This window comes from Pseudomonas sp. JZ114, from assembly GCF_051027705.1.
Lineage (GTDB): Bacteria > Pseudomonadota > Gammaproteobacteria > Pseudomonadales > Pseudomonadaceae > Chryseomonas > Chryseomonas luteola.
Map to the genome: position 1 here is coordinate 3,041,941 of NZ_CP069256.1, position 55,862 is coordinate 3,097,802.

At 54.2% G+C, this 55,862-nt stretch carries 58 protein-coding genes, 1 tRNA gene, 1 other RNA gene and 1 pseudogene (2 of these 61 only partly in view); 32 read left to right on the forward strand and 29 right to left on the reverse strand.

What is annotated here, in order from left to right; all coding sequences use genetic code 11:
• The 5 genes from ftsL to rsmI all read right to left on the reverse strand — a co-directional run.
• Positions 1-92, reverse strand: the 5' portion of a protein-coding gene (gene ftsL, locus JQR90_RS14335; RefSeq protein WP_010795323.1) for a cell division protein FtsL. It extends 202 nt beyond the left edge of the window; only the first 92 of its 294 coding nucleotides appear in the window; it begins with the start codon at positions 90-92; its stop codon lies off the left edge, out of view.
• Positions 89-1,027, reverse strand: a complete 939-nt coding sequence (gene rsmH / locus JQR90_RS14340) for a 16S rRNA (cytosine(1402)-N(4))-methyltransferase RsmH (protein WP_010795324.1) — start codon at positions 1,025-1,027, stop codon at positions 89-91. The genes ftsL and rsmH overlap by 4 nt, the downstream gene beginning before the upstream one ends.
• Positions 1,028-1,029: 2 nt before the next feature.
• Positions 1,030-1,485, reverse strand: a complete 456-nt coding sequence (gene mraZ / locus JQR90_RS14345; RefSeq protein WP_010795325.1) for a division/cell wall cluster transcriptional repressor MraZ — start codon at positions 1,483-1,485, stop codon at positions 1,030-1,032.
• Between the two features lie 289 nt (positions 1,486-1,774).
• Positions 1,775-2,132, reverse strand: an RNA gene (gene rnpB / locus JQR90_RS14350) — RNase P RNA component class A.
• A 51-nt stretch (positions 2,133-2,183) separates the two neighbouring features.
• A complete protein-coding gene (gene rsmI / locus JQR90_RS14355) occupies positions 2,184-3,032 on the reverse strand; it encodes a 16S rRNA (cytidine(1402)-2'-O)-methyltransferase (protein ID WP_010795326.1) in 849 nt (282 codons plus the stop codon).
• Positions 3,033-3,154: 122 nt separating this feature from the next.
• Between rsmI and JQR90_RS14360 the strand changes: the two genes are divergently transcribed.
• Genes JQR90_RS14360 through JQR90_RS14375 form a run of 4 tightly spaced genes read left to right on the forward strand, consistent with a single transcriptional unit; the run spans position 3,155 to position 6,467 of the window.
• Positions 3,155-4,909: a penicillin-binding protein activator gene (locus tag JQR90_RS14360; RefSeq protein ID WP_010795327.1), complete on the forward strand. Its 1,755-nt coding sequence runs from the start codon at positions 3,155-3,157 to the stop codon at positions 4,907-4,909.
• The gene (locus tag JQR90_RS14365; RefSeq protein ID WP_010795328.1) at positions 4,906-5,277 is read left to right on the forward strand and encodes a YraN family protein; all 372 of its coding nucleotides are present in this window, start codon (positions 4,906-4,908) and stop codon (positions 5,275-5,277) included. The genes JQR90_RS14360 and JQR90_RS14365 overlap by 4 nt, the downstream gene beginning before the upstream one ends.
• 27 nt (positions 5,278-5,304) lie before the next feature.
• On the forward strand, positions 5,305-5,898 hold the full coding sequence (locus JQR90_RS14370; RefSeq protein ID WP_010795329.1) for a phosphoheptose isomerase: 594 nt from the start codon (positions 5,305-5,307) through the stop codon (positions 5,896-5,898).
• Complete coding sequence (locus tag JQR90_RS14375) at positions 5,895-6,467, forward strand: BON domain-containing protein (RefSeq protein ID WP_010795330.1); 573 nt, start codon at positions 5,895-5,897, stop codon at positions 6,465-6,467. The genes JQR90_RS14370 and JQR90_RS14375 overlap by 4 nt, the downstream gene beginning before the upstream one ends.
• 51 nt (positions 6,468-6,518) lie before the next feature.
• Here the strand turns inward: JQR90_RS14375 and JQR90_RS14380 are convergent, their stop codons facing one another.
• The 6 genes from JQR90_RS14380 to queA all read right to left on the reverse strand — a co-directional run bounded on the left by JQR90_RS14380 (position 6,519) and on the right by queA (position 12,511).
• Positions 6,519-7,064: a glycine zipper 2TM domain-containing protein gene (locus JQR90_RS14380; RefSeq protein WP_010795331.1), complete on the reverse strand. Its 546-nt coding sequence runs from the start codon at positions 7,062-7,064 to the stop codon at positions 6,519-6,521.
• A gap of 55 nt (positions 7,065-7,119) precedes the next feature.
• Positions 7,120-8,028: a protein translocase subunit SecF gene (gene secF, locus JQR90_RS14385; protein WP_010795332.1), complete on the reverse strand. Its 909-nt coding sequence runs from the start codon at positions 8,026-8,028 to the stop codon at positions 7,120-7,122.
• A gap of 9 nt (positions 8,029-8,037) precedes the next feature.
• Positions 8,038-9,906 carry a protein translocase subunit SecD gene (gene secD / locus JQR90_RS14390; RefSeq protein WP_010795333.1) on the reverse strand — a complete coding sequence of 623 codons (1,869 nt, stop codon included), beginning with the start codon at positions 9,904-9,906 and terminating at the stop codon, positions 8,038-8,040.
• A 63-nt stretch (positions 9,907-9,969) separates the two neighbouring features.
• The gene (gene yajC / locus JQR90_RS14395; RefSeq protein ID WP_010795334.1) at positions 9,970-10,308 is read right to left on the reverse strand and encodes a preprotein translocase subunit YajC; all 339 of its coding nucleotides are present in this window, start codon (positions 10,306-10,308) and stop codon (positions 9,970-9,972) included.
• Positions 10,309-10,338: 30 nt separating this feature from the next.
• Complete coding sequence (gene tgt / locus JQR90_RS14400; RefSeq protein ID WP_037030442.1) at positions 10,339-11,457, reverse strand: tRNA guanosine(34) transglycosylase Tgt; 1,119 nt, start codon at positions 11,455-11,457, stop codon at positions 10,339-10,341.
• Between the two features lie 10 nt (positions 11,458-11,467).
• A complete protein-coding gene (queA, locus tag JQR90_RS14405; RefSeq protein ID WP_010795336.1) occupies positions 11,468-12,511 on the reverse strand; it encodes a tRNA preQ1(34) S-adenosylmethionine ribosyltransferase-isomerase QueA in 1,044 nt (347 codons plus the stop codon).
• Between the two features lie 103 nt (positions 12,512-12,614).
• On the opposite strand from queA, the gene JQR90_RS14410 reads away from it, so the two are divergent.
• The 4 genes from JQR90_RS14410 (at position 12,615) to JQR90_RS14425 (ending at position 15,247) form a co-directional block, all read left to right on the forward strand.
• Positions 12,615-12,701: transfer RNA gene (locus JQR90_RS14410), tRNA-Leu, on the forward strand.
• A gap of 767 nt (positions 12,702-13,468) precedes the next feature.
• Positions 13,469-13,711, forward strand: a complete 243-nt coding sequence (locus tag JQR90_RS14415) for a hypothetical protein (RefSeq protein ID WP_010795338.1) — start codon at positions 13,469-13,471, stop codon at positions 13,709-13,711.
• Positions 13,712-13,767: 56 nt separating this feature from the next.
• Positions 13,768-14,688: a bestrophin family protein gene (locus JQR90_RS14420; RefSeq protein ID WP_010795339.1), complete on the forward strand. Its 921-nt coding sequence runs from the start codon at positions 13,768-13,770 to the stop codon at positions 14,686-14,688.
• Between the two features lie 79 nt (positions 14,689-14,767).
• The gene (locus tag JQR90_RS14425) at positions 14,768-15,247 is read left to right on the forward strand and encodes an RDD family protein (RefSeq protein WP_010795340.1); all 480 of its coding nucleotides are present in this window, start codon (positions 14,768-14,770) and stop codon (positions 15,245-15,247) included.
• A gap of 50 nt (positions 15,248-15,297) precedes the next feature.
• Here the strand turns inward: JQR90_RS14425 and lptG are convergent, their stop codons facing one another.
• Together lptG and lptF are read right to left on the reverse strand one after the other, a co-directional pair.
• Positions 15,298-16,359: an LPS export ABC transporter permease LptG gene (gene lptG, locus JQR90_RS14430; RefSeq protein WP_010795341.1), complete on the reverse strand. Its 1,062-nt coding sequence runs from the start codon at positions 16,357-16,359 to the stop codon at positions 15,298-15,300.
• On the reverse strand, positions 16,352-17,464 hold the full coding sequence (gene lptF / locus JQR90_RS14435) for an LPS export ABC transporter permease LptF (protein WP_010795342.1): 1,113 nt from the start codon (positions 17,462-17,464) through the stop codon (positions 16,352-16,354). Before lptF ends, lptG begins: the two co-directional genes overlap by 8 nt.
• 156 nt (positions 17,465-17,620) lie before the next feature.
• On the opposite strand from lptF, the gene JQR90_RS14440 reads away from it, so the two are divergent.
• From JQR90_RS14440 to yejK, 7 genes are all read left to right on the forward strand, one after another.
• The gene (locus tag JQR90_RS14440; RefSeq protein WP_010795343.1) at positions 17,621-19,120 is read left to right on the forward strand and encodes a leucyl aminopeptidase; all 1,500 of its coding nucleotides are present in this window, start codon (positions 17,621-17,623) and stop codon (positions 19,118-19,120) included.
• 69 nt (positions 19,121-19,189) lie between these two features.
• On the forward strand, positions 19,190-19,618 hold the full coding sequence (locus JQR90_RS14445; protein WP_434140076.1) for a DNA polymerase III subunit chi: 429 nt from the start codon (positions 19,190-19,192) through the stop codon (positions 19,616-19,618).
• Between the two features lie 5 nt (positions 19,619-19,623).
• Positions 19,624-19,992: a hypothetical protein gene (locus tag JQR90_RS14450; RefSeq protein WP_010795345.1), complete on the forward strand. Its 369-nt coding sequence runs from the start codon at positions 19,624-19,626 to the stop codon at positions 19,990-19,992.
• Positions 19,993-20,086: 94 nt separating this feature from the next.
• Entirely contained in the window at positions 20,087-22,918 is a 2,832-nt protein-coding gene (locus tag JQR90_RS14455) for a valine--tRNA ligase (RefSeq protein WP_073449445.1), read from the forward strand.
• Positions 22,919-22,992: 74 nt separating this feature from the next.
• The gene (locus JQR90_RS14460; protein WP_434140077.1) at positions 22,993-23,289 is read left to right on the forward strand and encodes a winged helix-turn-helix domain-containing protein; all 297 of its coding nucleotides are present in this window, start codon (positions 22,993-22,995) and stop codon (positions 23,287-23,289) included.
• Positions 23,290-23,305: 16 nt separating this feature from the next.
• Positions 23,306-24,295: a 23S rRNA (adenine(1618)-N(6))-methyltransferase RlmF gene (rlmF, locus tag JQR90_RS14465; RefSeq protein WP_010795348.1), complete on the forward strand. Its 990-nt coding sequence runs from the start codon at positions 23,306-23,308 to the stop codon at positions 24,293-24,295.
• Between the two features lie 84 nt (positions 24,296-24,379).
• Entirely contained in the window at positions 24,380-25,387 is a 1,008-nt protein-coding gene (yejK, locus tag JQR90_RS14470; RefSeq protein WP_010795349.1) for a nucleoid-associated protein YejK, read from the forward strand.
• 43 nt (positions 25,388-25,430) lie between these two features.
• On the opposite strand, the gene JQR90_RS14475 is transcribed toward yejK, so the two are convergent.
• The 6 genes from JQR90_RS14475 to JQR90_RS14500 form a co-directional block, all read right to left on the reverse strand.
• Positions 25,431-26,366, reverse strand: a complete 936-nt coding sequence (locus JQR90_RS14475; protein WP_010795350.1) for a glutathione S-transferase family protein — start codon at positions 26,364-26,366, stop codon at positions 25,431-25,433.
• A 53-nt stretch (positions 26,367-26,419) separates the two neighbouring features.
• Complete coding sequence (locus JQR90_RS14480) at positions 26,420-26,686, reverse strand: GIY-YIG nuclease family protein (protein ID WP_010795351.1); 267 nt, start codon at positions 26,684-26,686, stop codon at positions 26,420-26,422.
• A 132-nt stretch (positions 26,687-26,818) separates the two neighbouring features.
• Positions 26,819-27,586, reverse strand: a complete 768-nt coding sequence (locus JQR90_RS14485; RefSeq protein WP_010795352.1) for an amino acid ABC transporter ATP-binding protein — start codon at positions 27,584-27,586, stop codon at positions 26,819-26,821.
• Between the two features lie 13 nt (positions 27,587-27,599).
• The gene (locus JQR90_RS14490) at positions 27,600-28,697 is read right to left on the reverse strand and encodes an amino acid ABC transporter permease (RefSeq protein WP_010795353.1); all 1,098 of its coding nucleotides are present in this window, start codon (positions 28,695-28,697) and stop codon (positions 27,600-27,602) included.
• Between the two features lie 9 nt (positions 28,698-28,706).
• Positions 28,707-29,882, reverse strand: a complete 1,176-nt coding sequence (locus JQR90_RS14495; protein WP_010795354.1) for an amino acid ABC transporter permease — start codon at positions 29,880-29,882, stop codon at positions 28,707-28,709.
• A 71-nt stretch (positions 29,883-29,953) separates the two neighbouring features.
• The gene (locus JQR90_RS14500) at positions 29,954-30,982 is read right to left on the reverse strand and encodes an amino acid ABC transporter substrate-binding protein (RefSeq protein WP_074824850.1); all 1,029 of its coding nucleotides are present in this window, start codon (positions 30,980-30,982) and stop codon (positions 29,954-29,956) included.
• Positions 30,983-31,384: 402 nt separating this feature from the next.
• On the opposite strand from JQR90_RS14500, the gene JQR90_RS14505 reads away from it, so the two are divergent.
• The 3 genes from JQR90_RS14505 to rhlB all read left to right on the forward strand — a co-directional run bounded on the left by JQR90_RS14505 (position 31,385) and on the right by rhlB (position 34,745).
• The gene (locus JQR90_RS14505; RefSeq protein WP_010795356.1) at positions 31,385-32,044 is read left to right on the forward strand and encodes an alpha/beta hydrolase; all 660 of its coding nucleotides are present in this window, start codon (positions 31,385-31,387) and stop codon (positions 32,042-32,044) included.
• A 205-nt stretch (positions 32,045-32,249) separates the two neighbouring features.
• On the forward strand, positions 32,250-33,188 hold the full coding sequence (locus tag JQR90_RS14510) for a GGDEF domain-containing protein (RefSeq protein ID WP_037030444.1): 939 nt from the start codon (positions 32,250-32,252) through the stop codon (positions 33,186-33,188).
• A 105-nt stretch (positions 33,189-33,293) separates the two neighbouring features.
• Positions 33,294-34,745: an ATP-dependent RNA helicase RhlB gene (rhlB, locus tag JQR90_RS14515; protein ID WP_010795358.1), complete on the forward strand. Its 1,452-nt coding sequence runs from the start codon at positions 33,294-33,296 to the stop codon at positions 34,743-34,745.
• A gap of 44 nt (positions 34,746-34,789) precedes the next feature.
• Here the strand turns inward: rhlB and JQR90_RS14520 are convergent, their stop codons facing one another.
• The 5 genes from JQR90_RS14520 to JQR90_RS14540 all read right to left on the reverse strand — a co-directional run bounded on the left by JQR90_RS14520 (position 34,790) and on the right by JQR90_RS14540 (position 37,885).
• Positions 34,790-35,179 (reverse strand): DUF3592 domain-containing protein, encoded by a 390-nt coding sequence (locus tag JQR90_RS14520; RefSeq protein ID WP_010795359.1) that lies wholly within the window; start codon positions 35,177-35,179, stop codon positions 34,790-34,792.
• A 36-nt stretch (positions 35,180-35,215) separates the two neighbouring features.
• Positions 35,216-35,665, reverse strand: a complete 450-nt coding sequence (moaE, locus tag JQR90_RS14525; protein ID WP_010795360.1) for a molybdopterin synthase catalytic subunit MoaE — start codon at positions 35,663-35,665, stop codon at positions 35,216-35,218.
• 2 nt (positions 35,666-35,667) lie between these two features.
• Entirely contained in the window at positions 35,668-35,919 is a 252-nt protein-coding gene (locus JQR90_RS14530; protein WP_010795361.1) for a MoaD/ThiS family protein, read from the reverse strand.
• A complete protein-coding gene (gene moaC / locus JQR90_RS14535) occupies positions 35,916-36,392 on the reverse strand; it encodes a cyclic pyranopterin monophosphate synthase MoaC (RefSeq protein WP_010795362.1) in 477 nt (158 codons plus the stop codon). Before moaC ends, JQR90_RS14530 begins: the two co-directional genes overlap by 4 nt.
• Before the next feature lie 101 nt (positions 36,393-36,493).
• Positions 36,494-37,885, reverse strand: coding sequence for a PhoH family protein (locus tag JQR90_RS14540; RefSeq protein ID WP_073449447.1), 1,392 nt, complete (start codon positions 37,883-37,885; stop codon positions 36,494-36,496).
• A gap of 378 nt (positions 37,886-38,263) precedes the next feature.
• Between JQR90_RS14540 and yaaA the strand changes: the two genes are divergently transcribed.
• The 8 genes from yaaA to JQR90_RS14580 all read left to right on the forward strand — a co-directional run bounded on the left by yaaA (position 38,264) and on the right by JQR90_RS14580 (position 49,322).
• Positions 38,264-39,040, forward strand: a complete 777-nt coding sequence (gene yaaA / locus JQR90_RS14545) for a peroxide stress protein YaaA (RefSeq protein ID WP_010795364.1) — start codon at positions 38,264-38,266, stop codon at positions 39,038-39,040.
• 106 nt (positions 39,041-39,146) lie between these two features.
• Positions 39,147-39,821 carry a PilZ domain-containing protein gene (locus JQR90_RS14550; protein ID WP_010795365.1) on the forward strand — a complete coding sequence of 225 codons (675 nt, stop codon included), beginning with the start codon at positions 39,147-39,149 and terminating at the stop codon, positions 39,819-39,821.
• Positions 39,822-40,318: 497 nt separating this feature from the next.
• Positions 40,319-41,770 (forward strand): mannose-1-phosphate guanylyltransferase/mannose-6-phosphate isomerase, encoded by a 1,452-nt coding sequence (locus JQR90_RS14555; protein WP_073449449.1) that lies wholly within the window; start codon positions 40,319-40,321, stop codon positions 41,768-41,770.
• Positions 41,771-41,943: 173 nt separating this feature from the next.
• Positions 41,944-42,819, forward strand: coding sequence for a TIGR01459 family HAD-type hydrolase (locus JQR90_RS14560; protein ID WP_010795368.1), 876 nt, complete (start codon positions 41,944-41,946; stop codon positions 42,817-42,819).
• A 32-nt stretch (positions 42,820-42,851) separates the two neighbouring features.
• Positions 42,852-43,823: a 2-hydroxyacid dehydrogenase gene (locus JQR90_RS14565; protein ID WP_037029719.1), complete on the forward strand. Its 972-nt coding sequence runs from the start codon at positions 42,852-42,854 to the stop codon at positions 43,821-43,823.
• 162 nt (positions 43,824-43,985) lie between these two features.
• Positions 43,986-46,604, forward strand: a complete 2,619-nt coding sequence (locus JQR90_RS14570; RefSeq protein WP_010795370.1) for a DEAD/DEAH box helicase — start codon at positions 43,986-43,988, stop codon at positions 46,602-46,604.
• A gap of 157 nt (positions 46,605-46,761) precedes the next feature.
• Entirely contained in the window at positions 46,762-47,571 is an 810-nt protein-coding gene (locus JQR90_RS14575) for a SirB1 family protein (RefSeq protein WP_313551233.1), read from the forward strand.
• 125 nt (positions 47,572-47,696) lie between these two features.
• Positions 47,697-49,322 carry a methyl-accepting chemotaxis protein gene (locus JQR90_RS14580; protein WP_434156940.1) on the forward strand — a complete coding sequence of 542 codons (1,626 nt, stop codon included), beginning with the start codon at positions 47,697-47,699 and terminating at the stop codon, positions 49,320-49,322.
• Between the two features lie 33 nt (positions 49,323-49,355).
• Here the strand turns inward: JQR90_RS14580 and JQR90_RS14585 are convergent, their stop codons facing one another.
• Both JQR90_RS14585 and JQR90_RS14590 read right to left on the reverse strand, forming a co-directional pair.
• Complete coding sequence (locus tag JQR90_RS14585) at positions 49,356-50,039, reverse strand: LrgB family protein (protein ID WP_434140078.1); 684 nt, start codon at positions 50,037-50,039, stop codon at positions 49,356-49,358.
• Positions 50,032-50,406, reverse strand: a complete 375-nt coding sequence (locus JQR90_RS14590; protein WP_010795374.1) for a CidA/LrgA family protein — start codon at positions 50,404-50,406, stop codon at positions 50,032-50,034. Before JQR90_RS14590 ends, JQR90_RS14585 begins: the two co-directional genes overlap by 8 nt.
• An 88-nt stretch (positions 50,407-50,494) precedes the next feature.
• Between JQR90_RS14590 and JQR90_RS14595 the strand changes: the two are divergent.
• Positions 50,495-51,397 (forward strand): annotated as a pseudogene (locus JQR90_RS14595) (LysR family transcriptional regulator).
• An 86-nt stretch (positions 51,398-51,483) separates the two neighbouring features.
• Here JQR90_RS14595 and JQR90_RS14600 read toward each other — a convergent pair.
• Positions 51,484-51,936 carry a flavodoxin gene (locus JQR90_RS14600; RefSeq protein WP_010795376.1) on the reverse strand — a complete coding sequence of 151 codons (453 nt, stop codon included), beginning with the start codon at positions 51,934-51,936 and terminating at the stop codon, positions 51,484-51,486.
• A 280-nt stretch (positions 51,937-52,216) separates the two neighbouring features.
• Here JQR90_RS14600 and JQR90_RS14605 point away from each other — a divergent pair, with 280 nt between their 5' ends.
• The 5 genes from JQR90_RS14605 to JQR90_RS14625 all read left to right on the forward strand — a co-directional run bounded on the left by JQR90_RS14605 (position 52,217) and on the right by JQR90_RS14625 (position 55,155).
• Complete coding sequence (locus JQR90_RS14605) at positions 52,217-52,789, forward strand: antibiotic biosynthesis monooxygenase (protein ID WP_434140784.1); 573 nt, start codon at positions 52,217-52,219, stop codon at positions 52,787-52,789.
• Between the two features lie 95 nt (positions 52,790-52,884).
• On the forward strand, positions 52,885-53,595 hold the full coding sequence (gene folM, locus JQR90_RS14610) for a dihydromonapterin reductase (RefSeq protein ID WP_434140079.1): 711 nt from the start codon (positions 52,885-52,887) through the stop codon (positions 53,593-53,595).
• Between the two features lie 35 nt (positions 53,596-53,630).
• The gene (locus JQR90_RS14615) at positions 53,631-53,924 is read left to right on the forward strand and encodes a DUF1244 domain-containing protein (RefSeq protein ID WP_010795379.1); all 294 of its coding nucleotides are present in this window, start codon (positions 53,631-53,633) and stop codon (positions 53,922-53,924) included.
• Positions 53,921-54,268 carry a HopJ type III effector protein gene (locus JQR90_RS14620; protein ID WP_239381428.1) on the forward strand — a complete coding sequence of 116 codons (348 nt, stop codon included), beginning with the start codon at positions 53,921-53,923 and terminating at the stop codon, positions 54,266-54,268. The genes JQR90_RS14615 and JQR90_RS14620 overlap by 4 nt, the downstream gene beginning before the upstream one ends.
• Positions 54,269-54,435: 167 nt before the next feature.
• A complete protein-coding gene (locus tag JQR90_RS14625; RefSeq protein ID WP_434140080.1) occupies positions 54,436-55,155 on the forward strand; it encodes a 16S rRNA (uracil(1498)-N(3))-methyltransferase in 720 nt (239 codons plus the stop codon).
• A 36-nt stretch (positions 55,156-55,191) separates the two neighbouring features.
• Here JQR90_RS14625 and JQR90_RS14630 read toward each other — a convergent pair whose 3' ends face one another.
• Complete coding sequence (locus JQR90_RS14630) at positions 55,192-55,671, reverse strand: chemotaxis protein CheW (protein ID WP_010795382.1); 480 nt, start codon at positions 55,669-55,671, stop codon at positions 55,192-55,194.
• Between the two features lie 11 nt (positions 55,672-55,682).
• Positions 55,683-55,862 carry the final stretch of a chemotaxis protein CheB gene (locus JQR90_RS14635; RefSeq protein ID WP_010795383.1) on the reverse strand. Its footprint extends 843 nt past the window's final position, so only the last 180 of its 1,023 coding nucleotides appear in the window; its start codon lies beyond the right edge, outside the window; it ends in the stop codon at positions 55,683-55,685.

Here is a 55,862-nt window from a genome sequence, read left to right on the forward strand (position 1 = left end):
GCGACAGCAACAGCGGACAGCAGGACGGCTATGAATAGAACCAACATGGTCGTACTGCCCTTGGGCAGACGCTTTACAAAGAGACTACTCATCGCAGCTTCTCCGCAATACGCATGACTGCACTTCGGGACCGAGGGTTGACGGACAGTTCAGCCTCGGAGGCATACACAGGCTTGCCTACCAGCAAGGCGCGGGGCTCAAAAGCCTGCGTACGAATAGGAAGATTTCGTGGAAGTTTATCGGCCTCACCCTTAGCCAGGCGACGCATGAAGAGCTTGACGATTCTGTCTTCCAGAGAGTGAAAACTGATCACCACGAGCCGGCCGCCTATGGCCAGGCTTTCAAAGGCCGCTTCCAGACCTCTTTCCAGATCGCCCAACTCGTTATTGATGAAAATCCGGATACCCTGAAACGCTCGCGTGGCAGGATGCTTGCCTTTTTCCCAAGCAGGATTCGCGTCAGTCAGTACCTGGGCCAGATCAGCCGTACGCGTAAAGGGTGTGACGTCCCTGCGCTGTACCACAGCCCTGGCCATCCGCTTGGCGAATCGCTCTTCACCGTACTCTTTGAATACGCGACTGATTTCATCTTCCGGTGCGGTTGCAATCCACTCGGCGGCGCTTATACCGCGAGAGGGATCCATACGCATATCCAGAGGACCATCATGCATGAAGCTGAACCCGCGCTCGGGATCATCCAGTTGAGGAGAGGACACGCCCAAATCGAGAAGCACGCCATCCGTACGTCCCATCCAGGCGCGCTGCAACAGTTCTTCGCCTATGTCGGCAAAGCTTCGCTGCACAATGACAAAGCGGCCATCTTCGGCCGCCAGTGCTTGTCCCGACTGGATCGCCTGGGGATCCTTGTCGAAACCAAGCAGGCTTCCGCTTTTAAGTCGTGCAAGAATTGCACGGCTATGCCCTCCGCGGCCAAATGTGCCATCGACATAGAGGCCTTCGGGACGCACAGCCAGGGCTTCGACGGCTTCGTCGAGCAAGACAGTGACATGGCTGAACGTAGTGGTCATATTCACAGGATTAAATCGCGCAGTTCTTCCGGCAAACCGCCGGGTTCCTTGATTGCCTTGAGGTCGCTTTCACACAGACCATTCCAGGCATCCTCATCCCACAGCTGAAACTTGTTCAGCTGCCCTACCAGTACAGCGCGCTTATCCAGACGAGCATAATCCCTCAAGCGGGGCGGCACTAAAAAACGCCCGTTCCCATCCAGCTCAAGGTCTACCGCATTACCGATTAGCAAACGCTGCAAACGACGTGTTTCTTCTCTTAAAGACGGAAGTTCACGGAGTTTGCTTTCGATGATTTCCCATTCGGGAAGGGGATAAACGCAAAGGCAAGTATCAATGGCATCAATCGTTACGATGAGCTGGCCGGCACAGCGCTCTAGAAGCTCATCACGATACCGGCTCGGCATCGTAAGGCGCCCCTTGGCGTCAAGGCTGATGGCATTCGCTCCACGGAACAAGTTGCTTCTTCCTTTGGCTGGCTTTCCCTACCATTAAATCCCACTTTTAACCACTTCGTACCACCAGGCACACTATATTGACGCGCTCCCCCCACCGTCAAGGCGAGGCCATGGCACAAAAAGGCTTGCAGACTAAGGAGTTACAGAAATTATGGGGCTTTTAGCGAAACGGTGACGAACATACTTTTCCGACAAACGGAAATTAACTCAACTAATTGCCTCGACTAGTTAAAGTAATTTCTCAGATAGGGTTATCAGTAAGGATGTGAAGCAGGAGAAGGGAGAGTGAGTGGAGAGTCGATCTGTAAGCCGGGTTCTGTCGAGAACAGTCATTCCTCTAGGACAGCCATCACTGACTGCCTCAAGCAACCTACCCGAATCCAGCGCGGGCCACGCCTATGGATTCCTATTTGGTCTTGCTCCAGGTGGGGTTTACCTAGCCACGAACTGTTGCCAGCCGTGCGGTGCGCTCTTACCGCACCTTTTCACCCTTACCGGCGCTTGCGCGCTTAGGCGGTTATTTTCTGTGGCACTTTCCGTAGGCTCACGCCTCCCAGGCGTTACCTGGCACCTTGCCCTATGGAGCCCGGACTTTCCTCCCCTCCTGCTGCTTGCGCAGCGGGAGCAGCGACTGTCCGATCGACTCTCCGGGCGCAAGGGTACCTAGATGCCAGGCGTATAACAACCTTGATCTTTTCCTAATGCTTGTTCTGTTGCTCCAAAGCAAATTGGTACAGCATGTTCTTACGCTCTCCTGTGATTTCAGCGGCCAACGCAGCCGCGCGTTTGAGAGGCATTTCAGCGAGCAATATATTTAAAATTCGCACCGCCTCGGGCGTCAGGGAATCCTTTTCAGGCGACTCATAACCCGAGATCAATAAAACGCACTCACCCCGCTGCTGATTGGAATCGGATCGGATCCAGTCGACCAGCTCACCAAGCGGTGCGTCCTTGATGGTTTCAAACGTCTTGGTCAGTTCACGGGCTAATACAGCAACGCGCTCGCCTCCCATGATTGCAGCAAGATCTTCAACACTTTCCAGCAACCGATGGGGCGCCTCGTAGAAAATCAAGGTCCGTTCTTCCTGCTTCAAGGCATCCAGGCGGCTTCGTCGCGCCGTGGCCTTTGCAGGCAGAAAGCCCTCGAAAATAAATCGGTCAGATGGGAGCCCGGCCGCTGATAGTGCCGCGATGACAGCACTGGCTCCCGGAACCGGCACAACAGGGATTTGCGCAGCACGCGCCTGTCGCACCAGATGGAAACCCGGATCGGAAATCAGGGGTGTTCCTGCATCGGAGACCAGAGCAACACTTCCCCCTTCGAGCAAACGGTTGATGAATCGCCCACCCTGCTCGCGCTCATTATGATCATGGCAAGCGGCCAGAGGGGTATTGATCCCGAAATGCTGCAACAAGCGCGAAGAATGGCGCGTATCTTCAGCGGCAATCAACGACACTTCTTTCAGAATGCGAAGCGCCCGAGCACTGATGTCCTCCAGATTACCTATGGGGGTCGCGACGATATAAAGCGTGCCGGGAGTGCTCATAATGAAACTCTTGTATCAATAAAGGCCTCCATTGTACGCGTTTCGAGGCATCGCTATTCGCGCCGCTCACCAGCACTCGCTACAATCCAGCCAATTAATTGTTTTGCGCCAGGAATTACGCCATGACTGTTCGCCTGCGTACGCTAGTTAGCGTTCCACTTATTAGCCTACTTGCCGCCTGTGCAAGCTCGCCTTCCAACACATTGGGTGAGCTGCCTCGTATCCCCCAGGCCAACATACAGCAATTGCTTGAGCAGGCAGGTAGTGATACATCAGAGAAGGCCAACATGCTGCGCCTCTCCGCTGCCGAGATTGCCTACAAGCAGCAAAACTTCACGCAGGCCAAGCAGATACTGGGCAGCATTCAACTGCAGCAATTGAAGCCTATACCGCAGGTATACGCCGGCACCCTGAGAGGCGAAATTGCTTTAGCGGAAAATCAGCCAAAGGAGGCTCTGAAAGCACTCCAACAGCCTGGCTTCGAACACCTGAGCGAGCTGCCTGTCGAGCAGCAGATCAGTGTATCCATGGTAAAGGCACGCGCCCTGCAGGCAGACAACCAGACCCTGGCGGCAGCCAAGGAGCGCATTTTCATTGCCCCGCTTCTCAAAAGTGATCAGGCCAGCGCCAACCACGAAGCCATCTGGAGTCTGATTTCGGCTCTTCCTGCCGACCAACTCCAACCTGTGGCAGGCAACAATGAGCTTAATGGCTGGCTGGCACTGGCCGCTATCACTCATTCAAACGGCTCACTGGATGATCAGCTCGCCGCCATTGATGACTGGCGCAAGCAGAATCCAAATCATCCAGCCGCCTCGCATCTTCCGCAAGCGCTTGAAAAGCTGCGCAACCTGGAGCAGCAGCCGCTGACACATATCGCCTTGCTGCTACCGCAACAGGGACAACTTGCCAATGTATCCCGCGCCTTACAGGACGGCTTCATGGCTTCGCTTTACGAGAGTCAGCAAAACGGCCAGACACCTCCTGCCGTATCCTTTTACGACAGCACACAGGTCCGCTCCATTGACGACTTTTATCGTCAGGCCAAAGCCGACGGCGCCCAGCTGGTGGTTGGTCCGTTAGAGAAAAGCCTGGTCAAGCAACTCAGCGATCATCAACAGCTACCTTTGCCTACTCTTGCGCTCAACTACAGCGACAGTCAAGGCGTAGGTCCAAAGCAGCTCTATCAGTTCGGTCTGGCGGCAGAGGATGAGGCACGCGAAGCGGCCGACCGCGCAGCAGAAGAAGGCAAGCACACTGCGGTAGCGATGGTTCCACGCGGCGATTGGGGCGACCGTGTACTGGCAGCCTTTGACCAGGAGTGGCGGGCAAAAGGCGGCATGCTGCTTGGAGCCGAGCGAATCGATCAGCCGGTAGAGCTGGCACGCCAGATTACGCGTCTGCTGCAAAACCGTCAGGGCGGGCAAAGCATCGACTTTATCTTCCTTGCAGCAACACCCCAACAGGCTCGCCAGATCAAGCCTACGCTGGCGTATCAATATGCTGGAGATATACCCGTCTACGCCACTTCACACCTGTATTCCGGCAGCAGCAACCCTGCTCAGGATCAGGACCTGAACGGAATTCAGTTCTGCGAAACACCGTGGCTGCTTAATACCAACGATCCTGTTCGCCGCAAGGTCGTCACCCAGTGGCCCCAAGCGTCCAGCAGCCTGGGTCGCCTATATGCCATGGGAGCAGATGCCTACTTGCTTTCTACTCGTCTGCCACAGCTCAAGGCGCTCCCCAATACGCAAATAAATGGCCTGTCAGGTGACCTGACGCTAAGCCCAACGCAGCGCGTGGTGCGCAGACTACCTTGGGCCCAGTTCGTCAATGGGCAGGTTCAGCCCGTTTCACAATCCGGTACGCTGTGAAAACCACGACGCGAGAAAGTGGGCAGGCCGCCGAAGATCAAGCGCTTGCCTACCTGCAGAAACAAGGGCTCAAACTTGTAGTCCGCAACTGGTCGCGGCGTAGCGGCGAGCTTGATCTGGTCATGCTCGACAGGGATACAGTAGTATTTGTGGAAGTACGCTCCAGGCGTCATATTGCCTGGGGCGGAGCCGTTGAAAGCATTGACGCCAGAAAGCGTCAACGTCTGATTGCAACCGCACAGCTTTTTCTTCAAAGCGAGTCTCGTTGGGCTAAATCCCCTTGCCGCTTTGATGTTGTTGCGCTCAGCCCTGCTGTCGGCAGTACCTCTTCGCATCTCGAATGGATAAAGAACGCATTCGATTCCTGAGTAGTTTTACAAGGTCAAGCAAACCCGATGGACACGCAAGCCCGCATTACCAAACTCTTCCTGGACAGCATTGAGACCAAGCGTCAGGCCATGGATGTGCTTGTTCCTCACATCGAGCATGCCAGCCAGGTAATGGTCAATGCACTATTGAATGAAGGAAAAATCCTGTCCTGCGGAAACGGTGGCTCCGCAGGAGATGCCCAGCATTTTTCATCAGAGCTTCTCAATCGTTTTGAGCGTGAGCGCCCAAGCCTGCCCGCCCTCGCCTTGACAACCGACAGCTCGACCCTGACCTCAATTGCGAACGACTATAGCTACAACGAAGTCTTCTCAAAGCAAATTCGGGCGTTGGGCCAGCCTGGCGATGTACTGCTTGCCATTTCCACCAGCGGAAACTCAGCCAATATAATCCAGGCCATACAAGCCGCTCATGACCGCGAGATGACGGTTGTAGCGCTTACCGGGCGAGACGGGGGCGGCATGGCCTCGCTGCTTCTGCCAGAAGATATCGAGATTCGCGTCCCAGCCAAAGTAACAGCACGCATTCAGGAAGTGCATCTGCTAGTCATCCACTGCCTGTGCGACCAGATAGATCAGCAACTGTTCGGGAGTGAAGAATGAAAAAATGCTTGGCACTGTCCTGCCTCGCCCTCACCGTCGTACTCAGCGGCTGCAGCGGCTTTCTAAGCGCAACCCGTGACGACCCCATCGCGGACAACCGCGGCACGCGGACCATCGGTAGTAAGATTGATGATTCACTGATCGAGACCAAGGCAAAAGTGAATATATCCAAGGCCAACCCTGACCTGGATAAGTCGCACATTGTCGTTGTCAGCTATAACGGAGTAGTTCTACTGGCCGGCCAGACTCCGCGTCCAGAACTCAAGGCACAGGCCGAGCAGGTTGCGCGCAATGTACAACGTGTAAAGCTGGTTCATAACGAACTTCAGGTACTTGAGCCCTCATCTTTGCTAGCTCGTAACAACGACACCTGGATTACCACCAAGATCAAAAGCAAGATGCTTACTGATAACAGTGTGCCTGCCTCTCGCATCAAGATAGTCACGGAAAACGGCATTGTTTACATGCTTGGCCTGGTGACGCATCAAGAAGCCAATCTGGCCACAAACGTTGCTCAGAGCGTCTCTGGTGTTCAAAGGATCGTGAAACTCTTCGAGTACATCGACTGATTCGAGCATAAAAAAACCCGCCATATGGCGGGTTCTTTGTGGTCACTTTTCTTACTGTACGGAAGCAGTCTGCTCGGCCAATACCAGCTGACCACCCTGTACGGGGATCTGCTTACCGGGATCACGATCCATGCGGACCTGCCCTACTTTACCATCCAGCAGATACTTGACGTCGTAAGCCACCACTTTTTCGCTCGCGTCTGTAACCGTGCTGCAGCGCTTTTGCGTAGTGGTATAGGTATCGGAGTTCTGCATGTGCTCCTGGGTTTTGTTACCTACGTAACCTCCACCCACAGCCCCGGCGACAGTAGCAAGCTTCTTGCCATTACCCCCACCGACCTGATTACCCAGCAGACCACCGACTACAGCACCGATGGCAGTTCCGGCAATCTGATGCTGATCCTGTACAGGCCTGCGATGTGTAACCGCTACATCCTTACAGACTTCACGGGGCGTTTTGATCGTTTCCTTGACCGGTTGGACGGCTACGACCTCAGCGAACTTTGGACCTCGATCTGAAACACCATAGGCAACAGCACCTCCAGCCGTAACCAGAACTGCGCCCAATACCGTTCCAACGAGCATCGATTTATTCACGTCAATCTCTCCTGATTTACCAACAAGGCATCCACCTTATTCCAAGCCTCGGACATCAAGGCCTGTCATCAAGTTCCTTTGCTGCTGGTGGTATCAGGTCTTCCGAGTTCAAATTCAGCCAGATCAACACAACGTTTGCGATATAGATTGAAGAATAAGTCCCTGCGAGCACACCAATAAACAAGGCAACCGAGAAACCAAAGAGGTTATCGCCTCCAAAAACCAGCAATGCTGTAATTGCCAACAACGTGGAAATGGATGTCGCCAAGGTTCTGAGAAGTGTCTGCGTAGTAGAGATGTTGATGTTATCGATCAGGCTTGCTTTGCGTAAAACACGGAAGTTTTCACGTACCCGGTCAAACACCACGATGGTGTCGTTCAATGAATAGCCAATGATAGCCAGTACTGCAGCCAGAACGGTCAAATCGAACGTAACCTGGAAGAACGACAGCACACCAAGCGTAACAATAACGTCGTGCACGAGAGACAGGATCGCGCCCAACGCAAACTTCCATTGGAAACGAAAGCCGACGTAAAGCAATACCCCGCCCAGCGCCAGAAGCATTCCGAGTCCACCCTGGTCCCGCAGCTCTTCCCCTACCTGGGGACCTACGAACTCGACACGCGTAACAGAAGCCGGATTATCGTTACTGGCCTGCTGCAGCGCAGCCGCAACCTTCTGACCTAGCTGCGCATCATCGCCAGGCATACGTACCAGCACATCGGTAGTCGCACCAAAGCTCTGAACAACAGCATCCTTGAAGCCCGAACGCTCCAGTTGAGTACGAATGCTTCCCAAATCCGCTGCTTTCTCATAACGCAGCTCAATCAGGGTTCCGCCTGTGAAATCCAGGCCGAAATTGAGTCCCTTGATAGCCAGGCTACCAATGGCAATCAATGTAAGCACCAGTGTCAGGGCGAACGCAACATTGCGTACGCCCATGAAATTAATGGTTCGTTTCATCGCAGCTCCTCAAATCCACAGCTTCTTGATGTTACGGCCGCCAAAGCTCAGGTTGACCATTGCGCGAGTCACCATGATGGCTGTGAACATGGAGGTGAAAATACCGAGCGACATTGTGACAGCGAAGCCCTTGACCGGGCCGGTGCCCATTGCAAACAGGATCGCGCCGACGAGAAGCGTAGTCAGGTTGGCATCGACAATCGCACTGAACGCCCTGCTGAAACCTTCATGAATGGCTCGCTGTACGTGCATACCATTCGCCAGTTCTTCACGGATACGCGAGAAGATCAATACGTTGGCATCAACCGCCATACCCATTGTCAGAACGATACCGGCAATACCTGGCAGCGTAAGCGTTGCATTAAGGACAGACATCAACCCGATCAAAAGAACCATGTTGAAGCCCAACGCCACTGTCGCGATCACACCAAAGACGCGGTAGATCACGATAATAAACAGGGAGACAAAAGCCATTCCCCAGAGCGCAGCATCAAGGCCCTTGGCAATATTATCTGCACCAAGGCTTGGACCCAGCGTTCGCTCCTCAGCGAAATACATGGGCGCGGCAAGACCACCAGCACGCAACAGCAGCGCAAGCTCGGAGGCTTCACCAGAACCATTCAGCCCTGTAATACGGAAACTGTTGCCCAGCGCTGACTGGATGGTAGCCAGACTGATAATACGGCGATCTTCCTGGAAGCTTGGTACGGCGACATCCTTTTCAACACCATTAACGGTCTGACGCTCGTAGCGAGTCACCGGCTTCTGCTCAATGAACACAACGGCCATGCTGCGTCCAATGTTCCCACGCGTAGCACGACTCATCAGATCACCACCGTGACCATCCAGTTTGATGTTCACTTGCGGGCGACCATTTTCATCAAAGCTTGCAGAAGCGTCTGTAACCTGATCACCCGTAATGATTACACTGCGTTCCAGCGGAACGGATTGACGACCGGCATCACGGAACTCAAAGCTTTCTGTAGCACTGCGCGGAGTGTCTTGCGTTGCTGCCAGACGGAACTCCAGGTTCGCCGTCTTGCCGAGAATACGCTTCGCTTCTGCAGTGTCCTGTACGCCAGGCAACTCTACTACAATACGGTTGGCGCCTTGACGCTGAACAAGCGGCTCGGCCACACCCAGCTCGTTCACACGGTTACGAACAGTAGTAAGGTTCTGTTTGATGGAATATTCACGAATCTCCGTCAGCTTCGCCTGAGACAGTTCAAGGCGTAGCACCTGAAGATTGTCACGCGCTTCATTTGTCAGAACGAAGTCGTTGTAATTCTTTCGGATCAGATCGGACGCTTGTTCTAGCGCTTGCGCATCAGCAAAGCCTAGCTGAATGACATTGCCCTGCTGGGGAAGACTGCGGTAGCGGACTCTCTCGCGACGAAGCAGTGTCTTCACTTCGCTGTCGTACACTTTCATACGCGCATCGACAGCCTTATCCATGTCAACGGATAGCAGGAAATGCACACCACCCGACAGGTCAAGACCCAACTTCATTGGACTTGCGCCAAGCTTGCGCAGCCATTCGGGCGTAGTCGGGGCTAAGTTAAGCGCAACAACATAGTCATCACCCAAGGTCTTGCGCACTACGTCCTGAGCCGGCAATTGATCATCTGCCTTACTCAACCGAATGAGCCCGCGCTTACCGTCACTGGCAAGATCGACAGCCTTTACGCTGATATTGGCGTCGGCCAGCGCCTTGGTAATGTTATCCAATTCCGCCTGACTCACCGTCAGTTCCGTGCTTGAGCTGCTGATTTGAATAGCAGGATCATCGGGGTAGAGATTGGGCGCGGAATAAATGAAGCCGACCACCAGCACTGCCAGGATCAGCAGGTATTTCCATAAGGGATATTTATTGAGCATGACACCGCCCGGATTAAGAAACGAGGCGCCTTGCGCGCCCCGTGCATATACCTAGAGGTAGGATTAGATTGCTTTCAACGTGCCCTTGGGCAACGTAGCGGCAATCGCACCTTTCTGGAACTTGAGTTCGACAGTATCGGATACTTCGATAACCACGAAATCATCCGTCACCTTTACTACACGTCCAGCGATACCACCGGACGTTACCACTTCGTCACCCTTCTGTAGATTGCCCAGCAGGTTCTTGTGCTCCTTGGCACGCTTGGCCTGTGGACGCCAGATCAGAAAGTAAAAAATGACCACGAAACCGATCAGGAAAATGAATTGAATATATTCACCACCTGGTGCGGCAGCCGCCGGAGCAGTCTCCTGGGCATAGGCAGCGGGGATCAGAAAGCTCATTGCAATAACTCCTGTTGCAAAGTCTGGAAATCAATCTGCCAACGGCGGGGTAGGCAAGCCGCGGCGCGCATAGAAGGAATCGACGAAGTCGGCCAATTTACCCTGTTGAATAGCATCACGTAAACCAGACATCAGCCGTTGATAGTGACGCAGGTTATGGATTGTATTCAGCATGCTGCCTAGCATTTCGCCGCATTTATCCAAGTGATGCAGATAAGCACGGGAAAAGTTGCGGCAGGTATAGCAGTCGCAGGTCGGATCCAAGGGTGAATCGTCATGCCGGTGGACAGCATTACGAATCTTGAGAACGCCGGTATCAATGAATAAGTGCCCATTACGTGCGTTACGTGTAGGCATTACACAATCAAACATGTCGACGCCACGCCGCACACCTTCGACCAGATCTTCCGGCTTTCCAACACCCATGAGGTAACGAGGTTTGTCAGCAGGCAGATGCGGCGGAAGAAAGTCCAGAACCCTGATCATTTCTTCCTTCGGCTCTCCCACTGAAAGCCCGCCGATGGCGTAACCATCGAAACCGATGTTTTCCAGCCCCTCCAGCGAACGCAGACGTAGCTCCTCATGCATTCCGCCCTGGACAATGCCAAATAACGCCGAAGGGCTATCACCATGGGCAATACGTGAACGCTTGGCCCAGCGCAGCGACAGCTCCATGGAGCGCTTGGCTGTATCGAAGTCGGCAGGATACGGCGTGCACTCATCAAAGATCATGACGATGTCCGATCCCAGCGCTCGCTGAACGGCCATGGACTCTTCCGGCCCCATGAAGACCTTGGCACCATCGACTGGCGACGCAAAGTACACGCCCTCTTCCTTGATCTTGCGCAGCGCCCCCAGGCTGAATACCTGAAAGCCGCCAGAATCCGTAAGGATAGGGCCCTTCCATTGCATGAAGTCATGCAGATCACCGTGACGACCAATGACTTCGACCCCAGGCCTCAGCCACAGGTGGAATGTATTCCCCAGGATGATATGTGCCCCAATTGCCTCAATGTCCCGTGGCAACATGCCTTTGACGGTGCCGTATGTGCCAACCGGCATGAACGCAGGGGTTTCGACTACGCCGCGAGGAAAGCTCAGTCGGCCTCGACGGGCCCGGCCTTCGGTCGCCAGCAACTCAAACTTCATGAAACTCATTTCAGGACTCTGGCCCTTTGGCGTTTGGGTTACGGGTAATGAACATGGCATCACCATAACTAAAGAAACGGTAGTTTTGCTCAACGGCAGCGGCGTAGGCAGCCATTGTCTCGGGATAACCTGCAAAAGCCGAAACCAGCATCAGCAACGTCGACTCGGGCAAGTGAAAGTTGGTCACCAGCGCATCGACAACGTGAAAAGGTTTGCCAGGATAGAGGAAGATATCCGTATCGCCACTAAAAGCCTTGAGTTGACCGTCACGTGCAGCGCTTTCCAAGGAGCGGACACTGGTCGTGCCCACTGCAATGACGCGCCCGCCACGGCCCTTGCAGCGCTCGACGGCATCGACGACCGCCTGACTGACCTGCAACCACTCTCGATGCATATGATGATCTTCGATGCGATCGACCCGAACGGGCTGGAACGTACCGGCCCCCACATGCAACGTCACGAATTCGGTTTCGATACCCTTTTCGCGAATGGCTTGCAGCATGGCTTCGTCAAAATGAAGCCCTGCCGTCGGCGCAGCCACAGCCCCTGCATTGCGAGCATAAACAGTCTGATAACGCTCCCGGTCCTCTTCTTCATCCGGGCGATCAATGTAGGGCGGCAGCGGCATGTGCCCTATCCGCTCCAGAAGCCCTAGCACAGGCTCTGCAAAGCGCAGCTCGAACAGCGCATCATGTCGCGCCAGCATTTCCGCCTCACCGCCACCCTCGATATGGATGACTGCACCCGGCTTGGGAGACTTGCTGGAACGCACATGAGCCAAGACCCTGAATTCATCCAGGACACGCTCGACAAGTATTTCAAGCTTTCCGCCACTGGCTTTTTGCCCAAACAATCGCGCAGGAATAACCCGCGTATCGTTGAAGATCATGAGATCCTCTGGACGCAGATAGTCCAGCAGGTCGGAAAACTGCTGATGATTGATCGCTCCAGAAGGTCCGTCCAGCACCAGCAGCCGGCTTGCGCGGCGCTCGGATAGCGGATGACGTGCTATGAGCGATTCAGGTAGTTCAAAATAAAAATCGGAAACTTGCATGCAGGCTCATCTCGAAAGGTCGCACAGCTTACCGGAAGAGATGAAATAAGACCATTTAAAGCGTTGACTCGAAACAATCTCATCCCTATACTGCGCCGCCATTGCCTCGGTGGCGGAATCGGTAGACGCGGCGGATTCAAAATCCGTTTCTGGCGACAGAGTGAGAGTTCGAGTCTCTCCCGAGGCACCATACAAAGTTTTCAGGACTTCCCACCAAGTCCCGAAACATCAGAAGAACCGGCCTTAGAGCCGGTTTTTTTGTGTCTCTCTATCCTGCCCTCTTCTGGCTCTCCCAAGTAATAACTACTTCCTTGGTATAAAGCGCCTCAGGCGTGCCTTGGAGTAGATCATTACAAGCCAACGCGAAAGATTCATCCCCCCGATCTCTCTATGCATCGTTCTGCACCGTTTAACGCAGGCTTGAGCGGTCTTCCTGCCTCACCGCTTTACCCAACCTTTACCTGCCTTGACGTCACGCGACAGCCGTACGGTGCTTTATAGCAGCGAGGCAAAAGCTCTTGCTGAAGGAGGTACGTATGCCAGGTCGAATATTGAAGGTAACCTTACTCATCGGCTGCCTTATCAGTGCAGGTGAAGCCGCGGCTTTTGAGCGTGAGCGGATTTATGGGCCGCCGCCTCACCATGAGAATTACAAAGCCCCTATTACTTACCGTCAGCTTCAAAGGCTGCACTACCATAGGCTCCACGCAAGACACTATTACGCTCCGCCGCCACGTCATCGTGCCCATTATCACAAGCCTGCGCCGACGTATTACAGGCCCGCTTTCCAATGGTGATTAAAAGCCAGTTGACGCTTTGTCTTAAAGCCTCGTCTTGCACGAGGCTTTTTAATAGTGCATGAACGCCAGGCACACTCCTCCAAGCCTCTTCCGCCAAACGGCGAGAACTCAGGGACCGGAAGTCATGTCATTCTGATACATCTGAGGGGATATGGATATGAAGAACCTGCTGGCCGCATTAGTCAGTCAACTCGCTTGCGAAGGCAAGGTGGAATGCCTGGAAAGAGATGAGAATTTCGCCAGAGTCATTGTCACGACACCCCACGGCATCATTGTCGAGAGGGATCTACACGCCACCCAGCTTCATCATGCCGTTCTGCTCAAGGCTGTCGCCGATGAGATAAAAGAAGAAATTCAGGAACGAACCCTGCGTCTTTATGGTGATATTTCCGAATGCTAGCGGCACTCGGCTGACGCCCACTTCCCACCGTTTGGTATTTGAGCATAAGGGTTAGCATGATCGTACGCCCTCAGACCCCATCGCTATGGGCGCTGCTGTTTTCTCTGAAAGGCTCCATTATTCCCGCCATCTGGAAGCGAGTGCTCTACACGGTGCTGCTAAGCTCCTTTGTCGTAGCCACGCATGGCACCCTCTACCACTACAAGGTTATTTTGACAGCTACGCCTTTTACACTTTGGGGACTGACGCTGGCGATATTCTTGGGCTTTCGTAATAGCGTGGCCTACCAGCGCTTTTGGGAAGCGCGGAACCTGTGGGGAGAACTGCTCATCGTCTCTCGCAACCTAGTGCGGCAAACGTTGAGTTTTTTTCCTGGAATGACTGTTGAAGAGCGACGCTCCATAGCCCTTCAACTGACCGCATTCAGCCATGCGCTTCGCGACCACTTGAGAAACGATGACCCAACGCCCGACCTGAAGCGCCTTCTGACACAGAACGACTGCGCCCGGGCGCTGGCAGCCGCCAATCGGCCTAATGTGATACTGGGTCTTATTGGACAGAACATCAGTCAGTTGATGCGGCAACACAACTCCAGCGAAATTCTTCTTAGCTCTGTAGATCAACAGATCAGTCGCCTCTCCTATGTGCTGGGAGGCTGTGAACGCATCAGAAATACACCTATCCCCTATCCCTATATTCTGATGCTGCATCGCACCGTACACATTTACTGTTTTCTACTACCGTTCTGCCTGGTGGATAGCATTGGCTGGTTTACTCCACTTGCTGTTTGCGTACTGGCGTATACCTTTTTTGGACTGGATGCCCTGGGAGATCAGATAGCGGACCCTTTCGATAAGATGCCAAACGACCTGCCACTCAATGCCATGTGCAGAGGTCTGGAAATCTCCCTGCTTGAACTGCTGGATGAACGAGACCTCCCGCCCCCTCTACACCCTCAGGACGGTTTATTGCTGTAAGCCTTTCGAGGAAAGACAGGCTTGCCATGCTAACTACAAGGTGTTGCAGTAGAACGCTTATTACGAACAGCAACGCCTCATGCCACGAACCCTATCCCTGCCTACCAGAAAATACCCACCCGCCGGTCTTGCCAGGCGACTAGCTGCAAGCCTCTATGACAGCATTCTGCTTGTTGCCTTGGTAATGGTGGCTATATTGGGTTATTTCGGCGGGTTGGCGGCCTGGATGGGAGGTTCCCGCCTCAAGGCAATGGCCGAACAAGGGGAGCTGATAGGCGACCCTATATTGAGCATCCTGATTGTATTGGTCAGCTTTGCTTACTTTGCGGGCTACTGGATACATAACGGCCAAACGCTCGGCATGCAGGCCTGGAAGATCCGAATACAAAATACCGACGGCACAAGGATTAGTCTGCCTCAAGCCGCCCTGCGCTTCGCCGCCGCTCTTTTCTCGTATCTCTGCCTAGGGGTAGGCCTTTTATGGATACTCGTCGATACACGCAGGCGAAGCTGGTCTGATCTGGCTTCCAAGAGCCAAACCATACATATCTTGGAGTAGGACACAAAAAAGGCCGAACAGATGAATGTTCAGCCTTTTTCGTGAGGACATCAGCCCGCTTTACGCAATAACCATATGCCTGCCAATGCACAGACTCCTGCAGGCACCAGGACCGCCAATATGGGTGAGAATCCAAATACCAGACTGGAGGGCCCCAACAGGTCCTGAGCAATACGGAATACGAATCCTACTACCACACCGGTAAAAATACGCTGACCCAATGTTACCGAGCGCAGCGGGCCGAAGATGAATGAAATGGCCATTAATACAAGTGCTGCTGTCACCAGCGGCTGGAATACCTTGCCCCAGAACGCCAGCCAGTAAGAGGCATTATTAAGCCCCTGATCCGCCAGGTAATGGATGTACCACCACAAACCAGAAATGGACAAAGCATCGGGCTCCATCACAACGGTGTCGAGTATTTGTGGTGTCAGTTCGATGTCCCAATTTTCTGTTGGAGCTGTTATGACCTCGGTGTGACGATCACGGAAGTGGGTCGTGGAGATCGTTTGCAGCTCCCAATGGTCGCCTCGGTACTCGGCACGCTTGGCAAAACTTGCCGACAGCAAATGGCGCTGCTCATCAAACTGATAACGTGTAATACCAAACAGAACACCGTTGGGCTGCACCGCATTGATATGAACGTACTCACGTCCCTGACGATGCCACAGGCCATGCTTGGAACTCTGGGCATCACCGCCGCCCTGCGCCATTGCACGGTTGCTCTGAGCAATGTTTTCCGACCAGGGAGCGACATATTCACCAATAAGCACGCCTGCAAGCATGATCAGCAGCATAGGCTTCATGACAGCCCAGACAATTCGAGCCAGCGAGACACCAGCGGCTCGCATGATGATCAGCTCGCTGCTACTGGCCAGCGAGCCCAGGCCAATCAGACAGCCTATCAGCGCTGCCATGGGCAGGAGCTCATAAGCCCGCCGCGGGCCAGTCAACAGTACATACGTAAGCGCCTGCAGGGCGCCGTAGTTATCATCGAAATCCCCTAGCTGATCGATATAGGCAAACAGCAAGGCCAATCCAAGAATAACGCCAAGAACAGCCAGAATACTGACTAGAACCGAGCGACCTATATAACGATCGAGTTTACTCATGACCTCTCTCCGTAGCACGGCGGCGCATGGACAGGCGCAACGGCTCCCAGAAGGCCAGCAGCAAACCTAACGCAAGAAACAACAGATGAACCGGCCAAAGACCGATGGCAGGCGGAAGCTTGCCCTTATCGAGCGAGCCACGGGCGGCAATCAGCAGGGAAAGGTAGGCCATATAAAGCAGGATGGCGGGCAGTAGTTTAAGGAAGCGTCCCTGACGTGGATTGACACGCGATAACGGCACGGCAATCAGCGTCACGATGAAAACCAGCACCGGAATGGAAAGACGCCACTGCAGCTCGGCCTTCTGACGGATGTCATCACTGGACATCAGGGCACGTGTCGGAATCGCTTCGCGTGCACCTACATCCGTACTGACTTCAGGTTTAGGAAGCAACACTCCGTAGGTATCGTATTGAACCGCACGATAGTCCGCCTGGCCTGGGGTACCGTCATACCGGAAACCATTTTCCAGAATCAGGTAACGACTGCCATCGGAATGGATTTCCTGGTGGCCCTTATCGGCGATCAGCACACCAATGCCCCGATCAGACCCGGCCTTGGCTTCATTCTTTTCAGAAATAAAGACGCCCGAGAGCTGGGTACGATCATTGCTGAGCGCTTCGGTATAGGTCACCCGCGAGCCATCACGCAGCGACTGGAAGCGACCGGGCGCCAGGGTGTCGAACTCGGTCAGCGCATCCTGCTGATTCAGGATCTCACCCACACGCTGAACGCCCATAGGGGTCAGCGACAGACTCAACCAGGCAACAACAAGCGCAATGAGTGTTGCCGGTGCCATCGTATAGGCCAGGAGGCGTTGCTGACTCATTCCGGTAGCGGAAAGGACCGTCATCTCACTTTCCAGGTACAGACGGCCATAGGAGAGCAGAATCCCCAAAAATAGACCAAGCGGCAGAATCAGCTCTAGGAAACCGGGAATCCGGTATCCCATGATCATCATCAAGGCGCCAGGATCCAGGATACCCTGCGCAGCTTGAGCCAGATATTTAATGAAGCGACCACTCATGATGATCACCAGCAAAACGGCGCTTACCGCGCCCATGGTGGTGAGAACTTCACGTGCTAGATAACGAAAGACGATCAAACAAGGCTCTCCAGGGTTGTCAGGCTCAGGCGCGTACGCTCAAACTAGCCGCCGTTGCTAAACCGACCCGCGCAAGGCAGCCCGCAGGGCGGCCCCGGCGAAAATAGCTGGCATTATCCTGCAAACCTACTCGTTTGTCTTGGGGAGCTTCTCGTAATGGAATTTCTCGTTAAAAGTGCAAGTCCGGAAACACTGAAAACAGCCACACTGGTTCTTGCTGTTGGTGAACATGGTTATATGGACGCCTCGGCGGCCGCGATCGATACCGCTACCGGTGGCGCCCTGAGCGCTGCAGTCAAGCGCGGTGATCTGGCAGGCAAACCGGGGCAGACGCTGCTGCTGACCGGCCTTACCGGTTTGAAAGCCGAGCGCGTTTTGCTGGTGGGCACTGGAAATACTGAAGAAGGCCTGGGCGATCGCGCATATCGCAAAGTGGTCAGCGCAGCATTAGGCGTACTCAAAGGTTTGGGCGGTACTGATGCCGCCTTCTTCCTCGGCGATGTAAACGTCAAGCAGCGTGACAGCTATGCGAAGGCTCGCCTGCTGGCTGAAACGCTGGCGGATGGCCTGTATGTTTTCGATCGTTTCAAGAGCAAGAAAGCCGAGCCTCGTGCTCTGAAGAAAATCATTCTGGCAGGCAGCAAGGCCGCTCAAGTTGATATGGAGCGAGGCCTTGCCCACGCCCAGGCCATTGCTGCAGGCGTTGCCTATGCCAAGGATTTTGGCAACCTGCCGCCAAACATCTGTAACCCCGCCTACATTGAGGACGAAGCCAAAGCACTTGGCAAGCAGTACAAGGAAACCGGCCTCAAAGTCGATGTACTGGACGAAAAGAAGATGCGCGAGCTGGGCATGGGTTCGTTTCTCGCCGTGGCACAAGGCAGCGAGCAACCGCCCCGCCTGGTAGTGCTTCAATACAAGGGTGCTGCAAAAGACACAGCCCCCCATGTTCTGGTCGGCAAAGGCATTACGTTCGATACCGGCGGCATCAGCATCAAGCCCAGCCAGGGCATGGATGAGATGAAATACGACATGTGTGGTGCTGCCAGCGTACTGGGTACATTCCGTGCCGCGCTCGAGCTCAAGCTCCCAATCAACCTGGTAGGCCTGTTGGCTTGCGCCGAAAACATGCCTAGTGGAACGGCGACCCGCCCTGGCGACATCGTCACAACCATGAGCGGTCAGACGGTGGAAATCCTCAATACAGACGCTGAAGGCCGTCTGGTGCTGTGCGATACATTAACCTATGCCGAGCGCTTCAAGCCCCAGTCCGTGATCGATATCGCTACACTGACCGGCGCCTGCGTCACAGCCCTGGGGTCGGTTGTCTCTGGCCTGCTAGGTAACGATGACAACCTGATCCAGCAGATCAAAGCCGCCGGCGATGCGGCTGATGACCGCGTATGGCAGTTGCCTCTGCATGATGAGTATCAAGAGCAACTCGACAGTCCCTTCGCTGATATCGCAAACATTGGTGGCCCTAAAGCAGGCACCATTACGGCAGCGTGCTTCCTGTCGCGCTTTGCCAAGAACTACAAATGGGCTCACCTGGATATCGCTGGCACCGCCTGGATCAGTGGTGGCAAGGACAAGGCCTCTACCGGCCGCCCCGTCCCATTGCTTATGCAGTATCTGCTAGACCGCAGCCAAGGCTGAATCGGTGCAGCGCGATAGGGTTCGCTTCCCTATCGCGCCGCTGCTGCCAGCCATACTCCGGAGCCAGACATGACCCGTGTCGACTTCTATGTTCTTCCCAGCGACGACCCTGACGCTCGACTGACGTTTGCATGCCGCCTCGCCGAAAAAGCGTGGAGACAGCAGATGCAGACGTATATCCATTGCGCTGACGAAGCCCAACGCAGTCAGCTGGACGAACGGTTTTGGGACTTCCGTCCCGACAGCTTCCTGCCTCACGATTTTGCCGAGGACAAGCCGGATAGCCCAGTCCTGCTGGGTATTGACACCCAACAGGAGCGAACCGGCGAACTGTTGATCAACCTGGATACTCGTATTCCTGCTTTTTTTGCCGGCTTCAGCAGAATTGCCGAACTGGTCATCGAAGAGGCTTCAATACGCAAAGCGGCTCGTGAGAATTTCCGCTTTTACCGAGAGCGCGGCTATGCTTTACAAGACCATCGTCTGCCGCGAGTCTGACAATCATGGACAAAGACCTCCCGCCTCGCCCGGCACATCTCATGAATGATCTGGAATCGATCCGCCAGCTACTGGATAAACACGACCTTCCCATGCTTACCGACCGGCTGGACCAGGATGGTATTCCTGTACTGTCCGATGTAGTCGTACCCTCTATTGAACGGCTAAGCGCTATTCCTCCGCTGCTTGATCAGATCGAGCCGGAGCGCGTTTCTCGACAGGATGAGGAATCCCTGGAGGAGCTACTTCGCCAGGAAGCGCGCCTCATACTCCAGGAGGTCATTGCCGAATTCGCACCTAAAGTTGAAGCCGAACTGCAAAAACGCCTGGATGCCCGCCTCGATGAACTGATCAGGCAGCGCGAGCAGGTCTGATTACAAGACGGTCAGTGTTGCGATCAATCGCACCTGACCGTTATCCCCGTTATACTCAAAGGCTTTCCCTCTTCAGACGCCTTTGCCAACGTACATGGACAAGACTTACCAGCCACACGACATCGAAACCTCTTGGTACCAGACCTGGGAATCCAAGGGATACTTCGCGCCTCAGGGCTCCGGCGAGCCCTATACCATTATGATTCCGCCGCCCAACGTCACCGGCAGCCTGCACATGGGCCATGGCTTTAACAATGCCATCATGGACGCCCTGATCCGCTTCCGCCGCATGCAGGGCCGCAATACCCTGTGGCAGCCCGGTACGGACCACGCAGGCATTGCCACCCAGATGGTGGTGGAGCGCCAATTGAGTGCGCAGGGCGTCAGCCGTCATGATCTGGGTCGCGAGAAGTTTCTAGAGAAAGTCTGGGAATGGAAAAACGAGTCTGGCGGCAACATCACTCGCCAGATTCGTCGCCTGGGCTCTTCCGTAGACTGGTCACGCGAACGCTTCACCATGGATGACGGTCTGTCTGAAGCAGTCAAGGAAGCCTTTGTCCGTCTGCACGAGGACGGCCTGATTTATCGCGGCAAGCGCTTGGTCAACTGGGATACCAAGCTGCATACGGCTATCTCCGATCTGGAAGTCGAGAACCATGATGAGAAAGGCTCATTGTGGAACCTGCGCTATCCCCTGGCTGATGGTGCCAAGACGGCAGAGGGCAAGGATTACCTGATCGTTGCCACGACCCGCCCGGAAACCATGTTGGGCGACTCCGCCGTAGCGGTACATCCTGAAGATGAGCGCTACAAGGCACTGATCGGCAAATTCATCGAGCTGCCGCTGGTAGGCCGTCGCATCCCGATCGTGGGCGACGATTATTGTGATCCAGAATTTGGCACAGGTTGCGTCAAAATCACCCCTGCTCACGACTTCAATGACTATGAGGTCGGCAAGCGCCATAACCTGCCCCTGATCAATATTTTCGATAAAAACGCAGCGGTACTCGCCACCGCACAAGTATTCAACCTGGATGGCAGCGTAAACACTGAAGTCGACGCAGGGATTCCGTCCGCATACGCGGGCCTGGATCGTTTCGAAGCCCGCAAGCAGATCGTAGCGGCCTTTGACTCTGCCGGTCTTCTAGAGAAAATTGAAGACCATGCGCTGAAAGTACCCAAGGGCGATCGCTCCGGCACTGTTATTGAGCCTTGGCTGACCGATCAATGGTACGTCTCCACCAAGCCTCTGGCTGAAAAAGCCATTGAGGTTGTGGAAAACGGCTCTATTCAGTTCGTACCCAAACAGTACGAGAACATGTACTTTTCCTGGATGCGTGATATTCAGGATTGGTGCATCAGCCGTCAGCTCTGGTGGGGCCACCGTATTCCGGCGTGGTATGACGAGGCTGGCAACGTCTATGTTGGTCGCGATGAAGCGGAAGTCCGCAGCAAGCACAATTTGGGCGAGATCGCGCTGCGCCAGGACGACGACGTACTCGACACCTGGTTCAGCTCGGGTCTGTGGACATTCTCTACCCTCGGCTGGCCGGAACAGACCGAATTTTTAAAGACGTTCCACCCCACCGACGTTCTGGTAACCGGCTTTGACATCATCTTCTTCTGGGTCGCCCGGATGATCATGCTGTCTACTCACCTGACTGGGCAGATTCCGTTCAAAACCGTCTACGTTCACGGTCTTGTACGCGACGGTCAGGGCCAGAAGATGTCCAAATCCAAGGGCAACGTGCTTGACCCGCTGGATATCGTCGATGGCATTGATCTGGAGAGCCTGCTGCAGAAGCGCACCAGCGGCATGATGCAGCCCAAGCTGGCGGAAAAGATTGCCAAGCAGACCCGTGCTGAATTCCCGGAAGGCATTGCCAGCTACGGTACTGATGCCCTGCGTTTCACATTCTGCTCCCTGGCCTCCACCGGCCGCGATATCAAATTCGATATGGGCCGTGTCGAGGGCTTCCGCAATTTCTGCAACAAGATCTGGAATGCGGCCAACTTCGTGCTGGAAAACACCGAAGGCAAGGACTGTGGCGTCAATGACGAACCGGTCGAATTGTCTTCTGTGGATCGCTGGATCATCTCTCAACTGCAGCGTACAGAAGCTGAAGTGACTCGCCAGCTGGAACAGTTCCGCTTCGACCTGGCTACTCAGGCACTCTATGAATTCATCTGGGATGAATACTGCGCCTGGTATCTGGAGCTAGTGAAGCCGGTATTGTGGGATGAAAACGCCTCTATCGAACGTCAGCGCGGCACACGCCGTACCTTGGTACGTGTGCTGGAGGTTGCACTGCGTCTGGCGCACCCGTTCATGCCTTTCATCACGGAAGAAATCTGGCATCGCATCGCACCGCTGGCCGGCCAACAGGGCGAAACCCTCATGCTGCAGACTTGGCCCATTGCCAATGAGGCCCGTATCGATAGCGCGGCTGAGGGTGATATCGAGTGGATCAAGGCGCTGATGCTAGGAGTGCGTCAGATTCGTGGTGAGATGAACATCTCCATGGCTAAGCGCATCGACATTCTGCTCAAGCATGCCAGCGCTGAAGATCAGCGACGCATGAGCGAAAACGAGCCCCTACTCAAGAAGCTGGCCAAGTTCGAGTCGATCCGCATTCTGGCTGCCGATGAAGAGGCACCGCTTTCTGCTACAGCGCTTGTTGGCGAGATGGAGGTGTTGGTACCGATGGCAGGTCTGATCGACAAGGCTGCTGAACTGGGTCGTCTGGATAAGGAAATCCAGCGTCTGGAAGGCGAGGTAAAGCGCGTAGGAGGCAAGCTGAACAACGCCGGCTTCGTGGACAAGGCGCCAGCCGAGGTGATTGCCAAAGAACGCGCCAAGCTGGCCGAAGCCGAGCAGGCGCTCGCCAAGCTGGCCGAACAGCGTGGACGAATCGCCAGCCTGTAACGGTTGAATGCCACCATAGGCCCGCTTAGGCGGGCCTTTTGATTTGTTATCGATGGATGCTCAAGGATTGGACAATGGACGTAAGCAAAACCAAGACAAGCTTCTACCGCCGCCTGTACGTCGCCTGGCTGGTCGACTCTGGAGTCGCAACGAGTGTACCGGCCCTGATGGAAGCGACAGGCATGCCCAGACGTACTGCACAGGACACCCTTTCGGCGTTGAGCCATCTGGATATCGACTGTGCATTTGAGCAGACCGAAGGCGCTCGCAACCATGCAGGACATTATGTCATCCGTGATTGGGGCGCTATCGATAAGCGCTGGATCCGCTCCAACCTCCCCACCATAAAAGCCCTGCTGGGCTACCCCTAATCGTTCGAGCCTTTTCATGACTCAGCCACCCAAGCGCCCCGCTGCCCCCAACCTGAATAAAGGGGTTCTGCATCCCCGCAACCGTCACCAGGGGCGCTATGATTTTGCCAAGATGATCAAGGCCTGCCCTGAACTGGCGCCCTTCGTCATCATCAACCCCTACGGCAAGCAAAGCATCGACTTTGCCAATCCTGCCGCTGTCAAAGTCTTCAATCGCGCCCTGCTCCGGCAATATTATGGAATTGCCCACTGGGACATCCCGGAAGGCTATTTATGCCCCCCTATTCCAGGCCGCGCAGATTATGTTCATTCCTTGGCAGACCTGCTGACTGAACGTAATGAGGGTATTGTTCCTCGTGGCGCTATGATCAAGGCGCTGGATATAGGGGTTGGCGCCAACTGCATCTATCCGCTGATTGGCCATCACGAGTACGGCTGGCATTTCGTTGGGGCCGATATCGACGCAACGGCGCTGGCCTCCGCCAAGACCATCCTGCAAGGCAATCAGCTGACCAAGGCCATATCGTTACGGCAGCAGACCGAGCAGAACCGCACGTTTCGAAACATCATCGCCCCAGATGATCGTTTCGATATAACCCTCTGCAATCCGCCCTTTCACACCTCTCTGGAAGAAGCGCGCAGCGGCAGTCAGCGCAAGTGGAAAAACCTTGGCAAACTGGACCCGAAGCGCAAATTGCCCGTACTCAACTTCGGGGGTCAGGGCGCTGAGCTATGGTGCAAGGGCGGTGAAGCCCGCTTTGTACGCACCTTGGCAGAAGACAGTGCCTGCTATGGTCCGCAGGTGTTCTGGTTTAGTACTCTGGTGTCCAAGGTTTCTAATGTCGACAGTCTGGTGGCTGCTCTAAAGCAGGTCCATGCGGTAGATATCCGTACGATCGACATGTCCCAAGGTCAGAAACGCAGCCGGCTGGTGGCCTGGACTTTTCTTTCACCGGATGCTCAAGACCAATGGCGCCGCACACGCTGGATCAAGAATGCCGATTAAGCCCGTCGCACGGGTGCGGTACACTATCAGGCCACATCTGATTTTCGCGGCAATGTCGCCTGCGCTTCATTGATAGAGAGTCCCATGCCCATTCGCCACGCTATCGTTCACCTGATCGACAAGAAACCCGACGGTCAGCCCGCTACGCTGCATGCCCGTGAAGCCGAGCTCGAGGCATCCCAGGCCATCGAAAACCTGATGGCCGATCTCAACGAAAGCTATAACGCCAAACCCAACAAGGCCTGGGGCCTGTTCCACAAGGAGTCCGGTGCCTATCCCTTCAGTGGCTGGCTCAATGAGTATCTGGACGGCGGCAAGAACTTTGTTGCATTCAGCCAGCAGGCCGTCGAGCACCTCAAGCAGCTTATGGAAGGCTCAAACCTTTCAACAGGCGGCCATGTTCTCTTTGCCCATTATCAGCAAGGCATGACGGATTACCTTGCCATTGCCCTGCTGCATCATAGTGAAGGCGTAACCGTAACCGACACCCTGGACGTAGCTCCCGCCAAACACCTGGACCTCGGGCAGCTTCATTTGGCGGCACGCATTAATATTTCTGAGTGGCGTAATAACAAGCAGTCCAAGCAATACATCTCCTTTATCAAGGGCAAGGGCGGCAAGAAAGTCTCGGATTATTTTCGTGACTTCATTGGCTGCCAGGAAGGTGTCGATGCGCCCAGCGAGACGCGCACCCTGCTCAAGGCCTTTAGCGACTATGTAGAAAGCGAAGACCTGCCTGAGGAGAAAGCCAAGGAAAAAACCGACACCCTGGTCGACTATGCCAGCACCCAGGCCCGTATTGGTGAGCCCATTGCCCTGGATGAACTGTCGGAGCTGATGAGTGAAGAGCAGCCCAAGGCCTTCTATGATTACATCCGCAACAAGGACTACGGACTTGCGCCTGAAATCCCTGCAGACAAGCGCACCCTCAACCAATTTCGCCGCTTTACAGGGCGCGCCGAGGGCCTGTCCATCAGCTTCGAGGCTCACCTGCTTGGCTCCAAGGTAGAGTACGACGAGTCTCAGGACGTATTGATCATCCGACAGATCCCTACCCAGCTAAAAGATCAGATCAAGCGCCGCAAGGACTGACCGCCAGGCAGAGCGACACCCTTGATCGCTCTGCCTGTCAGCCTCATCGCGTTTCGATATTGAATCCTATCCTGGGAAAGTGAACATGGACAATGCCGGCACGCTCGTCCTCACGTCTTAGAATTACTTCCTCTGTCCCGGCATAGAGCAATTCACCTTCTACCTCCTCCAGTCCATAATCCTGAGCTGAAACCGCTACACGATCGCCTTGAGCAAGGCCCGCCGGCAAGAACATTCCCCCTTCTGGAATAGGGGCAGGATCGGAATCATACGCAATGCGTATGGCCTCCTCTGCGCTCAGGTCGGAATAAGTGCCATGACCGAACCCCTGCACGCGGCCTAGCCAGGCGGATACTTCAGGATAAGTGTCCACCAGAGGCGCAGTCTGACGGGCCGACTGCAAAAACCAGAGGCAATGCGCCAGCGAGAAATCTGCGATAGAGGGAGCATTGAAGAGGTATTCGCCACTGCTGCGCGCCAATTGCTCCTCAAGTCGTGCCATTAGGGTGGGCCAATGTTGGGCCGCCTGCCTTGCCGTAACCCGAGGTGCATTTCCCTTTTCAAAAAGCGCCTTACGGTCCGCCATGAACGCTTGAGCCTGCTCAGGCGGAACATTGGCCATGCGCTCGGCGATGACGTCGGGCTGGAAAATCAGTGCCACGGCGTGCTGGAACACTACACTATCGGCCCAGGCTGCAAAGGCGCGACAGACAAACTCCTGGCCCTCTGGAAAGAGCGTAGGAGTGGCCTTAGCCTGCTCCAGGCGCTGCGCGATCAGCGCCGTATCACAATAGATATCTGCCCCAACCTGAAGCTCAGGCGTCTTACGATAGCCGCCGGTCAATGCGGTGAGATCCGGCTTTGGCATGACACGGGGAATGATGACGGAGCGCCAGGACAGCTGCTTGAAACCCATCAGCAGATGAACTTTTTCGGCAAACGGAGAGGTCCAGTAGTGATGCAGGATGAGATCGGTCATGCGCACGCCCTCTTATTGGAGAAGCGCAGAGTAACCGCCCTACCCTTTGAAGACTATCCTCCCTGAGCCACTATCATGGCTTCCTTGATGTTCTTTTTGAGTTTTTTAATGGCGCGTTCACGGCGAAGCGCTGCAGATTTGTCTACACACGGCTCCGTATAGACCAGTGCCTTGGCAGGACTTGAATGAAAAAAACGAGCCCCCTTGCCTTGTTGGTGAGCCTTGAAACGGCGCTGAGGGTCATTGCTGATGCCGCAGTAGAGTGAGCCATTTTCAGCTCTGACCAGATAGACGAACCATGGCCGCAGCGGATGAGTCATGGTCAAGGATAAGGGTAAGGCGTCCACGTACAGCAAGCCATTCAACCAGAGAGCGTAGCTGTATTCTCTCGCTTGGCCCGGTAAAAGGACAGCCTAATAAGAAAGGCGCCCTGAGGCGCCTTTCTTGATGGATCAGTGAAGGATCTGACCCAGGAAGAGCTTGGTACGCTCGTTTTGAGGATTATCGAAGAACTGATCCGGCGGAGCCTGCTCCACGATTTCACCCTTGTCCATGAAAATCACACGGTTTGCTACCGTTCGGGCAAAACCCATTTCGTGAGTCACGCACAGCATGGTCATGCCATCCTGAGCAAGACCGATCATGGTATCGAGCACCTCCTTTACCATTTCCGGGTCAAGCGCTGAGGTAGGCTCGTCAAACAGCATGATCTTGGGCTTCATACACAACGCACGGGCAATGGCCACACGCTGTTGCTGACCACCGGAGAGCTGTCCTGGATACTTGTGAGCCTGATCTGGAATGCGTACGCGCTTCAGATAATGCATCGCGACTTCTTCGGCTTCCTTCTTGGGTAGCTTACGTACCCAGATAGGGGCCAGCGTACAGTTTTCCAGTACCGTCAGATGAGGGAACAGATTGAAATGCTGGAAGACCATCCCGACTTCACGGCGAATGGCCTCGATGTTTTTCAGGTCCCCATTGAGCTCTACATCATCAACGACAATATTGCCCTTCTGATGCTCTTCCAGGCGATTGATGCAGCGGATCGTGGTCGACTTGCCTGACCCTGACGGGCCGCAGAGCACGATACGCTCGCCCTGTCGGACCGTCAGGTTGATGTCCTTAAGCACGTGGAACTGACCGTACCATTTGTTCACGTCTTGCATCTGGATCATGATCTTGTCACCGATGCCCAGAGTCTTGGCATTTTCACTCATGCTGATTCGCTCCTTAGCGGCGATGGCCGGTGTCGAGACGGCGTTCCAGACGCTGACTGTACTGCGACATACCGAAACAGAAAGCCCAATAAATCAATGCGCCAAAGACATAGCCTTCGGTCGACATACCCAGCCAGGCTGGATCAACGGTAGCCTGGTGCAGGCTGTTCAAGAGATCGAACAGACCAATGATGATCACCAGACTGGTATCCTTGAACAGCGCGATAAACGTGTTCACGATTCCCGGGATCACCAGCTTCAATGCCTGAGGCAGTATGACCAGCCCCATGGCGCGCCAGTAGCCCAGCCCCATGGCTGACGCCGCTTCGTACTGCCCTTTCGGGATCGCCTGCAAACCACCACGCACGACTTCGGCAATGTAAGCTGACTGGAACAGGATGACGCCAATCAGTGCCCGCAAGAGTTTGTCGAAGCTCATACCTTCAGGCAGGAACAACGGCAGCATGACGGATGACATGAATAACACCGTGATCAACGGAATACCCCGCCAGAACTCGATAAAGGTCACGCACAACACGCGTACGGCCGGCATTTCCGAACGACGTCCCAATGCCAGGAATATACCCAGCGGCAGCGCACCGGCAATACCTACAGAGGCAATGACCAGTGTCAGCGTCAGGCCACCCCAACGGCTGGTGGGCACCGCGTCGAGACCCAGCACGCCGCCATGCAGCAACACCCAGGCAACAACGGGATAAACGATCAGAAAAACGATGCCATAAACTACCTTTCGGGGCATCGCTTTGATGAACAGCGGTGCAGCACCCAGAACCGCAAGCACCAGCGCTACATCCACACGCCAGCGCAGCTCCGGCGGGTAAAACCCGTACATGAACTGACCAAAGCGCATCTTGATGAATACCCAGCATGCGCCTCCCGGCGTACAGTCGGAACGCTCGGTCCCGCTGAACGTTGCATCCAGGAAAGCCCATTTGATCATGGACGGAACCAACAGCCAGACCAGATACAGAGCAAGTAACGTAAGCAGCGTGTTGTAAACGCTGGAAAAGAGATTGGCCCGCATCCAGGCCCACGCACCGACCGAGCGATTCGGCGGCGGCAGATCAGGTTTGAACGTATGTGTAGTCATGATCGCCTCTTATCGCTCACGCAAAGCCATTCGCTTGTTGTACACGTTCATTAACAGCGAAATGCTCAGGCTGATAACCAGATAGACTGACATCGTGATAGCAATGGTCTCGATCGCCTGCCCGGTCTGGTTCAGTACCGTACCGGCAAACAGCGACACCATGTCTGGATAGCCAATACCGGCAGCCAATGATGAGTTCTTAGTCAGGTTAAGGTATTGGCTGGTCAGTGGCGGGATGATGACCCGCATGGACTGGGGAATGATGACCAGGCGTAGCGTCCGACTAGGCTTCAGCCCCAGGGAATTGGCTGCTTCGGTCTGCCCATGGCTCACCGACTGGATACCCGAACGTACCGTTTCAGCAATGAATGCTGCGGTATAAACGGAGAGTGCCACCAGCAAGGCGAACAGCTCAGGAATCACCACCCAGCCGCCCTGAAAGTTGAAGCCCTTGAGCTGCGGAACGGTCCAATGGAACGGCGCACCAAATATCAGGGCTGCCAAACCTGGCAGAACGATCAGCAAAGCGATAATCGAGATCAGCAGCGGAAAGCCTCTTCCGGTCCTGTCACGCCGAACCTTTACCCAGCGCGCCAGGGCAATACTGGCCACAACAGCTAGCGCAATCGCCACCAGGAACGGTACGACACCTTCTGCCGACACGGGTGCTGGAACGTACAGTCCTCGGTTGTTCAGAAACAACGTGTCGAAGAAGCTGAGGCTCTGTCGGGGCCCGGGCACCAGACGCAACACAGCGAAATACCAGAAGAATATCTGGAGCAGTGGCGGAATGTTGCGAAAGGTCTCGATATAGATCGCGGCGAGTTTACGTACCAGCCAGTTCGGCGAAAGACGAGCAATACCGATGATAAAGCCCAGCACAGTGGCCAGGATGATACCCAGGATGGATACCAGAAGCGTATTCGCCAGGCCGACCAGAAAGAGTCGGCCATAAGAATCCGATTCCTTGTAGTCGATCAGACTCTGGCTAACGCCAAAGCCTGCGCTATGCTCAAGAAAAGCAAAACCGGAGGTAATCCCCCGGTGTTCCAGGTTGGTTTGTGTGTTGTTGAATAAGTACCAGCCAAGTGCAGCGACCGCCACAATAGCCAGTATCTGAAACGCCCAGGCGCGAGCGCGCGGATCGTTGATCAACGACCCAGACGTGCCTATTGATTTAGACATGATGTTTTCCGAGATGCGATGAAACAAAACGCCGCGACCTGGCTATTAACCAGGCCGCGGCGATAGGCAAATCAGCGCACGGGAGGTGCGTACAGGATGCCGCCTTTGTTCCATTGAGCATTCAGGCCGCGCTTGATCTTGAGCGCGCTGCCCATGCCGACGTTACGCTCGAAGACCTCGCCATAGTTACCAACCTGCTTGACGATCTGAACCGCCCAATCTTTGGGCAGCTTCAGGTCGTTACCAAAGTTGCCTTCGGCACCCAGCATACGAGCCACATCAGGATTCTTGGCGTTCTTGGCCATGTCTTCCACGTTGGCAGAGGTAATACCCAGTTCCTCAGCGCCGATCATGGCAAATAGTGACCATTTTGCAATGGCAAACCATTCATCATCGCCCCGACGTACAGCAGGACCGAGAGGCTCCTTGGAGATCACTTCCGGCAGGACCACGTAATCGTCCGGGTTCGCCAGCTTGATGCGCTGGGCATAGAGTTGAGACTGGTCGGACGTCAGTACGTCACAACGTCCGGCTTCGAGGGACTTGGCGCTTTCGTCAGAACGATCATAAGTGATCGGGGTGTACTTCATGCCATTGGCACGGAAGTAGTCAGACACGTTCAGTTCGGTCGTGGTACCCGCCTGAATGCAGATCGTTGCACCATCGAGTTCTTTAGCGCTGGACACACCTAGCTTCTTATTGACCAAAAAACCAACGCCGTCGTAGTACGTTACGCCCGTGAAATTCATACCCATGCCAGCGTCCCGTGAACTGGTCCAGGTAGTATTACGGGAGAGAATATCGATTTCGCCAGACTGCAACGCCGTGAAACGCTCCTTGGCAGTCAATGGTGAATAGCGGACTTTCTCGGCGTCACCGAATACGGCAGCAGCCACTGCCCGGCATACATCAACATCAAGACCTGCATACTTGCCACCCGCCTCTGCATAGGAGAAGCCAGGCAGACCATCACTGATACCGCACTGCACGAAGCCCTTTTTCTTCACGGCATCCAAGGTCGCACCTGCATGGGCGAAGCCACTGACACCCAATACAGCCGCAGTGGTCAGAATCGCCAGGGTGGATTTCACCATTTTCATCGATAACCTCCAGTTGTTATAAAAGTCAGCATCCGGTCCCGCTTGCCCTTTAGGGCTTGTACGCAGCCATGAGAGCAACGTATACATCGCAAGAACCATCGAGGAATTGAGAGGTTCAACCCCTTCGCTCTCGGCTCGCTGCTGGAAATATTTGTTTTTATTTGCTTGACCGAGTGGCCTTTAATACACCAGACAACATGACAACGTTGTGTTACCTGTCGGTGCATCAAAAAGCACACATTGCAGATACAGCAAAAGGCGGACCACTTATAGCGACATGGCAGAATCGAAGCGGCTTAGTAAACTTCACTGAGACTGCAAAAGAATTTATATAAATGCGACATCCTCTTAACGCACCATTTGTTACCGCTGCCGATCAGAACGCACTTTTATGGAGCACACATGCCTGAAATAACTCCGCTGATCATCGAATCCCCCCAACCCGCAAACTCATGCGTGATCTGGCTACACGGCCTGGGCGCAGACCGTTACGATTTTCAGCCGGTGGCCGAAATAGTGCAGCGCGTGCTCACGACGACCCGTTTTGTACTGCCTCAGGCCCCTTCACGCCCAGTTAGTATCAACGGCGGCTGGGCCATGCCGTCCTGGTACGACATCCTGGCCATGTCACCTGCACGCGCCATTGATCACTCACAACTGGATGAGTCGGCCCGCTATGTCGATGAGTTGATCACGCAGCAGATGGACATAGGCATTGATGCCCGACGCATTGTGCTAGCAGGCTTTTCACAAGGCGGAGCAGTCGTGTTTCATACTGCTTTCGCCATTGCCCACAAACCTCTAGGTGGCGTACTGGCTCTTTCGACCTATGCACCCGGCTTCCAGGAAACGCTTGCCAGTGAGGCTCAGCGAGACATTCCGGTGCTATGCATTCATGGCACGCTCGATGATGTTGTACCGCTGGGGTTGGGACGTGAAGCCTATGATTTTCTCGCCAAGGAGCAGGTGCCTGTTCAATGGCAGGACTATCCCATGGGCCATGAAGTAACACAGGAAGAAATCGCCCTGATCGCTCAGTGGTTACAGGACCGTTTGGCTTGAGAGTGACGGCTTAACGGCTGTTGTCGTTGAGCCTTTGTACCAGTTCATATACAAAACAAGATAACGCTCACAGTACTGAACAATGGATCAAGAACTTTCTTTACTTATCTCAGTCAAGAAGTGATCTCTATACGTCCGCTTTCTGTAGTTTTGGAGCGACCATGCCTTCTGGCACCGTTTTCACTCTTGTAATGCCATGCTGATGATGGCTATTCCTCAGTGGCAGGAAAACCTTCAGCATATACGCCATCTACGGTTGTTCCGGGATGTTGATCTGTCGCACCTTGAAAAACTGGCCCGCACGCTGACCAAGCGTGTTCTGAACCCAGGCGAGATGCTTCTGTCGCCCAGCGAACATAATCACTACCTTTATATGATTGTCCAGGGCCGCTTCAGGGTTCATCTGGAGTCGCTGGATAATCAACCTGTATCCGTTCTGAGTGAGGGCGACTGTGCAGGTGAGGTCAGCTTTCTCGACAATCACAAGCCAACGGCGTACGTGATCGCCGATGAAGTCTGCGAAGTCATAGGCCTGCACCGCAAGGACCTGTTCCAACTGATGGAGCATTCTCCTAAAACCACTCAGAACCTGCTTGAAATCCTGTGTGAGCGTGTCCGCCAGAACAATCGAATCATTCTGGATACCGAGCGCAACGCGAATGTCGACACGCTTACCGGCCTGTTCAATCGCAGGCGCCTTGAACAACTCTATGAGCGAGAAAGTACCCGCTGCGCATTCAACCAGCAGCCGCTTTGCCTGTTGATGCTCGATGTGGATCATTTCAAACGCTATAACGATACGTATGGGCATCTGGCAGGCGACTACGCACTTTGCATGGTAGCCAATACCCTACGTTCCCAGTTAAGGCCTAAGGACAGCATGTCGCGCTACGGTGGAGAAGAATTTGTCATTCTGCTTCCCGAGCTGGATAAGCCTGAAGCTCGGATGATTGGCGAGCGTTTGCGGGAAAGCCTTGCCAGTATCGCCGACTTTTACTCTCCTGCCGGCAAATTACCAGGCGTTACCATTTCAATCGGCTTGGCTGAAATGCATAAACAGGATACGCTCGAGACTCACATAGAGCGTGCAGATAAAGCGCTTTATGAAGCCAAGCGCAACGGAAGAAATTGCCTGTTTGGCTAAAACAGGCAACACTCCCCTCCCTCCTCTCGATCAAGCCTCATTTGCCAGGCCCGTAACTTGCTTTACACTCCTGGCTTAATTCCTATTCAAATTACGAGATAAACCGTGCTCAAGGCACTAAAAAAACTATTTGGCAAAGGAGATGCGCAAGCACCTCAGCCCACCCCTGAAAAGGTTGCGCCCCTTCAGCGCGACGAAACCCCGTCACAGCCTGAACAGGCACAACCCACGACTCAGGCGAAAGCCGAGCGTCAGCCCAGGCCACCGAAGAAAGAAAGCGGGAAACCTGCAGCGACCAGATCACCAAAGCCACGACGCGAGCGCAAGGCGCCTGTCAGCAACTGGACGCTTAATGACTTTGCAGTAGAGCCTCAGGAAGGCAAGGTCCGCTTCCACGACTTCAACCTTGCACCCAGCCTGATGCATGCCATCCATGACCTGGGTTTTCCTTATTGCACGCCCATCCAGGCACAAGTTCTGGGATTTACACTGAAAGGCCAAGATGCCATAGGTCGAGCTCAAACCGGGACGGGCAAGACAGCCGCGTTTTTGATTTCGACCATTACCCAGCTGCTTACCACCCCGCCGCCTGAAGAGCGCTACATGGGTGAGCCACGTGCACTTATTATTGCGCCGACTCGAGAGCTGGTCGTACAGATTGCCAAGGATGCAGAAAATCTGACCAAGTACACGGGCCTCAATGTGATGACCTTTGTAGGCGGAATGGATTTCGACAAACAGCTCAAGCAACTGGAGTCGCGGTTCTGCGATATCCTTGTCGCAACACCAGGGCGTTTGCTGGACTTCAACCAGCGTGGCGAGGTTCATCTGGATATGGTGGAGGTCTTGGTTCTGGACGAGGCGGATCGCATGCTCGACATGGGCTTTATCCCCCAGGTCCGCCAGATTATTCGCCAGACTCCCCACAAGAACGAACGTCAGACCTTGCTGTTCTCGGCCACCTTTACCGAGGACGTCATGAACCTTGCCAAGCAGTGGACAGTCGATCCAGCCATTGTGGAAATCGAGCCTGAAAACGTAGCCAGCGAGACCGTTGACCAACGCGTATACGCAGTGTCTTCAGATGACAAGTATCGTTTGCTATACAACCTTATCAGCCAGAACAACTGGGAACGCGTGATGGTTTTCGCCAACCGCAAGGATGAGGTACGTCGTATTGAGGAACGTCTGACTAAAGACGGCATCAGTGCAGCGCAGATGTCGGGCGATGTTCCACAGCATAAGCGGATCCGAACGCTGGAAGGCTTCCGCGAGGGCAAGATCCGTGTCCTGGTCGCTACAGATGTCGCGGGTCGTGGCATTCATATCGACGGCATTAGCCACGTTATCAATTTCACGCTACCGGAAGATCCAGATGACTATGTACACCGGATAGGACGTACAGGTCGTGCAGGTACCAGCGGAATATCAATCAGTTTTGCAGGCGAGGACGACGCATTTGCCCTACCGCCAATCGAGACATTGCTAGGCCGCAAAATCGCATGTGATATGCCTCCGGCAGAGCTACTCAAGCCAGTCCCACGCAAGCATTCCTGACGACTCGGGGGCGGAGTCGAACACTCTGCTCCCCTTTGCGCGCCTCAAAAGCCAAAAGGTGCCAGCGGTGCCAACAGGTTCAACAACCAGACCTTAACGATACTCCTGTGTGTTGGTTTAAAGCCCACACAACAGAACGAAGGGTCGCTGGTGCAATAGTAAACCTTGATCCTATCGCCTACTGCTACCTGCTCCGCCAAGGCTTTTAGACTGGAAGACGAATACCCCATTAGCGTATCCAGGAAGTTCAGGCTGTAGCGCTGCTCTTGGACCTGATAGCTGAATGTCAGCCGATAGAGTGGGGCCTTTTCCAGAGAAACGATATACCCGTCTGTCAATGCGCTGTCTGTCAGCTTCAGCCATTGCCACAGCTGACAGAGGCTTATGACAAGTACCAGCCCAAGAATGGCTCCCATCGCACACAGCCAAACCATACCTGCCCTCCGGTTTTACGCTGTCAGAGCATGGGCCTACTTCCAGCGCTGGGCAGCGCTGATATCGCTGCTCTTGCCTTCAACCCAGCGTGGGCCTTGGGGAGTGTCTTCCTTCTTCCAGAAAGGCGCCCTTGTTTTCAAATAGTCCATGATAAATGCACAGGCTTCGAACGCCGCCTGACGATGTGCGCTTGCCGTACCTACGAAAACGATGGGCTCACCAGGCTCCAGACGCCCTACCCGATGGATGATATCCACCTTGAGTAGCGGCCAACGAGAGTTTGCCTCCTGAGCGATCTTCGCCAGCGACTTTTCAGTCATGCCAGGAAAATGCTCCAAATAAAGACCGGATACATCCAGTCCATCATTAAAGTCGCGCACATAGCCTATGAAGGTTACGACGGCACCCACGCCTACATTGGCCGCATGCATTGCGCTGGTTTCGACGCCAGGATCGAACGCCTCGGCCTGCACTCGTATGGTCATGTCTAACCTCCCGTTACAGTCGGGAAGAAAGCCACTTGATCACCGTCAACCAACGGCTCACCCAATGTGCACAGCTCTTCGTTACGTGCACACATCAGGTTCCGCTCGCCTAACACTTCAGCCCACACCCCACCTCTAGCGATCAGGTGAGCACGAAGATCGTTTAGCTGAGTAAATTCATCCTGCCATTGAATGCGCTCGTGCTCGCATTGCAATGCTTCACGGTACCGTGCGAAATAATGCACTTCGATCATGCGTCGTGCTCCACTTTGAAATGGCCGCTCTTTCCGCCCTTTTTTTCCAGCAGACGAACCGCTTCGATACTCATGCCTCGATCCACAGCCTTACACATGTCATAGATCGTCAAGGCCGCCACGCTGGCAGCAGTCAAGGCTTCCATTTCCACACCCGTCTGGCCTGACAATTTGCACGTTGCCTGAATATGAACGCTATCGGGCTCGCAGGCAGTGAGTTCAACTTTCACGCCTGTCAGCAGAAGCGGATGACACAAGGGGATCAATTCATGGGTTTTCTTGGCCGCCTGAATACCGGCTATACGCGCCACTGCAAAGACGTCACCTTTCGGGTGGCCGCCCTGCTGAATCATTTGTAGTGTTTCAGGGAGCATGCGCACTTGCGCTTCAGCAACAGCTTCACGAAACGTTACCTGCTTGTCGGTAACGTCCACCATGTTGGCGCGCCCCTGGGAATCAAGATGGGTCAGCATGTTTGGCCTTCCGTTATACAGAGGCCCTTGATTCTACTATGGACGAACAGGATAAGCAGGAAACTGGCAATATCCTTTGCCGGTTTCCTGCCAGGAGGTCATTACATATGCGCTTCGGCGTACTCGGCCAGCACCGAGCGAGGCACGCCTTGCAACGTAATATGCACCCCGTGGGGGAAGCCCTTGAAACGCTCGCTCAGATACGTCAATCCTGAACTGGTTGCTGACAGATACGGCGTATCGATCTGCGCCAGGTTACCCAGACAGATGACTTTTGAGCCGGCACCGGCGCGGGTAATAATGGTTTTCATCTGATGCGGCGTAAGGTTTTGGCACTCATCAATAAGGATCAGACTCTGCTGGAAACTACGCCCACGAATGTAATTCAAGGATTTGAACTGAAGCGGCACCTTACTCAGGATGTAGTCGACGCTGCTATGAGGACTTTCATCATCCATATGCAGCGCTTCCAAGTTGTCGGTAATGGCACCTAGCCATGGCTCCATCTTTTCCGCCTCGGTGCCGGGTAGGAAGCCAATATCCTCATCCAGTCCCTGAACGCTACGCGTCGCGATGATTCGACGATAACGCTTGGTAACCATGGTTTGTTCAATGGCTGCGGCCAGGGCAAGAATGGTTTTCCCCGACCCGGCGGCCCCGGTCAGGTTTACCAGGTGGATGTCAGGATCCAACAGAGCGAACAACGCTAGGCCCTGGTAGATGTCTCGAGGCCGAAGGCCCCAGGCCTCTTGATGCAGCAGAGGCTCCTGATGCATATCGAGAATGATGAGTTCATCATCTCGAACAGCCTTGACCCAACCAACGAACCCCTGCTCGTCGACAATGAAGTCATTGAGGTGCATTGGCGGCAAACTCTCGGACAGCTGTATCCGATGCCAGACGCGTCCTACATCCTGCCGTGAATCGACCTTGCTGACGCGATCCCAGAAAGAACCTTCAAGGGTGTGATAGCCACGCGACAACAGTGCAATATCATCTACCAGCTGATCGGTATGGTAATCCTCCGCATCAATCCCGCATCCCCGCGCCTTTAAACGCATGTTGATGTCTTTGGTTACCAGCACTACGCGCTCACCGGAATGGTGAGTACACAATTCAACCAGCTGATTGATGATGCGATTATCGTTGTGATTATCAGGCAGCCAGGTAACAGGGGCCGCCCGCTTGTTCATCAGAATGGAGAGATACCCTTTCGTCTCCCCTTTGCCGCGCGGTATGGGCACACCTTTTTCGACATCCTGAGGAGAGGCCTCAGCAAGAACGGTATCAATCAGCCGAATCGCCTGACGGCACTCGGCAGCCACGCTATGTTTCCCGGTTTTTAACTTATCGAGCTCCTCCAACACCGTCATCGGAATAGCAACGTGATGTTCTTCGAAGTTCAGCAGTGCATTAGGATCGTGAATCAGTACGTTGGTGTCGAGCACATAGAGGGTGGGCTGGGTGGGGCGGGAGCGTCCATGATCATCCATACTCGTTCACCTCATCGAGAATCCCAACGGGACTCTTGTGGCCAGTCGACGGAGGCCAATACGGCGCTCCGCAGCGAAAGGTGCCACCACACCTCGGGGCTTCAGGGCCAAGCCTGCAACTCAAGGGCAACCCCGTTCGTGCAGCGGACATCTTGGTAATACCCTAATCTTTGAGCAGGCAAAACCCCTTTTTTCTAACTGGACACCATTTTTTTCTTATTGGCTAATACCACTGGCAACGTTGCCGATGTGGTACTAAAGTTTTTACCCGCTGTTTACAGAGCCTCCTACCTTCATATGCCATATAGCTTTTTCCAACTGGAGCTACGTTTTGTGCACGGCCTACAATGAGCCGTTAATCGAAAGGAGCTCTATACCATGCTGATGGTGATTTCACCCGCCAAAACCCTTGACTACGAAACACCGCCAGCCACTCGGCGCTATACACAGCCTGAATGCCTCGACGACGCTCAAGCGTTGATCAATCAGCTCGTTACGCTTTCGCCTGCCGATATCGCAAAACTCATGGGAGTTTCAGACAAGATCGCCGGCCTTAACGCTGCACGCTTTGCCAGCTGGTCTCCAGACTTTACGCCTGAAAACGCCAAACAGGCTCTACTGGCCTTCAAGGGTGACGTCTATACCGGCTTAGCGGCTGAGGATTTCGACGATGCTGACTTTGACTTTGCCCAGACACACTTGCGCATGCTGTCCGGCCTTTATGGCATCTTGCGTCCTCTGGACCTTATGCAGCCCTACCGGCTGGAGATGGGAACCAAGTTGGTCAACTCACGCGGCAAGGACCTTTACGCCTTCTGGGACACGCACATCACACAGCGATTAAATGATGCGTTGGAAAATCAGGGCGACGACATTCTCATCAACCTGGCCTCGAACGAATATTTCGGCTCCGTCAAACGTGCACAACTCAAGGGCCGCGTTATCGATATCGAGTTTCGGGATCTTAAAGGCGGTCAATACAAGATCATCAGCTTCTATGCAAAAAAAGCCCGTGGACTCATGACGCGTTACATTATAAAAAACCGGTTACGAGACCTTGCCGATTTAAAGTCATTTGATGTTGAAGGGTATGTTTTTAGTGAACAATCTTCTACTCAGGAAAAATTGATCTTCCTGCGAGACAATATTGTTTAAATGAACAGATAATTTCTTCATATAAGCCTTCCCTATTAATCATGCTTAGTTTCGCCTGCCTGCTTTTGTTAAAGCAGATGAAAATTTTACAATGGAGATAGATCCAATGAGCGCACCCGACACCAGCTCTACACAAAGGCAACACCTACGCGTTCAGCTACCAGCCAGGATCCGGTATCAAGGCGCCCACCGTGAAGGCATGGAGCATCAATTGCTTGAGCTTTCCATAGGCGGATTTAGCTTTATCTCAAAATCGATTACCGCCCGTACTGGCGATAACCTCAAGGGCAAACTGCTTTTTTCAATCAACTCCCTTAGTCTTGCTATTGACGTAACATTTGAAATCAAATCAGTTGACCGGGATACAGGTCGGGTGGGTTGCGCCTTTTATAACCTCGCCCCCAAAGAACTTTCTGCGCTTCAATATCTGATTGAGGCTTATCGCTTTAATGATGACGTTACCGTCAGTCATATGATCGACTCGGCATTTGCCCAGAAACGGCTAAGCAGAGGAGCCGCCGGGCTTATAAAAGAAAGCGGAACAGTACCACTCATCGAAGGGCGGTTTGAATTCGATGAGTATCACCTTGTTCTGCCAGGCTCGTCAGTCGACTTTTATCTGTTCGATGAGCAACAGCCAAGGTCAGGGATCATTACCTCCTTAACGCTTGAGGCAGCTGGCGCCACTTACGTAGTCATTGCGACCATTGAGCCTGGAACACAAATTCCCGTGGCCTATACAGGTACCCCTGTAAAGATCTTCGCTGCCTCTCACGCCTAGCCGTACCTCCTCTCTTGCAGCTCTAAACAAGGGCTGCTTTTCTCCTTCGTGGCTTGACCCAGATCACAAAAAGAAAAGAAGCCACTTTTTTCGGTGAACGATTCACAGAAAAGAAGTCTCAGAGGAACTAGCGTTACTACAGTTGATTCCTGCCCTGGCATTTTGGAGTGCTTAGGCTTTAATGAACTTTTTTAAGAGCACTATGTCAATGAAGACCTTGATGGCACAAAGGAATCATTCGAGCCATCTTCCTAAATTATCATTCTAATCAGCGGTAACGATCATCGTTTGGGTGGAGCAATTCAATGCTTATTAGCCTGGGGATGATGTACTGCCTATAAGCTGTAATTAATTTGTAATTAAAAAAGCTAACTAATTAGCCTGGCTTTTATTTTTTATTTCATAACCCTGCTCAAGCAGGAACTAGAAGCACGGACGCTTCGTCCCGCCCGAAGGGACTGCGACCTACAACTCAGCAAGCGCTGAAGGAGAATGCCATGATTCCAGTGATTCTTTCCGGGGGAAGCGGTTCACGACTCTGGCCGCTATCTCGAAAAATGTATCCAAAGCAGTTCCTGGCTTTGGCAAGCGAAAAGACCCTGTTCCAGGAAACCATATCAAGACTGGCCTGCGAAGAACGCATGCAGCAGCCCTTGATTGTTTGCAATATCGAGCACCGCTATATTGTTGAGGAGCAGCTCAAGGCTGTTAAGTGCCAGCCTCAGTCCTTGATCATGGAACCGTTTGGTCGCAATACGGCTCCTGCCGTAGCGATTGCTGCCATGAAGTTGTTGGCCGATGGCAAAGATGAACTGATGCTGGTTCTGCCAGCAGACCATGTCATCGAAGATATCGATGCGTTTAAAGCATCCTTGAATTCGGCCACCGAAGCCGCTGAAAAAGGCGAAATGGTGCTGTTCGGTATTCCTGCACTGCGCCCGGAAACCGGCTACGGCTATATCAAGGCAACCCACTCAGCCAACCTGCCTGAAGGGGTCAATCGCGTCGAGCGCTTCGTAGAGAAGCCAGACGCCATTCGCGCGACCCAATACGTAGAATCTGGGGATTACTACTGGAACAGCGGTATGTTCATCTTCCGCGCCAGCCGCTTCCTGGAAGAGCTGAAGCTGCACGATCCTGATATTTACGATACCTGCCTGCTTGCGCTTGAGCGCAGCCAGGTTGATGGCGATCACATCATTATCGACCGCAACTCGTTTGCCGTCTGCCCGGACAACTCCATTGACTATGCTGTCATGGAAAAGACCACTCGCGCTTGTGTAGTTCCAATGTCTGCCGGTTGGAACGATGTAGGCTCCTGGTCAGCCATCTGGGATGTGCATGACAAGGATAGCGATGGCAACGTTACCAAAGGTGACGTGATTCTGCACGAAGCCCGTAACTGCCTCGTTCACAGCACCAACAAGCTGGTCTCCCTGATCGGCATCGAAGATGTCGTGGTTGTAGAGACCAAAGATGCGGTCATGATCGCACACAAGGATAAGGTCCAAGACGTCAAGAAGGTGGTCAACAAGCTCGAAGCGCAAGGTCGCCAAGAGGTCAAGAGCCATCTGGAAGTGTTCCGTCCTTGGGGCTCTTACGATTCCGTCGACATGGGTCAGCGCTTCCAGGTCAAGCGTATCACTGTCAAACCAGGCGCTCAGCTGTCTCTGCAGATGCACCACCACCGCGCCGAGCACTGGATCGTGGTCTCTGGCACAGCGCAGGTCACGTGCGATGACAAGACCTTCCTGCTGACCGAAAACCAGTCCACTTACTTGCCGATGACGTCTGTACATCGCTTGGCCAATCCTGGCAAGGTACCGCTGGAAATCATTGAAGTACAATCAGGTGGCTACCTGGGCGAAGATGATATCGTTCGCTACGAAGACGTTTACGGTCGCGTCGACGCACCACAGACCAAGAGCACTAACGCTGTAGCGCGTTAATCGCTCTGAGCTGAGCCAAGAGAAAAATAAAAATAAGAGTCCTCTTGTCTCCAGATTCAACAACACCGGCCCAGCGCCGGTGTTGTGCTTTCTAGGCCGAAGTGATCTCAATCGCTAAAGCAGGTACCCTGGATCCTTTCAGCTCTTGCAACCTTATCAGGACGTTATTTTCCATGACGCCATCCACGCCCCTTCCTCACCTTGTTTCCCATTCTGATCTGGATGCTGTATGCGATCAGTACGATGGATTTATTCTCGACCTATGGGGGGTACTGATTGACGGCTACGACGCCTTTCCCGGTGCGCAGAACTGGCTAGCACGGCGTGCAACCGAAGGCAAACCTGTCTGGTTCCTGAGCAACGCATCCCGTGATGCCGCTTCCATGACGGATCACCTGGTTGAACTGGGTATCGCTCGAGAGCAATTTGCCGGTATAACGACCTCAGGGCAGCTGGCCATCGACGCCATTAGCCAGGAACCAGCGCTGGCACAGGGGGGTATCTATCTGACCGGACCTGGCGAAGGTCAGACTGGCTGGCCCGAGCACATACGCAGCCGATTCGTGACCGACATCCAACAGGCATCCCTCATCCTAGGTGTAGGGAGCTTCCCTCAGGATGAGCTGACGCTTCGTCAGGCCCCGCTTAAGAACTTCACACATTTACCGTTTCTCTGCGCCAACCCTGATCGCACAGTAGTCTCTGGCGGCCTACCCTACTACGCCGCCGGTAAGCTGGCCGACTACTTCGCTTCGCTGGGCGGAAGTGTGCGCTGGTACGGAAAGCCTGATCCCTATGCGTTTCTTTGTGCTCAACGAGAACTGGCAACCTTGGGCGCCACCAGGCTGCTGTTTGTGGGTGACTCACTGGTCACCGACGTACCGGGTGCAGTTTCGGCCAACATTGATTGCTTATGGCTGGCGTCAACTGGAATCCACCGCGAGGCATTGGGTGCGGAGTTCAATGAGCAACCGGAGCAAGAGCAACTTGAGCGCTTCCTGATGGATTATTCGATACGCCCTCAATATGTCGCTGCTGGTCTAGTCTAAAGAGACTAAACCCTAACGGAGATCCGTTGCCCGTGAGAAAGAATGTCGTTATCTATAATCGTCTTCCCGCTCCACTGGTTCAACAGTTGAGCGAAGCCTTTAACGTTACCGTCATTGATACTCAGGGCAATGTCGATGAGCAGTTCCAGCATGCCCTCCTTCACGCACACGGCCTGATTGGTGCCAGCAAGACACTAGGCCGCCATGAGTTGCAACATGCAGAAAACCTGGAAGTAATTTCCAGCGTTTCGGTTGGATATGACAGCTATGACGTGCCCTACCTGTCCGAGCAGGGCATTCTACTGACCAACACCCCCGATGTACTGACCCAGACCACAGCAGACCTTGGATTTGCTCTGCTGATGAGTACCGCTCGCCGCCTGCCTGAGCTGGATGCCTACACCAAAGCAGGGCAATGGACAAAAGGCATAACGGAAGAGCATTTCGGTACGGACGTTTATGGAAAGACGCTGGGAATCGTAGGTATGGGTCGCATAGGTGCAGCCATTGCAAAGCGCGGCCACTTCGGCTTCGACATGCGGATTCTTTATCATGCAGGCAGCCGCAAGCCCGAGCTGGAGAAAGAATTCAAGGCAGAGTATCGAGACCTTGAATCTCTGCTTCAGGAATCCGATTTTGTTTGCCTGGTAGTCCCTCTGACAGAGTCCACTCGCCAGATGATCGGCGCCCGTGAACTAAGACTCATGAAGCCCAGCGGTATTCTGATCAATATTGCGCGCGGGCCAGTGGTTGATGAAGCGGCTCTAATCGAGGCGCTTTCCAACCAGCAAATTCGTGGCGCAGGCCTGGATGTTTTTGAGCAGGAACCGCTTTCATCATCGCCCCTGTTTTCGCTGAAGAATGTCGTCACCTTACCGCATATCGGTTCAGCGACTCACGAGACACGGTATGCCATGGCAGAGCGCGCCGTCTCCAATCTGACAGCCGCCTTAAGCGGCAATCGGCCACAGGATTTGGTTAATCCTGAAGTATGGAAGGGTTAAATCAAGCCAATCTGAAACCAGCGCTTAACAGCAGACTCTTTAGATAAGCCATGCTTTCGTAATTAAGTGATATCTATTTGAGCAACCTGAGCGACTTCAGTACGGGGACGCTTTCGGTCTGTGGCACAATTACCCGTTTGTGCTTCGTGTTACAGGCTTCATATGCGTCTACGTTTCGACCATCTGCACTGGCAAGACTGGAAAGGCTCCTTTACTGAGCGCAACTATGAGCGTGGCCGGCGCTATGCTCAAGAAGGTTACGCCACGGTCCGGTCAGCCGCCGATGGGCTGGTCTATGCCATATGCAGCAGTCCTTCAGGATTGGATTACCGCCAATCCATCACGCTCAAGCCTGGTCCAAGAGGTTGGTTTGTTGATGGCCGGTGCACATGTGGGGCTGGCAGAAACTGCAAGCATACTGCTGCCGTGCTGTTCGAGCTGGAGCGCCTTCAGCGGGCCGGCAGCCCTCCTCCTCGCCGCGAAGCAGCCGAGACAGCCATCAATCTGGTCAAGCCGCCCAAGCCATTGTTGGTATTGGGTAGCCACACACAGGTTGACTATGATCGGCAAACCGCACGCATGCGCCCCGTCACCCGCCACAGGGCTGCCCTGGCGTTTCTTTACGACGGCAAAAAAGTGTTCGGCAAGCCTGTACCGGGTCGTAGTAGCGCGGCAACGCTGCCAACACGCCACAGTGAAGCCGAGCAGCGCCTACGACAAGTCTTACAGGACGCAGGCCTCCGAGTAGCGACACGGCGAAGCGCAGCCTTGCCCGAAGATGCGGGCGAGATGTTTGAAATGCCTGATGACTCCAGTTGGCTGCGCTTTATCGAAGTCACACTTCCGCAGCTGCGTGGAGCGGGCTGGCAGATAGATATGCGTCCAGAATTCGCCTTTGAGCTGACCGAGGTGGAGAATTGGTACGGCGAAATTGAGGAGGCGCCTGATCATGAATGGTTTGATCTGGAGCTCGGCATCGTCGTACAAGGGCGGCGCGTCAGTCTGCTGCCTATCCTGATCGATCTTATCCGGCGGGATCCCCAATTATTCGAACCGGGAGCACTGGCCAGACGCTCTGACGATGAGCGCCTGCTGCTCCGCGTGGAAAGCCCTGCTGCACGCAAGCAAGGACGCCCCACACGTATCGCCCTGTCTCTAGGTAGACTAAAGCCCTTGCTTGCCGCACTCATGGAACTGCATGGGCATTCGTTACCTGCTAATACCAAGCAGATACGCCTGTCTCATCTGGACGCCGCACGGCTGGCTGAACTTGAAGAAAATATCCCACTGACATGGCAGGGTGGTGAGCAGCTCAGAAACTTCGCCCATCGACTACGCCATTACTCAGCTTCGCCTCTGCACGTTCCGGAAAGCCTGCGTGCTGAGTTAAGACCGTATCAGCGCGATGGCCTGGCTTGGTTGCAGGCACTTCGCGAGCTGGATGTGGGAGGGATCCTGGCCGATGACATGGGTCTTGGTAAGACCTTGCAAACCCTGGCTCATATCCTGGTCGAGAAAACGGCTGGCCGGTTGACCAGCCCTGCCATGATCGTCATGCCTACCAGCCTGATACCTAACTGGCAGGACGAAGCAGCCAAGTTCACACCCGAGCTGAAAGTACTGGCCCTCCACGGTACTCAACGGCGTAACCTGTTCGAGCGGATACCTGAGCACGATATCATCCTGACTACCTACGCCCTGCTACCGCGCGATGCCGAGCAGTTGGCCAGCTTCTCCTTTCATCTTCTGGTATTGGATGAAGCACAATCCATTAAGAATGCGGCAACCAAAGCGGCACAAGCGGCGCGGGGACTCAATACGCGACACCGTCTATGCCTGACGGGCACCCCGCTGGAAAATCATCTGGGTGAGCTTTGGTCTCAGTTCCACTTCCTGATGCCAGGCTGGTTAGGCGATATAAAAGACTTCAAGCGCGACTACCGAACGCCGATCGAAAAAAATGGCGATACCCAACGCCTCGCCCAATTAAAGGGACGAGTAAAGCCTTTCATTCTGCGTCGTACCAAACAGCGAGTAGCCAGCGAGCTGCCACCCAAGACGGAAATTGTCCAGTTGGTCGAGCTGACTCAGCCACAGCGCGATCTTTATGAAACGGTACGTGTTGCACTTGATGAGAAGGTCCGTAGCGAAATCTCCAAGAAAGGCTTGGCCAGAAGCCAAATTATCGTTCTTGATGCACTGCTGAAACTCCGCCAGGTCTGCTGCGATATCCGACTGGTCAACGGCAACGAAACATCCGCCAAGTCGTCTGGAAAGCTACTCGGCTTGCTGGAACTGCTCGAAGGCCTATTGGCCAATGGTAGTCGTGTCCTGCTGTTCTCGCAGTTCACTTCCATGCTGGCGCTGATCCAGCAGGCACTGGATGAAAAAAGGATCGACTATGTCACCCTTACCGGTGAAACCCAGGATCGCCGTACGCCTGTCGAACAGTTTCAGTCCGGTGAGGCCCCGGTTTTCCTGTTGAGCCTTAAAGCAGGCGGTACGGGACTCAACCTGACTGCGGCCGACACGGTGATTCATTTCGACCCTTGGTGGAACCCGGCGGCGGAGAGCCAGGCCACAGACCGTGCCTATCGCATAGGGCAAGATAAGCCGGTTTTTGTGTACAAGCTCATTGCAAGAGGCACCCTGGAAGAGAAAATCCAGCAATTGCAGTATGAGAAATCCCGTATTGCCGCAGGGATTCTTGAGGAGAACACAGCCGACTGGCGAATGTCGGAAGCGGATATCGAAGCGCTTTTCACCCCATTGGGTAAATAGACTTTCCTCCTTGGCCGTTCTGCTTGTCTGAGCAGAGCGGTGCATCACTCGAGAAGCGGTCTAAACTTGTCAAACATAATAAAGTCCATATCCCTTATGATCTGGATGCTGTTTGTCTGCGCTTACACTACTTTGGCATGGGGTTTGGGAGATTGCGATGGAGTTACCGCGCCAAGCCTGCCTGGATGCGCTCAACCGTGAGCCACCTGCTATATTTGAGGCAGCACTCTGGATAGCCGCCGAACATGACCTGACCTTTCAGCCTGAAATGGCTCAGCATCTTCTGACGGATCTCATTCCTTCTGTCGAGGCAGCTATTGATCATCAAGGCTCGTCCGCCGAGCGCGCGCAGCAGCTCGTACGCCGGATGATCGAGCTGGGTTTTCACGCCGATGACTGGCCGCTGAAGCCTCAGGCAGCGTTGCTGCACAAGGTGCTGGCTCGTCGAAGGGGACAGCCACTTTCCTTATCACTGATCGCGATGGAGCTGGCCCGCAGACTGGACATTCCTCTGGTTGGCGTCAACTTTCCAGGCCATTTCCTGCTACGTGTCCCTGAGGCGGATCACCTGCTTGACCCCACAAGTGGAAGACGACTTTATTCCAAGGATTGCCGCGGACTGCTCGCCTATCAATTTGGTCCACATGCCCAGCTGCAAGCGCAGCACCTACGCACTGCTCAGCCTCGCGAACTGCTCCAGAGACTGTCTCGAAATCTTCGTCAGTTGCATGAATTTGATAACCAACTATTGGCAGCCCTGAAAGATGCGCAGCGGGTATTGGAAGTAGGGCCGCCCAGCGTCTCGGATCATCTGGCTCGTGCAGAACTGTATAGCCGGCTGGACTGCCCTCAGGCCCAGCGTTATGACCTTGAGCATGCCCTATTGTTAAGCGATGACCCAGCCGAGCAACTGCACCTGAGCCGTCGCCTGGCCGCACTGAGTGATAGTCGCCGCCGTCTTCATTGATAGGTGTGGAAACATGCCTTAACAGTCAGAACCTTCTGTCTCCAGCCAAGCGGGTATCAAGTCCTGTCAAGCACAGCCGATAGCCAAGCAACCTCCTTTACGCTGTACTTAGCAGGACCTAAGCAATGACCCTTCGTAACTTGAATATCGCACCTCGTGCTTTCCTGGGGTTTGCGTTCATAGCTGTACTCACTTTGTTCCTGGGCGTTTTCTCGCTCTATCAGATGCGTGATATCCGCCAGAACAGTATTAACTTTGAACAGAATGTGCTCCCCAGCATAACCAGCCTAGATGAAATTACATCGCTAACCCTGCGCCTACGCGTGCTCTCCTATCGTTTGCTTATCAACCGCGAACCGGAAAATCTGCAAAAGACGTTGGCATTGTTTGATCAGCGGATCAGTCAGGTTGAAGCTGCGCGGACACGCTATGAGAAGCTGATTGCATCGGAGGCGGAGCGCGGCTTTTATAACGATTTCCAAAAGTTGTGGGGTGATTATCTTCAGCTGAAGAACCACATGCTGCAGCTCTCCTCAGCGAATCAACTTGATGAGCTTAAGGTTGTACTCAACGATGAGCTTCTGAAGAACTCTGACGCAATCAATGCGGTGTTAGGTAAACTTGTCGATATCAATGCAGACTCGACGACAAAGTCTAATCAGAGTGCTGCCCAGAGCTATTCCACTTCTGTGGCCACCGCTATTACTTTGTTGGTCATCGTCGCATTACTGACCGTACTCCTGGCTTGGCTGCTGACGCGTAGCATCGTGCAGCCGGTTGATCAGGCTCTGCGTGCCGCTGAAGAAATTGCCAGCGGTGACCTGACCAAGCACATTCAGGTTACCGGCAAGGATGAGCCCGCTCGTCTCTTGATGGCCATGCGTACCATGCAGGAAAAACTGCGTCATACGTTAGAGCGCATCTCAGGCTCCTCGAGCCAGTTGGCTGCCGCCTCCGAAGAGCTCAGCAGCATCACTGACGAGAGTGCACGTGGCCTGAATCGCCAGAATGACGAAATCCAGATGGCTGCAACGGCCGTAACGGAAATGAGCTCGGCGGTAGAAGAAGTGGCTCGCAATGCCATGACAACGTCCGAAGCCTCCAAGCACTCTGCCAGTGCGGCTCAGGAAGGTCAGGGTCGCGTACTGGAGACCGTTTCGTCCATTGAGCACATGACCTCGGAGGTTCAGACGACCGCATGTCTGGTCGGTGAACTTGCCAGTCAATCACGCGATATTGGCAAGGTGCTTGATGTGATTCGTGGCCTGGCTGACCAGACCAACCTGCTGGCACTCAACGCCGCTATTGAAGCGGCCCGTGCGGGAGAGGCAGGTCGCGGCTTCGCTGTCGTCGCCGACGAGGTGCGGGCCCTGGCGCATCGTACCCAGGAGTCGACTCGTGAAATTGAGCAGATGATCATGAGTATCCAAAACGGTACTGAGCAGGCTGTGAACTCAATGGAGTCCAGCACAACCCGAGCAGGTTCTACGCTGGAAGTGGCTCGTCGTGCCGGCGAAGCGCTGGAAGAAATCACCCGCGCCATCAACGAAATTAACGAGCGCAACCTGGTCATTGCCAGCGCAGCCGAAGAGCAGGCACAGGTAGCCCGCGAAGTAGACCACAATCTGGTCAATATTCGGGATTTGTCAGTCCAGAGTTCGGAAGGTGCCCGTGATACCACGGCAGCCAGCCAAGAGCTGTCGCGCCTGGCTGTTGAACTGAATACCCTGGTATCTCACTTCAAGGTTTAAGGATGAACGCGGTGCAAGGATGCACCCCCTCCATCAAAGCACCCAGATCAGCAGTTGGGCGCCCAGCAGATTGAACAAGCCGGTCAGTACCATCGTCAGTCCGGCCACTGTCCCCTCCTCAATGCCTACCTCGTAAGCGCGGCTTGTACCGGCACCATGGGCGCCTACGCCAAACATCGCACCTCGCGCCAGAGCAGAGCGCAACGGAAGAAAGCGCAGAAGAAGGCTACCCACCACAGCGCCAAAAACACCTGTGACCAGTACGAAAGCAGCGGTCAGTTCAGGTATCCCCCCCAAGTCCTTGGACATAGGCATGGCAAACGGTGTCGTAATCGAGCGTGGCAGCAGGGATAACGTGACAGGCGCTTCCAGAGCCAGCAAATGGGCCAATGCCCAAGAGCTGAAGATTGATACAAAGCTGCCTACTACAATGCCGGCCATAAGTGCTCGCCAATAACGGACCAGGAGTCGACGCTGCTGCCAGATCGGTACGGCAAACGCGACGGTAGCCGGCCCAAGCAGGCTAATCAGCCAACCGGTGTAGTGGGAATACTGCGCATAGCTCGTGCCTGTCGGAATGGCAATCAGATAAAGAATAGTCGGCACAAAGACAATAGGAGCCAGCACATACCACTTGATGCGCTTGTAAATCATCCGGCTCAGGATATACCCACCCAACGTCAGAAGCAGCCAGAACACGCCAGTCCAATCAAGCATCCTGGCGGCTCCTGCGACGAAACATCCATTCCACCGTCAAAGCGGTGCTGATCATGACCAGAAGCGTGCTGAAGCACACCGCCATAAGAATACGGATGCCCTCTTCCCGGACTAGAGGCCCATAATCAAGCAGACTCATCAGCGCTGGGATGAAAAACAGCAGCATCTCACCGACCAGCACACGGGCACCGCTTTCAAGCCACTCTGGCTTTATCACTCGCAGCGCAAGAGACAGCAGAAGGATCGCCAGACCTAGAACACCTGCTGGGATAGGCAAACCGAAATACTGCCCAAGCCATCCGCCTAGCCACCAGATACCTAACAACACAGCCAACTCAACCAGCGTCCGCATGTAACGGGGAACCATAAGACATCCATTACGTTTAACTGGCTTCAAGGATACGCCCGGCCTTACTATCCCAGAAGCGAATTATTAGAATCAGAGCCATTCCAAAATGGAATTCAAACAACTCCGCATGTTTGTCGAGGTTGTACGCCAGGGCGGTTTTACTGCCAGTACACGCGTGCTTCACGCGACTCAATCGACCGTCAGCAAGCAGATTGCCCATCTGGAGCAAAGTCTGGGGTTGCGTCTGCTGGATCGGACAGGCCCCGCCCTACAATTGACCGATGCAGGACATGTTGTGCTCAAACATGCTGAGCACATATTGCGCCAACACCGCGAAATGCTGACGGAGCTGGATGATCTGGCCCGCCTGGGTCAAGGACAACTGCGCGTTGGGCTACCCATTCTGGGTGCAGAAACATAGTTTGCAGCCCCCTTTTCCCTCTACCGTAAGCGCTATCCGTAAATTACGGTTCACTTGGTGGAAGGTGGCAGCAAGCTCATGGAGGAGTTGGTCATAAAGGGTGATATAGAGATTGGTGGCTGTCTTACCCCTAATGATCCTTCTTTTGATTATCAACCTTTTTGCAATGAGCCTTTGGATGCCGTGCTGTCATGTATTCATCCATTGGCCAATAGACCCCGATTGGCGTTAGCGGAGCTGGCCGCTACGCCCTTCTTACTATATCAGCAGAGCTATACCTTGAACGATCGACTGTTACAGGCGTGCCGCGAAGCGGGCTTTACGCCCCAAGAAGGTGGCAGAAGTGGACAGGCGGACTTTCTAATAGCATTGGCAGCAGCAGGACAAGGCGTTGTTCTCCTACCCCGAATCGTGGCCCAAAAGCTGATACGTTCCGATGTCGTACGCATTCCTCTGACCCAACCTGACCTCCGGTGGGACGCCTCCTTTATCTGGCGGCGTGGTGCATACCTTTCCCGGGCGGCAAGAGCCTGGCTCGATCTCATGCAGGAAGTCAGCCTGGAGCAATTCGGCAAACTGGATACTTGAGTCTGAATATCTTGAATTAGAGTCTGCCATGACAACATAGTCATCAAGCCATTAGCGCCTGATGACTTAGCAGACTGCCGTTCCCCTCAGCGGATCAAGGCTGTTATCAGACGATCCAGCCACGGCTCCGCGTCTGTTTCGGGAGTAACGGTTTCACTGGCATCGAGCTTTAATATAGGCAGCACTTCCTGCAGTCCAAGCTCGGCAAATAGCTCCTGCATTTGCATGCCACCACCACAGTAAGTATCGCCGTAGCTGGCGTCCCCCAAACCGATCACGGCTGCGGGCCTGCCCCGCCAATCCGGAAGCGTATCGCGCAGCGCATAGTAAAGCGGCTGTACGTTGTCTGGCAGCTCTCCCATTCCGGTTGTCGATGTCACGGCAAGAAACGCATCGGCATCGAAAGCCAGCAAATCGTCCAGTCCTCCACGCAAATTGAGCCAGACCTCATGCCCACCTGCCTCCAGAATCTGCTTGGCGTGCCTGGCGACCTCCTCGGCCGTGCCGTAAACGGAGCCACATAAAATGGCGACTTTCATGACACCTCCTTAATCACTGGTATGCCTAACCTTACCATGCTGCCCTTTGGTTCACACACAGCGCTTCTTGCACTGACATGACGCCTACTACTTAGGTCTAGCCAGCGCTCATCGGCATTTAACGCAAATGGAATGAACCTTGTATATGCTTGCACAGCCTGATACTCAGGCGATCGAAGCACTCCAAAACGAGTCGCTTCCTGTTCTCGACCGCAGTGCCTACCCGGCGCTGTGTGATCAGACCGTCCTATCCGGATAGTTGCATGTGGAGAGTTCTATGATGCATCCCGTCACCCTGATGGTGGCTCGCCGTGTCGCCGATGGCTGTTACGATAATTTTCTCGAATGGCTCCGCGAAGGTGAGCGCTTGGCGACCTGCTATGAAGGCTATCTTGGATCGGGCGTCCTCTCCCCACCGCCAGGCGATAATGAAGTCCAGATCGTGTTTCGTTTTTCCAATGAGCAGACATTAAGTGCGTGGGAGTACTCCTCGACGCGTCAGCACTGGCTTGAGCGGGGCAAGGATCTCTTCGAGCGACCGCAGGAGCTGCGTGCACAGGGTCTTGATACCTGGTTTGGCGATGCCCGCCGCACACCCCCTCGCTGGAAGCAAAGCATAGCTGTCTGGCTTGCGTTCTTTCCCGTATCGCTGCTATTCAATGCCTTGTTAGGCGACAGGTTGGCTGGGTTGCCACTGGTACCCAGAATATTGCTCAGCACCCTGATCCTGACCCCTATCATGGTGTGCTTCTTTATCCCATGGGTAACTCGCCTGCTTTCCGGCTGGCTCAATAGTGATGCCTCGCAGGCTCGCCGGAGAACACTCCGGCCTGCTACGACCCGTCATTCATGATGTCACGATGGTGAAGGGTTTGCGATAATCGAAAGCTGTCTGCAGAGTGTCGAAGCTCTAGCAGACAGCCCTTTCGTCTGTCGGAGCCCCATCCCATGCATCACACGTTTGCTGCCCCGCTGATTATCACGGGCGCCAATAAACGAGTCGGCCTTGCCTTAACCAAGACATTGAGCAGTCAGGGGTATGAGATCGTAGCCACGTACCGCAACGATCCTGGCGAGCTGGTGACGCTGGAAAATGTTTATCCTATTCAGGTAGACCTGACCTCCGTTGAAGACAGGCAACAGTTTATCGACTATGTACTCACTTACGCCAAAAGCCTGCGCGGCATCATTCATAATGCATCGCTTTGGCTGGACGACTCGCTTCATCATTTCCAGACCATGTATCAGGTGCATCTCGAAGCGCCGTATCACCTGAACCTGGCTCTGGAGCCGCTCCTGCTTGCCAGTATGCGCGCCGATATCATCCACATTTGTGACGACAGTGCCTCCCGAGGCAGCAAGAATCACATCGCCTATGCAGCGACCAAGGCGGGGTTGAGTAACATGACCCTGTCGTTCGCTGAAAAGCTCGCACCGACTGTCAGAGTGAATACCATTGCTCCCGGTCTCCTCATTTTCAAAGAGGACAGCAGTGCTGATTATCAGGAGGCTACGCTGAAAAAGGCTCTACTTCCGTATGAGCCTGGAGCCGCGCCGATCATCGAGGCTGTGACCTATCTGTTGCAGTCCACCTATACAACAGGCAGTACGGTTACGGCCAATGGTGGCCGCCACCTGCGTCATTCAAAGAATGCCTAATTGTCCCAGGCATTCATTTTTGGAGGAATCGATCCATGACCGAACAAGAGCGCATTGAGCTGGAGGCTGCGGCCTTTCGTACATTAGTAGAACATTTGCGCAAGCGTACCGACGTACAAAACATCGACCTGATGAACCTGTCAGGCTTTTGCCGGAACTGCCTATCGAAATGGTATAAGGCGGCGGCGGATGAAAAGGGCGTGGAACTGAGCATGGACGATGCACGTGAAGCCGTCTATGGAATGCCGTATGCCGAGTGGAAATCGCGTTACCAGAAGGAAGCCACACCTGAACAGGCTGCTGCTTTCAAGGAGAGTGCCAAGCCATGACTCCCCTCGAGACCTTTCGCGCTCGGCTTCGTAGTGATGAGCATCTGTTTGCCGATACCCTGGCTTTCATTGCAGATCACTATGATTACACGCCTCAAGCCTTTGTAAATGGTTCGGTAGAAAACGCAGCTGGCCAAAATGAAGGCTCCTGCAAAACCCTAGGCCTTGCGCTGCTGGAGAGCTTCGAGACACAGGAAGCCCTGTTGGCCTTTGGGGAGCATTACCGTAGCGTTATTGCGACTCCTGAAGGTGCTGATCACGCCAACATCCGTTCGCTGATCACCCATGGTCTGGCGGGCGTCCGCTTCGCCCAGCTGCCATTGGCAGCAAAACAGTCGGTTTGATCTGTCGCTTGCGCCTTGATCCGAAACGATCAAGGCGCAACAGTGTTACTCATAGCTTGTTCGCACTCAGCGGCTAGATCCTACTTACCTAATTGAATCAAGCCGTGCCTTCAGCTCATGGGTCAGTAATAATAGGCAGCGACTGCTTTCTAAACCTGTGACTGCCAATGCGCCTATCTCGCTTTTATGTCGACCTTCCCCTTTCGCTCGGGCAACAGATCCTCCCTGAAGCACAGGCTCATTATATAGGACGTGTATTACGTCTTACCTCGGGTACAGCCGTACAGCTATTCGATGGGTCTGGCTATGAATACAAGGGAGTGCTAACCGAGATCGGGAAAAAATCGGCGCACGTGGACATACAGGAGCGCTTTTCCGGAATGGAGGAATCAACGCTTCGTGTCCATTTAGGGCAAGGTCTTTCCCGAGGGGAAAGAATGGATTGGGCTATACAAAAAGCGACAGAACTGGGCGCCGCCGAAATCACTCCTGTCATGACGGAGCGCTGCGAGGTGCGCCTGAAAGATGAGCGAGCCGACAAGCGTCTTCTACATTGGAAGCAGGTCGCAATTAGCGCCTGTGAGCAGTGCGGACGTTCAACCCTCCCTATCATCCATGCCCCCGTCACGCTAGCCGAGTGGCTTGGAAAGGTCGAGGCCGATTTGAAGCTTGTACTTCATCCCGTTGCGGAGCCGCTTACCAGCCACACGCCACCCTCTAGTCTCGCCTTTCTGATAGGCCCAGAAGGTGGTCTTACTGATAACGAGGTGGCAGAGTCCCAAAAGGCCGGTTTTGTTTCTGCACGTCTGGGACCGCGTGTACTCAGGACTGAAACAGCGCCGGTTGTGGCGCTGGCTGTAGCACAGCAGCTCTGGGGAGACTTCTAGAAGGTTAGAAAGCCTGGTCTCAACCGGGCTTTCTGATTAGATCACTCCGATTTCAGCCAGCTTTTCTTCCAGCGCAATCAGATCGGGAATCTTCACTACACTACCCTGATGCTTCACAGCTGCCAGCTCCAGAGGGTCCAGAGGAACATCAGCCGACTCAAGGTCAGGTGTAACTCTCATGGAACGCGGAATACCTTGCACGAGGATGGCCAGGAAACGCACATGAGCACGCCCTCCCAAGGCATTGATGATCGCGACCCGGGCTGACGTACTGTTACGGTCAAACTGCAACGGCGCTCCCGAGGCGGCTTCGAAGCTGAGCAGCGGGAGCCGAAGGTCTCGCCACGCTACCTGCCCCAAACACCAGTCAGGCTGATCGGCCAGCTTGGCAACCGGTCGATACGGTATCAACTCAGCCACAGCAACGTTAGGCAGCAAAAGCGTGCGGTCCGTAAGGGAAAGCAGCAGTCCTGTCAGGTTTTCAGGTGTGCTTGTGAGTGCTGGTGTTTGGCTCATAGGAACTCCTTTCAATGAGCATGCTGCTTGGCTAGGCGGTTGACCAGCGCTTCGGCCAGCCCCCGCGGATCACTCGTGAACGAAGAGAATCCTGCCTCTCGAAGTGTCTCTGGCATACTGGCGCAACTACAACTGTCGGCGCTTTGAGTCCATATCTCCGCACCTCTTCGGCGCATATAGGCTGCCGAGCT

What these genes read in the sequence shown, in the direction of transcription:
- JQR90_RS14495 (WP_010795354.1), bottom strand. Translation starts at nt 29,882, where the DNA reads ATGTCTAAATCAATAGGCACGTCTGGGTCGTTGATCAACGATCCGCGC.
- tgt (WP_037030442.1), bottom strand. Translation starts at nt 11,457, where the DNA reads ATGAAGTTTGAGTTGCTGGCGACCGAAGGCCGGGCCCGTCGAGGCCGA.
- JQR90_RS14575 (WP_313551233.1), top strand. Translation starts at nt 46,762, where the DNA reads ATGGAGTTACCGCGCCAAGCCTGCCTGGATGCGCTCAACCGTGAGCCA.
- moaC (WP_010795362.1), bottom strand. Translation starts at nt 36,392, where the DNA reads ATGCTGACCCATCTTGATTCCCAGGGGCGCGCCAACATGGTGGACGTT.
- yaaA (WP_010795364.1), top strand. Translation starts at nt 38,264, where the DNA reads ATGCTGATGGTGATTTCACCCGCCAAAACCCTTGACTACGAAACACCG.
- JQR90_RS14490 (WP_010795353.1), bottom strand. Translation starts at nt 28,697, where the DNA reads ATGACTACACATACGTTCAAACCTGATCTGCCGCCGCCGAATCGCTCG.
- secF (WP_010795332.1), bottom strand. Translation starts at nt 8,028, where the DNA reads ATGAAACGAACCATTAATTTCATGGGCGTACGCAATGTTGCGTTCGCC.
- JQR90_RS14590 (WP_010795374.1), bottom strand. Translation starts at nt 50,406, where the DNA reads ATGGTTCCCCGTTACATGCGGACGCTGGTTGAGTTGGCTGTGTTGTTA.
- JQR90_RS14500 (WP_074824850.1), bottom strand. Translation starts at nt 30,982, where the DNA reads ATGAAAATGGTGAAATCCACCCTGGCGATTCTGACCACTGCGGCTGTA.
- JQR90_RS14540 (WP_073449447.1), bottom strand. Translation starts at nt 37,885, where the DNA reads ATGGATGATCATGGACGCTCCCGCCCCACCCAGCCCACCCTCTATGTG.
- JQR90_RS14615 (WP_010795379.1), top strand. Translation starts at nt 53,631, where the DNA reads ATGACCGAACAAGAGCGCATTGAGCTGGAGGCTGCGGCCTTTCGTACA.
- JQR90_RS14460 (WP_434140077.1), top strand. Translation starts at nt 22,993, where the DNA reads ATGGACGTAAGCAAAACCAAGACAAGCTTCTACCGCCGCCTGTACGTC.
- JQR90_RS14415 (WP_010795338.1), top strand. Translation starts at nt 13,469, where the DNA reads ATGAAGAACCTGCTGGCCGCATTAGTCAGTCAACTCGCTTGCGAAGGC.
- rsmI (WP_010795326.1), bottom strand. Translation starts at nt 3,032, where the DNA reads ATGAGCACTCCCGGCACGCTTTATATCGTCGCGACCCCCATAGGTAAT.
- rsmH (WP_010795324.1), bottom strand. Translation starts at nt 1,027, where the DNA reads ATGACCACTACGTTCAGCCATGTCACTGTCTTGCTCGACGAAGCCGTC.
- JQR90_RS14505 (WP_010795356.1), top strand. Translation starts at nt 31,385, where the DNA reads ATGCCTGAAATAACTCCGCTGATCATCGAATCCCCCCAACCCGCAAAC.
- JQR90_RS14520 (WP_010795359.1), bottom strand. Translation starts at nt 35,179, where the DNA reads ATGGTTTGGCTGTGTGCGATGGGAGCCATTCTTGGGCTGGTACTTGTC.
- rlmF (WP_010795348.1), top strand. Translation starts at nt 23,306, where the DNA reads ATGACTCAGCCACCCAAGCGCCCCGCTGCCCCCAACCTGAATAAAGGG.
- JQR90_RS14510 (WP_037030444.1), top strand. Translation starts at nt 32,250, where the DNA reads ATGGCTATTCCTCAGTGGCAGGAAAACCTTCAGCATATACGCCATCTA.
- JQR90_RS14480 (WP_010795351.1), bottom strand. Translation starts at nt 26,686, where the DNA reads ATGACTCATCCGCTGCGGCCATGGTTCGTCTATCTGGTCAGAGCTGAA.
- JQR90_RS14550 (WP_010795365.1), top strand. Translation starts at nt 39,147, where the DNA reads ATGAGCGCACCCGACACCAGCTCTACACAAAGGCAACACCTACGCGTT.
- JQR90_RS14530 (WP_010795361.1), bottom strand. Translation starts at nt 35,919, where the DNA reads ATGATCGAAGTGCATTATTTCGCACGGTACCGTGAAGCATTGCAATGC.
- JQR90_RS14620 (WP_239381428.1), top strand. Translation starts at nt 53,921, where the DNA reads ATGACTCCCCTCGAGACCTTTCGCGCTCGGCTTCGTAGTGATGAGCAT.
- JQR90_RS14455 (WP_073449445.1), top strand. Translation starts at nt 20,087, where the DNA reads ATGGACAAGACTTACCAGCCACACGACATCGAAACCTCTTGGTACCAG.
- JQR90_RS14425 (WP_010795340.1), top strand. Translation starts at nt 14,768, where the DNA reads ATGCCACGAACCCTATCCCTGCCTACCAGAAAATACCCACCCGCCGGT.
- JQR90_RS14605 (WP_434140784.1), top strand. Translation starts at nt 52,217, where the DNA reads ATGCATCCCGTCACCCTGATGGTGGCTCGCCGTGTCGCCGATGGCTGT.
- JQR90_RS14445 (WP_434140076.1), top strand. Translation starts at nt 19,190, where the DNA reads ATGACCCGTGTCGACTTCTATGTTCTTCCCAGCGACGACCCTGACGCT.
- moaE (WP_010795360.1), bottom strand. Translation starts at nt 35,665, where the DNA reads ATGACCATACGAGTGCAGGCCGAGGCGTTCGATCCTGGCGTCGAAACC.
- JQR90_RS14420 (WP_010795339.1), top strand. Translation starts at nt 13,768, where the DNA reads ATGATCGTACGCCCTCAGACCCCATCGCTATGGGCGCTGCTGTTTTCT.
- lptG (WP_010795341.1), bottom strand. Translation starts at nt 16,359, where the DNA reads ATGAGTAAACTCGATCGTTATATAGGTCGCTCGGTTCTAGTCAGTATT.
- JQR90_RS14555 (WP_073449449.1), top strand. Translation starts at nt 40,319, where the DNA reads ATGATTCCAGTGATTCTTTCCGGGGGAAGCGGTTCACGACTCTGGCCG.
- yajC (WP_010795334.1), bottom strand. Translation starts at nt 10,308, where the DNA reads ATGAGCTTTCTGATCCCCGCTGCCTATGCCCAGGAGACTGCTCCGGCG.
- secD (WP_010795333.1), bottom strand. Translation starts at nt 9,906, where the DNA reads ATGCTCAATAAATATCCCTTATGGAAATACCTGCTGATCCTGGCAGTG.
- JQR90_RS14600 (WP_010795376.1), bottom strand. Translation starts at nt 51,936, where the DNA reads ATGAAAGTCGCCATTTTATGTGGCTCCGTTTACGGCACGGCCGAGGAG.
- JQR90_RS14580 (WP_434156940.1), top strand. Translation starts at nt 47,697, where the DNA reads ATGACCCTTCGTAACTTGAATATCGCACCTCGTGCTTTCCTGGGGTTT.
- queA (WP_010795336.1), bottom strand. Translation starts at nt 12,511, where the DNA reads ATGCAAGTTTCCGATTTTTATTTTGAACTACCTGAATCGCTCATAGCA.
- JQR90_RS14625 (WP_434140080.1), top strand. Translation starts at nt 54,436, where the DNA reads ATGCGCCTATCTCGCTTTTATGTCGACCTTCCCCTTTCGCTCGGGCAA.
- yejK (WP_010795349.1), top strand. Translation starts at nt 24,380, where the DNA reads ATGCCCATTCGCCACGCTATCGTTCACCTGATCGACAAGAAACCCGAC.
- JQR90_RS14360 (WP_010795327.1), top strand. Translation starts at nt 3,155, where the DNA reads ATGACTGTTCGCCTGCGTACGCTAGTTAGCGTTCCACTTATTAGCCTA.
- JQR90_RS14630 (WP_010795382.1), bottom strand. Translation starts at nt 55,671, where the DNA reads ATGAGCCAAACACCAGCACTCACAAGCACACCTGAAAACCTGACAGGA.
- JQR90_RS14450 (WP_010795345.1), top strand. Translation starts at nt 19,624, where the DNA reads ATGGACAAAGACCTCCCGCCTCGCCCGGCACATCTCATGAATGATCTG.
- JQR90_RS14370 (WP_010795329.1), top strand. Translation starts at nt 5,305, where the DNA reads ATGGACACGCAAGCCCGCATTACCAAACTCTTCCTGGACAGCATTGAG.
- JQR90_RS14560 (WP_010795368.1), top strand. Translation starts at nt 41,944, where the DNA reads ATGACGCCATCCACGCCCCTTCCTCACCTTGTTTCCCATTCTGATCTG.
- JQR90_RS14440 (WP_010795343.1), top strand. Translation starts at nt 17,621, where the DNA reads ATGGAATTTCTCGTTAAAAGTGCAAGTCCGGAAACACTGAAAACAGCC.
- JQR90_RS14475 (WP_010795350.1), bottom strand. Translation starts at nt 26,366, where the DNA reads ATGACCGATCTCATCCTGCATCACTACTGGACCTCTCCGTTTGCCGAA.
- JQR90_RS14585 (WP_434140078.1), bottom strand. Translation starts at nt 50,039, where the DNA reads ATGCTTGATTGGACTGGCGTGTTCTGGCTGCTTCTGACGTTGGGTGGG.
- JQR90_RS14570 (WP_010795370.1), top strand. Translation starts at nt 43,986, where the DNA reads ATGCGTCTACGTTTCGACCATCTGCACTGGCAAGACTGGAAAGGCTCC.
- JQR90_RS14485 (WP_010795352.1), bottom strand. Translation starts at nt 27,586, where the DNA reads ATGAGTGAAAATGCCAAGACTCTGGGCATCGGTGACAAGATCATGATC.
- folM (WP_434140079.1), top strand. Translation starts at nt 52,885, where the DNA reads ATGCATCACACGTTTGCTGCCCCGCTGATTATCACGGGCGCCAATAAA.
- JQR90_RS14375 (WP_010795330.1), top strand. Translation starts at nt 5,895, where the DNA reads ATGAAAAAATGCTTGGCACTGTCCTGCCTCGCCCTCACCGTCGTACTC.